General features: G+C 65.9%; 53 protein-coding genes (1 of these 53 running past the window's edge). 24 read left to right on the top strand and 29 right to left on the bottom strand.

Annotated elements, in window-relative coordinates; genetic code table 11:
• The 10 genes from ACSSV8_RS03495 to ACSSV8_RS03540 all read right to left on the bottom strand — a co-directional run.
• Window positions 1-679 (bottom strand): DDE-type integrase/transposase/recombinase (locus ACSSV8_RS03495; protein WP_454281518.1); only part of this gene is annotated, 679 nt, incomplete at its 3' end.
• Window positions 680-882: 203 nt separating this feature from the next.
• Complete coding sequence (locus tag ACSSV8_RS03500; protein ID WP_354540200.1) at window positions 883-1,746, bottom strand: helix-turn-helix transcriptional regulator; 864 nt, start codon at window positions 1,744-1,746, stop codon at window positions 883-885.
• A gap of 73 nt (window positions 1,747-1,819) precedes the next feature.
• Window positions 1,820-2,704 (bottom strand): MBL fold metallo-hydrolase, encoded by an 885-nt coding sequence (locus ACSSV8_RS03505; protein ID WP_454281519.1) that lies wholly within the window; start codon window positions 2,702-2,704, stop codon window positions 1,820-1,822.
• The gene (locus tag ACSSV8_RS03510; RefSeq protein WP_354540198.1) at window positions 2,701-3,132 is read right to left on the bottom strand and encodes a DUF6691 family protein; all 432 of its coding nucleotides are present in this window, start codon (window positions 3,130-3,132) and stop codon (window positions 2,701-2,703) included. Before ACSSV8_RS03510 ends, ACSSV8_RS03505 begins: the two co-directional genes overlap by 4 nt.
• A 3-nt stretch (window positions 3,133-3,135) precedes the next feature.
• Entirely contained in the window at window positions 3,136-3,576 is a 441-nt protein-coding gene (locus tag ACSSV8_RS03515) for a YeeE/YedE family protein (protein WP_454281520.1), read from the bottom strand.
• A gap of 113 nt (window positions 3,577-3,689) precedes the next feature.
• Window positions 3,690-4,274 carry a c-type cytochrome gene (locus ACSSV8_RS03520; RefSeq protein WP_454281521.1) on the bottom strand — a complete coding sequence of 195 codons (585 nt, stop codon included), beginning with the start codon at window positions 4,272-4,274 and terminating at the stop codon, window positions 3,690-3,692.
• Window positions 4,274-5,530, bottom strand: coding sequence for a PQQ-dependent sugar dehydrogenase (locus ACSSV8_RS03525; protein WP_454281522.1), 1,257 nt, complete (start codon window positions 5,528-5,530; stop codon window positions 4,274-4,276). The genes ACSSV8_RS03520 and ACSSV8_RS03525 overlap by 1 nt, the downstream gene beginning before the upstream one ends.
• A 250-nt stretch (window positions 5,531-5,780) precedes the next feature.
• Entirely contained in the window at window positions 5,781-7,172 is a 1,392-nt protein-coding gene (locus tag ACSSV8_RS03530; protein WP_454281523.1) for a polysaccharide biosynthesis/export family protein, read from the bottom strand.
• 29 nt (window positions 7,173-7,201) lie between these two features.
• A complete protein-coding gene (locus tag ACSSV8_RS03535; RefSeq protein WP_354540193.1) occupies window positions 7,202-7,810 on the bottom strand; it encodes a YjbF family lipoprotein in 609 nt (202 codons plus the stop codon).
• On the bottom strand, window positions 7,807-9,930 hold the full coding sequence (locus ACSSV8_RS03540) for a YjbH domain-containing protein (RefSeq protein ID WP_454281524.1): 2,124 nt from the start codon (window positions 9,928-9,930) through the stop codon (window positions 7,807-7,809). Before ACSSV8_RS03540 ends, ACSSV8_RS03535 begins: the two co-directional genes overlap by 4 nt.
• Before the next feature lie 306 nt (window positions 9,931-10,236).
• Between ACSSV8_RS03540 and dnaK the strand changes: the two genes are divergently transcribed.
• Genes dnaK through radC form a run of 3 tightly spaced genes read left to right on the top strand, consistent with a single transcriptional unit; the run spans window position 10,237 to window position 14,171 of the window.
• Window positions 10,237-12,150: a molecular chaperone DnaK gene (gene dnaK, locus ACSSV8_RS03545; RefSeq protein WP_354540191.1), complete on the top strand. Its 1,914-nt coding sequence runs from the start codon at window positions 10,237-10,239 to the stop codon at window positions 12,148-12,150.
• A gap of 59 nt (window positions 12,151-12,209) precedes the next feature.
• Window positions 12,210-13,370 (top strand): molecular chaperone DnaJ, encoded by a 1,161-nt coding sequence (gene dnaJ, locus ACSSV8_RS03550; protein ID WP_454281525.1) that lies wholly within the window; start codon window positions 12,210-12,212, stop codon window positions 13,368-13,370.
• 48 nt (window positions 13,371-13,418) lie between these two features.
• Window positions 13,419-14,171, top strand: a complete 753-nt coding sequence (gene radC, locus ACSSV8_RS03555) for a RadC family protein (RefSeq protein ID WP_454281526.1) — start codon at window positions 13,419-13,421, stop codon at window positions 14,169-14,171.
• A gap of 2 nt (window positions 14,172-14,173) precedes the next feature.
• On the opposite strand, the gene ACSSV8_RS03560 is transcribed toward radC, so the two are convergent.
• The 3 genes from ACSSV8_RS03560 to secA all read right to left on the bottom strand — a co-directional run bounded on the left by ACSSV8_RS03560 (window position 14,174) and on the right by secA (window position 19,500).
• Complete coding sequence (locus ACSSV8_RS03560) at window positions 14,174-15,736, bottom strand: substrate-binding domain-containing protein (RefSeq protein WP_454281527.1); 1,563 nt, start codon at window positions 15,734-15,736, stop codon at window positions 14,174-14,176.
• A gap of 24 nt (window positions 15,737-15,760) precedes the next feature.
• Window positions 15,761-16,714, bottom strand: coding sequence for a hypothetical protein (locus ACSSV8_RS03565; protein WP_454281528.1), 954 nt, complete (start codon window positions 16,712-16,714; stop codon window positions 15,761-15,763).
• Between the two features lie 89 nt (window positions 16,715-16,803).
• Complete coding sequence (gene secA, locus ACSSV8_RS03570; protein WP_454281529.1) at window positions 16,804-19,500, bottom strand: preprotein translocase subunit SecA; 2,697 nt, start codon at window positions 19,498-19,500, stop codon at window positions 16,804-16,806.
• A 189-nt stretch (window positions 19,501-19,689) separates the two neighbouring features.
• On the opposite strand from secA, the gene ACSSV8_RS03575 reads away from it, so the two are divergent.
• The 4 genes from ACSSV8_RS03575 to ACSSV8_RS03590 all read left to right on the top strand — a co-directional run bounded on the left by ACSSV8_RS03575 (window position 19,690) and on the right by ACSSV8_RS03590 (window position 22,446).
• Window positions 19,690-20,538, top strand: coding sequence for a peptidylprolyl isomerase (locus ACSSV8_RS03575; protein WP_454281530.1), 849 nt, complete (start codon window positions 19,690-19,692; stop codon window positions 20,536-20,538).
• Window positions 20,539-20,542: 4 nt separating this feature from the next.
• Entirely contained in the window at window positions 20,543-21,772 is a 1,230-nt protein-coding gene (argJ, locus tag ACSSV8_RS03580; RefSeq protein ID WP_454281531.1) for a bifunctional glutamate N-acetyltransferase/amino-acid acetyltransferase ArgJ, read from the top strand.
• Window positions 21,769-22,167, top strand: a complete 399-nt coding sequence (gene mutT / locus ACSSV8_RS03585; protein WP_454281532.1) for an 8-oxo-dGTP diphosphatase MutT — start codon at window positions 21,769-21,771, stop codon at window positions 22,165-22,167. Before argJ ends, mutT begins: the two co-directional genes overlap by 4 nt.
• A gap of 144 nt (window positions 22,168-22,311) precedes the next feature.
• Complete coding sequence (locus ACSSV8_RS03590) at window positions 22,312-22,446, top strand: hypothetical protein (RefSeq protein WP_354540182.1); 135 nt, start codon at window positions 22,312-22,314, stop codon at window positions 22,444-22,446.
• A 96-nt stretch (window positions 22,447-22,542) separates the two neighbouring features.
• Here ACSSV8_RS03590 and ACSSV8_RS03595 read toward each other — a convergent pair whose 3' ends face one another.
• Window positions 22,543-24,657 (bottom strand): hypothetical protein, encoded by a 2,115-nt coding sequence (locus ACSSV8_RS03595; RefSeq protein WP_454281533.1) that lies wholly within the window; start codon window positions 24,655-24,657, stop codon window positions 22,543-22,545.
• Window positions 24,658-24,806: 149 nt separating this feature from the next.
• Between ACSSV8_RS03595 and ACSSV8_RS03600 the strand changes: the two genes are divergently transcribed.
• Entirely contained in the window at window positions 24,807-25,481 is a 675-nt protein-coding gene (locus ACSSV8_RS03600; protein ID WP_454281534.1) for a thiamine diphosphokinase, read from the top strand.
• Window positions 25,478-27,103 carry a hypothetical protein gene (locus ACSSV8_RS03605; protein WP_454281535.1) on the top strand — a complete coding sequence of 542 codons (1,626 nt, stop codon included), beginning with the start codon at window positions 25,478-25,480 and terminating at the stop codon, window positions 27,101-27,103. Before ACSSV8_RS03600 ends, ACSSV8_RS03605 begins: the two co-directional genes overlap by 4 nt.
• On the opposite strand, the gene ACSSV8_RS03610 is transcribed toward ACSSV8_RS03605, so the two are convergent.
• Genes ACSSV8_RS03610 through ACSSV8_RS03620 form a run of 3 tightly spaced genes read right to left on the bottom strand, consistent with a single transcriptional unit; the run spans window position 27,087 to window position 29,339 of the window.
• Window positions 27,087-28,415 carry an MATE family efflux transporter gene (locus ACSSV8_RS03610; protein WP_454281536.1) on the bottom strand — a complete coding sequence of 443 codons (1,329 nt, stop codon included), beginning with the start codon at window positions 28,413-28,415 and terminating at the stop codon, window positions 27,087-27,089. The genes ACSSV8_RS03605 and ACSSV8_RS03610 overlap by 17 nt on opposite strands.
• Window positions 28,408-28,917, bottom strand: coding sequence for a PaaI family thioesterase (locus ACSSV8_RS03615; RefSeq protein ID WP_354540177.1), 510 nt, complete (start codon window positions 28,915-28,917; stop codon window positions 28,408-28,410). The genes ACSSV8_RS03610 and ACSSV8_RS03615 overlap by 8 nt, the downstream gene beginning before the upstream one ends.
• Window positions 28,917-29,339, bottom strand: coding sequence for a PaaI family thioesterase (locus tag ACSSV8_RS03620; protein WP_354540176.1), 423 nt, complete (start codon window positions 29,337-29,339; stop codon window positions 28,917-28,919). The genes ACSSV8_RS03615 and ACSSV8_RS03620 overlap by 1 nt, the downstream gene beginning before the upstream one ends.
• 112 nt (window positions 29,340-29,451) lie before the next feature.
• On the opposite strand from ACSSV8_RS03620, the gene ACSSV8_RS03625 reads away from it, so the two are divergent.
• The 8 genes from ACSSV8_RS03625 to ACSSV8_RS03660 all read left to right on the top strand — a co-directional run bounded on the left by ACSSV8_RS03625 (window position 29,452) and on the right by ACSSV8_RS03660 (window position 37,930).
• A complete protein-coding gene (locus tag ACSSV8_RS03625; protein ID WP_454281537.1) occupies window positions 29,452-29,820 on the top strand; it encodes a MerR family transcriptional regulator in 369 nt (122 codons plus the stop codon).
• 163 nt (window positions 29,821-29,983) lie between these two features.
• Entirely contained in the window at window positions 29,984-30,385 is a 402-nt protein-coding gene (locus ACSSV8_RS03630; RefSeq protein ID WP_354540174.1) for a MerR family transcriptional regulator, read from the top strand.
• Window positions 30,386-30,415: 30 nt separating this feature from the next.
• Window positions 30,416-32,194: an acyl-CoA dehydrogenase C-terminal domain-containing protein gene (locus ACSSV8_RS03635; RefSeq protein ID WP_454281538.1), complete on the top strand. Its 1,779-nt coding sequence runs from the start codon at window positions 30,416-30,418 to the stop codon at window positions 32,192-32,194.
• Window positions 32,195-32,213: 19 nt separating this feature from the next.
• Window positions 32,214-32,426 carry a hypothetical protein gene (locus ACSSV8_RS03640; protein ID WP_454281539.1) on the top strand — a complete coding sequence of 71 codons (213 nt, stop codon included), beginning with the start codon at window positions 32,214-32,216 and terminating at the stop codon, window positions 32,424-32,426.
• A 25-nt stretch (window positions 32,427-32,451) separates the two neighbouring features.
• On the top strand, window positions 32,452-33,585 hold the full coding sequence (locus ACSSV8_RS03645; RefSeq protein WP_354540171.1) for an acyl-CoA dehydrogenase family protein: 1,134 nt from the start codon (window positions 32,452-32,454) through the stop codon (window positions 33,583-33,585).
• Between the two features lie 268 nt (window positions 33,586-33,853).
• The gene (locus ACSSV8_RS03650; RefSeq protein ID WP_354540170.1) at window positions 33,854-34,489 is read left to right on the top strand and encodes a glutathione S-transferase family protein; all 636 of its coding nucleotides are present in this window, start codon (window positions 33,854-33,856) and stop codon (window positions 34,487-34,489) included.
• 15 nt (window positions 34,490-34,504) lie between these two features.
• Window positions 34,505-35,716 carry an acetyl-CoA C-acetyltransferase gene (locus ACSSV8_RS03655; protein WP_354540213.1) on the top strand — a complete coding sequence of 404 codons (1,212 nt, stop codon included), beginning with the start codon at window positions 34,505-34,507 and terminating at the stop codon, window positions 35,714-35,716.
• 15 nt (window positions 35,717-35,731) lie between these two features.
• On the top strand, window positions 35,732-37,930 hold the full coding sequence (locus ACSSV8_RS03660; protein WP_454281540.1) for a 3-hydroxyacyl-CoA dehydrogenase NAD-binding domain-containing protein: 2,199 nt from the start codon (window positions 35,732-35,734) through the stop codon (window positions 37,928-37,930).
• Between the two features lie 51 nt (window positions 37,931-37,981).
• Here ACSSV8_RS03660 and ACSSV8_RS03665 read toward each other — a convergent pair whose 3' ends face one another.
• Entirely contained in the window at window positions 37,982-38,632 is a 651-nt protein-coding gene (locus tag ACSSV8_RS03665) for a carbonic anhydrase (protein WP_454281541.1), read from the bottom strand.
• Window positions 38,633-38,788: 156 nt separating this feature from the next.
• On the opposite strand from ACSSV8_RS03665, the gene ACSSV8_RS03670 reads away from it, so the two are divergent.
• From ACSSV8_RS03670 to ACSSV8_RS03685, 4 genes are all read left to right on the top strand, one after another.
• The gene (locus ACSSV8_RS03670) at window positions 38,789-39,169 is read left to right on the top strand and encodes a hypothetical protein (RefSeq protein WP_354540167.1); all 381 of its coding nucleotides are present in this window, start codon (window positions 38,789-38,791) and stop codon (window positions 39,167-39,169) included.
• Window positions 39,170-39,226: 57 nt separating this feature from the next.
• Window positions 39,227-40,606: a leucyl aminopeptidase family protein gene (locus ACSSV8_RS03675; RefSeq protein ID WP_454281542.1), complete on the top strand. Its 1,380-nt coding sequence runs from the start codon at window positions 39,227-39,229 to the stop codon at window positions 40,604-40,606.
• Window positions 40,603-41,370: a C40 family peptidase gene (locus ACSSV8_RS03680; protein ID WP_454281543.1), complete on the top strand. Its 768-nt coding sequence runs from the start codon at window positions 40,603-40,605 to the stop codon at window positions 41,368-41,370. The genes ACSSV8_RS03675 and ACSSV8_RS03680 overlap by 4 nt, the downstream gene beginning before the upstream one ends.
• 393 nt (window positions 41,371-41,763) lie before the next feature.
• Window positions 41,764-41,922: a hypothetical protein gene (locus ACSSV8_RS03685; protein ID WP_454281544.1), complete on the top strand. Its 159-nt coding sequence runs from the start codon at window positions 41,764-41,766 to the stop codon at window positions 41,920-41,922.
• Here the strand turns inward: ACSSV8_RS03685 and ACSSV8_RS03690 are convergent.
• The gene (locus ACSSV8_RS03690) at window positions 41,903-42,247 is read right to left on the bottom strand and encodes a DUF2794 domain-containing protein (RefSeq protein ID WP_354540163.1); all 345 of its coding nucleotides are present in this window, start codon (window positions 42,245-42,247) and stop codon (window positions 41,903-41,905) included. The two genes, ACSSV8_RS03685 and ACSSV8_RS03690, sit on opposite strands and share 20 nt — an antisense overlap.
• 59 nt (window positions 42,248-42,306) lie before the next feature.
• Entirely contained in the window at window positions 42,307-43,911 is a 1,605-nt protein-coding gene (locus ACSSV8_RS03695; RefSeq protein WP_454281545.1) for a Y-family DNA polymerase, read from the bottom strand.
• 156 nt (window positions 43,912-44,067) lie between these two features.
• On the opposite strand from ACSSV8_RS03695, the gene yghU reads away from it, so the two are divergent.
• Window positions 44,068-44,937 carry a glutathione-dependent disulfide-bond oxidoreductase gene (yghU, locus tag ACSSV8_RS03700; RefSeq protein WP_354540161.1) on the top strand — a complete coding sequence of 290 codons (870 nt, stop codon included), beginning with the start codon at window positions 44,068-44,070 and terminating at the stop codon, window positions 44,935-44,937.
• A gap of 54 nt (window positions 44,938-44,991) precedes the next feature.
• The gene (locus tag ACSSV8_RS03705) at window positions 44,992-45,711 is read left to right on the top strand and encodes an NYN domain-containing protein (protein ID WP_354540160.1); all 720 of its coding nucleotides are present in this window, start codon (window positions 44,992-44,994) and stop codon (window positions 45,709-45,711) included.
• Window positions 45,712-45,859: 148 nt separating this feature from the next.
• On the opposite strand, the gene ACSSV8_RS03710 is transcribed toward ACSSV8_RS03705, so the two are convergent.
• Window positions 45,860-46,930: a CaiB/BaiF CoA transferase family protein gene (locus ACSSV8_RS03710; RefSeq protein ID WP_354540159.1), complete on the bottom strand. Its 1,071-nt coding sequence runs from the start codon at window positions 46,928-46,930 to the stop codon at window positions 45,860-45,862.
• Window positions 46,931-47,071: 141 nt separating this feature from the next.
• Between ACSSV8_RS03710 and ACSSV8_RS03715 the strand changes: the two genes are divergently transcribed.
• Window positions 47,072-47,614, top strand: a complete 543-nt coding sequence (locus ACSSV8_RS03715) for a CoxG family protein (RefSeq protein WP_454281546.1) — start codon at window positions 47,072-47,074, stop codon at window positions 47,612-47,614.
• Window positions 47,615-47,623: 9 nt separating this feature from the next.
• On the opposite strand, the gene argE is transcribed toward ACSSV8_RS03715, so the two are convergent.
• From argE to ACSSV8_RS03755, 8 genes are all read right to left on the bottom strand, one after another.
• A complete protein-coding gene (gene argE / locus ACSSV8_RS03720; protein ID WP_454281547.1) occupies window positions 47,624-48,742 on the bottom strand; it encodes an acetylornithine deacetylase in 1,119 nt (372 codons plus the stop codon).
• Complete coding sequence (locus ACSSV8_RS03725; protein ID WP_354540156.1) at window positions 48,739-49,707, bottom strand: LysR family transcriptional regulator; 969 nt, start codon at window positions 49,705-49,707, stop codon at window positions 48,739-48,741. The genes argE and ACSSV8_RS03725 overlap by 4 nt, the downstream gene beginning before the upstream one ends.
• A 45-nt stretch (window positions 49,708-49,752) precedes the next feature.
• Complete coding sequence (locus ACSSV8_RS03730; RefSeq protein WP_454281548.1) at window positions 49,753-50,427, bottom strand: DUF1028 domain-containing protein; 675 nt, start codon at window positions 50,425-50,427, stop codon at window positions 49,753-49,755.
• Between the two features lie 70 nt (window positions 50,428-50,497).
• Window positions 50,498-50,914 (bottom strand): RidA family protein, encoded by a 417-nt coding sequence (locus ACSSV8_RS03735; protein WP_354540326.1) that lies wholly within the window; start codon window positions 50,912-50,914, stop codon window positions 50,498-50,500.
• 8 nt (window positions 50,915-50,922) lie between these two features.
• Complete coding sequence (locus ACSSV8_RS03740; RefSeq protein WP_454281549.1) at window positions 50,923-52,071, bottom strand: aromatic ring-hydroxylating oxygenase subunit alpha; 1,149 nt, start codon at window positions 52,069-52,071, stop codon at window positions 50,923-50,925.
• A 90-nt stretch (window positions 52,072-52,161) separates the two neighbouring features.
• Window positions 52,162-53,793 carry a dihydroxyacetone kinase subunit DhaK gene (locus ACSSV8_RS03745; RefSeq protein WP_454281550.1) on the bottom strand — a complete coding sequence of 544 codons (1,632 nt, stop codon included), beginning with the start codon at window positions 53,791-53,793 and terminating at the stop codon, window positions 52,162-52,164.
• A 10-nt stretch (window positions 53,794-53,803) separates the two neighbouring features.
• The gene (locus tag ACSSV8_RS03750; protein ID WP_454281551.1) at window positions 53,804-54,799 is read right to left on the bottom strand and encodes an ABC transporter ATP-binding protein; all 996 of its coding nucleotides are present in this window, start codon (window positions 54,797-54,799) and stop codon (window positions 53,804-53,806) included.
• Window positions 54,792-55,685: the 3' portion of an ABC transporter ATP-binding protein gene (locus ACSSV8_RS03755; RefSeq protein WP_454281552.1), read on the bottom strand. The gene runs 204 nt beyond the window's last position; only the last 894 of its 1,098 coding nucleotides appear in the window; the start codon falls outside the window, past its right edge — the gene reads right to left on this strand; it ends in the stop codon at window positions 54,792-54,794. The genes ACSSV8_RS03750 and ACSSV8_RS03755 overlap by 8 nt, the downstream gene beginning before the upstream one ends.

Here is a 55,685-nt window from a genome sequence, read left to right on the forward strand (position 1 = left end):
GCTTGTCGAATTCATGCTCGCCGGTTGCGGCACGCTTGCGTAGGCCGAACAGGCGATCTGTGAACTCCTTACCGTTATCGGTCAGAATGGTGCGGATGCGGATCGGGCAAGCACGTTCGAGGTCGCGCAGGAAGCGCCGGGCATTGGCAGCCGTCTTGGATTTGAAGACCCGGATAAACACCCATCGGGTGGCGCGGTCGATGGCCACGAACAGGTAACGACGCGAAGTTTCATCAGCCATTTGAGGCAGATACTTCACGTCAATGTGGAGGTAGCCGGGCTCATAGGCCTTGAAGCCGCTGTGCTTGGGTCTCGCCGCCTTGGCCTGCAGGTCGCGCAGGTTGCCCACACCATGCCGCCGCAGGCAGCGGTCCAAACCCGAGCGTGAGACATGCGGGTTCAGGAACTCCCGTACCACGGCCAGCAGGTCGTCGAGCGAGACCAGCAGCGTCTTGCGCAGCGCGACGGCCACGGCCTCCTGAGCAGGCGTCAGAGTGGTCTGAAGCCGGTGCGGCGTATGACTGCGATCCTCGACGCTGTCGCGCTTGCGCCATTTGTAGATCGTCTGCGGCGTCACGCCGAAGCGCTCGGCCAGCACCGTCCCGGCCTCGTCGCTCTCCTGGATTGCCGCGCGCACCTTGGGCGTCGTCGTCGCTTGCTTGTGAAGATGGATCAGCATGTCCGCGCCTCCGTCCAAATGTCTCTCAGGACCGATCTTGCCATGAAGAGGGCGGATCGCCGAGGAGAAACGTGATCATCCGGGATGGAGCAGCTATGTCGAATGTCGGTGATGGGCTCGAAGCGGTCATTGCGCTCCGAACCCACTGCGGGTCCTCACGCGCATCATTTACTGCAAAGGGCTGGCGCAATCCGGGGCCTTTTTCATGGCGAGAGCCAGCGCACCGTGCCCATACCGCTCACGTCATAGCCGCCGAAGGCCGCGGCCTTGGCGGCAACCGTGTCGGAGCGCATGAAGGCCACGAGGCGCTGGACCGGCTCGGTGAAATAGGCGCGGCGGTCGATCAGCAGGTCGAACCGCTCGCGCAGGAGCGGGCGAAAGGTGAGGCGGAACTGGCGCGCCATGGCCTCGATCCCCAGCGTCGCCTCGGCCTCGCCCGCCGCCACGGCCGCCGCCGCATCGCTTTCGGTATGGGCCGGGCTTGGCGGGGTGATGAGATCGGCGGGGGTCATCCCCGCCTCGGCCATCAGCCGGGCAAAGAGCGCGGTGGTGCCCGCCCCCTCCTGCCGCAGGATCACGCGCCGCCCGCGCAGATCGGCAAAGCCCTTCACCATCTCGGCGACCGAGGGCGCGAGGATGAGGCCGCGCGTGCGCCGCGCCCAGCCGATCAGCACCGCGTCGCGCAGGCCCTGTTCCGCCACGGCCTCGGTGTTCCAGCCCTCCGCACCGGGGATGTGCAGCCCCGCAAGCGCCGCGCGCCCCTCGGCGAAGGCTGCAAGCCCCGCACGGCTGCCATTCCAGAGCGTCGCCATGCCCGCCCCGCTCTCGCGCAGCGCCCAGTCAAGCAAGGGATCGTGCGAGCCGGTGACGAGCGCGGGGCGCTCGGCGGGGCGCGCGCCACCCTCGCCCTCGATCCAGCCCATGATCTCGGCCTGGGGAAAGAGCAGCTTGCCGGTGATCTTGCGATGCGGGATCTCGCCGGTGGCCACCATGTCATAGACCTTGCGCTCCTTGACGCGCAGGAGGTCGGCAACCTCGCGGGTGGTAAGATAGGTGGGGCTGTCCATGTGGCGGGGCCTCGGGCGGTGATCCTGTCCCTGCCTAGCCGATTCCGCCGGGGAAATCAGCAGCAAAGCGGCCTCAGAGGCGGTTCAGCGGCAGTTTGAGCATGGGGCGGCCATCGGGATCGGTGGGCACCTCGCCGCCGCGCATGTTGACCTGCAAGGACGGCAGGATCAGGCGCGGCACGGCAAGCGTGGCGTCGCGCTCGGTGCGGAACTTGACGAACTCTTCCCGCGTCCGGCCGCCTCCGACATGGATATTGTGCGCCCGCTCCTCGGCCACGGTCGTCTCCCACCGGATGTCGCGGCCATTCGGGCCATAATCGTGACACATGAAGAGGCGCATATCGTCGGGCAGGGCCAGCAGCCTCTGGATCGAATCGTAAAGCTGCCCCGCATCGCCGCCGGGAAAATCGGCCCGCGCCGAGCCGCCATCGGGCATGAAGAGCGTATCGCCGACAAAAGCCGCATCGCCCATCACATGCGTCATGCAGGCGGGGGTATGGCCGGGCGTGTGCAGCGCGAAACAGGGCATTTCGCCCACGTGATAGGTGTCGCCGTCCTTGAACAGCCGGTCGAACTGGCTGCCGTCGCGCTGAAACTCGGTGCCCTCGTTGAAGATCTTGCCGAACGTGTCCTGCACGATCAGGATATGCTCGCCGATGCCGATCTGGCCGCCGAGACGGTCCTGAATGTAAGGCGCGGCGCTGAGATGGTCGGCATGGACATGGGTTTCGATGATCCACTCGAGCCGCAGGCCCTGCGCCTCGATATGAGAAATGATCTTGTCGGCCTCGGCATGGGTGATCCGGCCCGCGGCCATGTCGATCTCCATCACCGGGTCGATCACGGCGCAGGCGTCGGAGGCGGGATCCTTCACCACATAGCTGATGGTGTTGGTGTCTGCGTCGAAAAATCCCGTGACCTCGGGATGCACACCCATGTCGAGGGGAAGGCTCGTCATGCCGTGGCCCGCGGCGCGCCGCGCGCCTGTGCCATGCGGGCAACCCAGATGCCCGCGACCAGCGCCGCGATGAAGGCCGCCACCTCCCATTTGCCGGAGCCGAGCGCCGGGAGCGCCGCGCCGGGGCAGAACCCGGCGATGCCCCAGCCAAGGCCGAACACCGCCGAGCCGCCAACAAGCCGCGCGTCGATGTCGCGCGCGGTCGGCAGCAGGAATTTCGCCTCGATCACCGGCGCGGGGCGGCGCAGCACGAAACGGTAGCCGATGAAGGTGGTGATCAGCGCGCCGCCCATCACAAAGGCAAGGCTCGGGTCCCATGTCCCGGCGATATCGAAGAAGTTGAGCACCTTGGCGGGGTTGATCATGCCCGATATGGCGATGCCGACACCGAAGATGAGACCGACAATGAAAGCAGACAAAAGACGCATGGCTCAGACCCCCAGCACGTGACGGATGACATAGACCGTGGCAAAGCAGACCACCATGAAGGTGAGCGTGGCCACGATCGAGCGTGGCGAAAGCCGCGCCATGCCGCAAACCCCGTGCCCCGAGGTGCAGCCCGAACCATAGGTCACGCCGATGCCGACGATGAAGCCGCCGACAAGGATCATCGGCAGGCTGACCGGCACATCGACGGCGGGCATTTGCCCGGTAACGGCCAGCACCAGAAGCGGCCCCGCGATCATACCCGCGACCATGGCCGCGCGCCAGCTTCGCTCACCGGGGGCGGTGCCGGTGACAAGCCCGGCAAGGATGCCGGTCGCGCCCATGATGCGCCCTTGCAGGAACATCAGCAGCACCGCCGACAGGCCGATCAGCACACCGCCCGCCAAGGATTGCAGCGGGGTGAAGGCGGTTTCCAATCCGGTCATTGGTCTCTCTCCATTCATCGGGCGCGGATGCGCGCATCATATCACATGACGCGAATATAATGAAGCGGCTGACGCCATGACAGGGGGAAACCGCCGAACACGGCAACGTGAGCCTATTGGGCAGCGATCACCTCGAACCCGACCGAAGAATACCATTCCGCGACGGCGCGGATCTCGTCATTGGTCATCTCCGCCGCGATGCCGCTCATGATGTCATGGACGCGCTTGCCGGTGCGGAACGCCTTGAGCTGCGTGTCGAGATACATGACGGTCTCGCCCGCCAGATTGGGCGCGTCCTCGATGAGCGCGATGCCGTCGATCCCGTGACAGGCGGTGCAGCCCTCGGGCGCGCCCGCCGCTGCCTGACCGGGGTCAAGCGTCGCCACCGGCGTCTGGGCCCCATACCACGCCGCAAGATCGGCGATGGCCTGATCGCTCAGCCCTGCCGCCACCACGCTCATCATCTCGTGCGTGCGGGTGCCGTCCCGAAAGGCGGTCAACTGGTGCCGGATATAGGCCGGGTTCTCGCCGCCGATATGCGGCACGATGGGCATTTTCGCATACCCCTCGATGCCGTGACAGGTGCGGCATTGCCGCGCCAGATCGCGCCCGGCGGCAGGATCGCCCGCCCCCTCCTGCGCCAAGGCCGTCTGGGCGAGGAACCCCCCGCCCAGAACAAGAACAAGCGCCAGCCGCATCAGTTCCCCTCGTAGGAGATGCGGTAGATCGCCCCGGCGAGATCGTCGGAGACGAGGAGCGAGCCGTCGCGCAACTGCGCCACATCGACCGGCCGCCCGAGATATTCGCCGTTCTCGTCAAGCCAGCCCTCTGCGAAAGGCTCCATCGTGGCGTTGCCGTCGGCGTCGATATGGGTGACCATGACGCGCGCGCCCACGGGCTCGGTCCGGTTCCACGATCCATGCTGCGCCGAGAAGATGGCGTTCTTGTAATGCGCCGGGAACATCTTACCGGTGTAGAAGACCATCCCGAGATCGGCGGCATGGGCCACGGTTTCCACGGCGGGCATGACCACCTCGACGGGCACTTCCTCGCCCTTGTATTCATTGGTCCTGACCGAGCCGCCGCCATACCACGGATGACCGAAATGCTGGCCCGCCTCGGTCTGCTGGTTCAACTCGCCGGGCGGGATGTCATCGCCCATCCCGTCCACCTGATTGTCGGTGAACCACAATTCTCCGGTTTCGGGGTGGAAATCCTGACCGACCGAGTTGCGCACGCCGTAGGTATAGACCTCGCGGCCGGTGCCGTCGGTGTTCATGCGGATGATGCCGCCGATGCCCCATTTCGTGTTGATCTCGAGGTTTTCCTTCGGGGCGACGTTGAAGGGCTGGTCAAGCGAAATGTAGATCTTGCCGTCCGGCCCGATATCGCAGACCCGCGCGGTGTGGTTGAAGCTCTCTTGCTCCTCGGGGATCAGATCGCCCTTGGCGACAAGGTTGAAGGCCGCCACATCGGGGCTTTCATAAAAGAACTCGGCGGCAGGGAAGAGCAGCACGCGGTTCTGCTCGGCGATATAAAGAAACCCGTCCGGCGAGAAGCAGGGGCCATTGGGGATGGAAAACCGCAGCGAGGGCGCGAAATCCTTGACCTCGTCGGCGACGCGGTCCTTGTTGCGGTCGGTGACGGACCAGACCTTGTCCTTGCGCGTTCCCACGAAGGTCACGATGCCCTGCGGCCCCACGGCCATGTGGCGCGCATCGGGCACCACGGCATAAAGCTCGATCTTGAAGCCATCGGGCAGTTTGATCCGCTTGAGCGTCTCGCGGATACCGTCGGCATAGGGGCCGGATTGCTCGATAAAGGTGAATTCGGTGACGCCGGTGCTCTGGAAATTCGACAGCTTTTCAAGGTTGTCGGGCACGTTGGCGGCCTGCGCCTGTGCCAGCCCCGCGCTGAGGGCAAGCGTTGCGATGGATGACAGAAGATATTTCATGTGGTCCTCCCGGTTGAACGTCTGGTCGTTGCCGCCCAAGAGTTGGCGGGCGGTGCTTCAGCCTCGTTACATCAACTGAAGTGGCGCGCGCTCTCCCCTTCGCACACCGGAGCAGGGGCCGACGCACGCGACGACTCCCGGTTGAGAGGGTATCCCGGTTTTCGAGAAGGGCAAGCCCCGTCCGCGACATTCCGACACAGACAAAAGGCGGTGGTGGCAGGGCGTGGACCGTCCTGCCACCGTCATGCAATCAGTTCGCGGCGATCGCTGCGGGTGTCGTCAAAAGCGAAGGAATGAACTGCTGAACGACCCGGTTCCACTTGGTGATGGGCTGCTCCTCGACGAAGATGATGTCGTTGGGGCGCATTTCCAGCCGCGTGGCCAGCGTCATGTTGGCGGCATTGCGCATGTCCAGATGCCAGGCTGTCACGGCCCCGAATTCCGCCGGATCCTGCGACGGGCGCAGGACGTAGACATTGGCCGGATTGCCGGACATGTTCGGATAGCCGCCTTCACCATAAAGCACATCGGCGAGCATCGCCTTTTGCGCATAGGGCAGGGCTACGCGGTTTTGCCGCGTGACCTCGCCCGCGAGATAGACGTAATCGCGTTTTTCCGCGCCCAGATCCGAACGCGCCTGGAAATTGGACCGCTGTTCCTCGAGCAGGCCGCGACGCATCGACATTTCGGTCTCCATCATGTCGAGCACGTCCTTGCGCGCCTGACTGCGAAGGCGGATCACATCCACCTCCTGCCGATAGAATTCAAACGCGCGGTCGAGGTCGTAATTGATGTCCACAAACACCGCATCGCCGTCGCGCAGCGTCAGTTCCCGCATTTCGGGGCGCGCCAGATAGTCCTCATAGGGGATCTGGTAGAGCGTGCCGTCGCGATAGATGCGGATCGAGGCGAATTCCGCGTCCTGCACCTCGACCCCGCCGGTCGCGGTCAGCGCATCGCCCAGCGTAAGCGGCACCAGCGTGATCGGAACGCGCGCAGCGTTGCGCACCGCGCCGCCGACTGTCACGCGCTGCGAGTTGAAATCGCTCACTTCCAGCGCGAAGGCAGGATCGACCTGATTGTCCAGCAAGAAGCGGAAAATCCGGTCCTGTGCCTCGGTCAGCGTCAGCCCGCCGATCTCGACACGCCCGATATCGGGAATGGAAATGGAGCCGTCATCCGACACCACATAACCCTGACGCTGTTGCTGGGCCGCGAGCAGGCCGGACAGTTGCTCGAGCGAACTGTTGCTGCCGCTTTTGGTGGCCAGCAACACCACATCCCCCACCCCGATGCGGTAGGGCTGGCGCGGCAAATCCTGCGGCGGGCGCAATTCCAGGCGTCCGGGGCGTCTGTCCGGCGCTTCCGGCGCGGCGGGCAGCGCCCCCAGGCCCGTGCCTTGCGACGCGGAGGCCACCGAATAGAACTCCTGCGGAAGGTTGCGCGGGCTGTAGGCGCTGCGATTGGCCAAAAGCACGGTTTCGGGCGTGACCTTGATTTCGCGCACGTCAAGCCCGGTGCCGACGTTGCGGCTCACCTTGGGGCTTTGATAGACGACCCCACATGCCGACAGGACCAGCGACATGGCAAGTGCCACAACGATTGCGCCCCGTTTAGTGGCCTGCGCCTCAACCTGTCCCATATGCATTCTCCGACAATCCATGACTTTGTTTATCCCGATATCCGCGTCGATTCCAGATGACCCAACGCGGGGCTGATCCATTGGCGCGATCGGATCACGGCACCGGCGGAATTCAGCCAGTAGGTATTGGTAAAGCGGTCCTGTGGCGAAATACACAGCACCTCGACGCGGCGCAGCCCGGCATCGGGCACCCCGGCATCGCGCTTGCACTGGTAGCTGCGGAACTCGGTGCGGTCCTCGCCATCGAGGCGCGAGCGGATATGCGGCACCGGGCCTTCGCCCGCCGCACCGCGCAACAGCGCCAGAACGCCATCCACCTCCGCCGACATCAGATCATCGCCAAGCCCGCGCGTGGCGACCAGCACACCTTGCCGCATGGCGAGGGTGATCCCGTCAAGCGTCTGCCAGACCGTGACATCGCCGGTGCGCGCAACCGGACCGAGGCGCGCCCGTGCCTCTCTTGCGGGAATGACCACGTCAAGCCGCTCGTCTCCGATAAGCTGCGGCTGCACAGCGGCGACATTGCCGGCCAGATCGAGCGAACCCAGCGCCCCGCGCATTGCCTGGTCGCAGCCGCCCAGCGCCAGCGCGGCCACCAGAGCCGCAACGCCCGCGCGCAAGGGAGAACGCGCCATCATCGCCAGAACCTCCCCCAGCCATCCTGAAGGGCCGGCTTTTGCAGCGGGCGCACCCGCTCGTAAAGCCGCCCGCCGACATCGAGCCGCGCCCCGCCATCGCGCAACAGCGGGCGTATCGTCGTGCTGTAATCGGTCTTGTTCGGCTCGCCGGTGATCCATGAAATGGGAATCGTGATGCGAACGCCCTTGTCGAAAGAGCCTTCGCCGAAATCGTCGAAAGACACCTCCGTGAAGGTCGCAAAAGCCCCAACCTTCCATCCGTTGCCGAATTCGCGGTCAAGCGAGAATGTTGCGCCCCAGTCCTTGGCCAGATAGCGTCCGGCATCGACCTGCGCGTGAAACCCGCCCCCCAATTGGAGATATGCGGACACGTGGCCAGTGGCGACGTCATAATCCTGAAACCCGAAAAGCTGATCGAAATCGCGCTGTTTCACGTAGTTTATCTCGGCCCCGAGGGCGAAGGGGCTGTCCGTGCGCTTCCACAGCAGCTCGCCGGAAATTCCGCCGAACATCCGTTCGAGATACCCGCCGGTCACGCGACCATAGAGATTTTCACCCGGCTTGAAGTAGTAGGCCGCCGTCAGATCGGGGATCGTCGGGTCGCCCTCCTGATCGAAGCGGTTGAACTCACTGCGCACACGCGGCAGGACCGAGTCGGACGGCCGGGTGGATTCGTCGAGATTGCCGACGACCCGCTTGCGCAGCGCACCGCCGAATTCCAGCCCCGGGGCCGCCTCGAAAAGCACGCGCAACTCTGCCCCGACATCGGCGCGCAATGGGTCATCGGGATCGAATAGGCTGGTCATCAGGTAAGGCTTGAGGTTCCATTCAAAGCGGGGATAGCGCTCATCGAGCGGCGCGACCGGATCGGTCGGCGAGGAGAGCCGCGCGCGGGCAAAGCTCTTCCATGCGCCGTCGAGATCGTGTTCGAGCGTTTCCATGTCGGCGCGCGCGATGGCCAGCGACGTGACCGGCATTCCATTGGTGACAAGCACGATGTCGAACTGATCGATCTGTGGCGGCAATTGCCGCGAGAGCACACGCGCGGTGCGTCCGACGGCCTGTGCGTCCTGCGGATAGGCAAGGTTCTCGATCTCGACGCGCGCGGTCTTGCCCGCCATGGAAAAGCCGTGCAGCCGCACCCCCTGCCCTTCAAGCGCCGCTGCGACCCGGGTGCTGTAGCCCGCGCTTTGCTCGATGTTGCCCGCCCAGGAAAGGGCCGCAACCGGGGCGGCGTCCCGCAGCAGCACCGGCGGCGGTGCGGGATCCCGTCCACCGTCATTGGGCCGGTTTTTCGGATTTACGGCGGTCGAGAGCTGCGCACCGAATTCGCTGCCGTAAAGCCAGCGCACCGAGACATCCGTCATCGGCCCGATCTTGTAGGTCGCTCCGAAATTGAACTGATTTTCCCGTTCGAAGGCGAACGGGTCTTCGTCCGGGTGCGCATCCGAGGAATATTCCGCCGTCAGCTTGAGCTTGTCGGTCGCCTGCCACTCGACGCCGCCAAAAAATGCGGCATCGCCCCGGAAGAATTGCTGCGAATCAACATCACCGCCTTGCCCGGTATCACGCGCGGGACGCGTCTCGAAACGGTCATTGAAGATGGAAAGAGGGTTCTTGAAACCACCGTCGGTGCCCAAACGTCCCCAACCAAGACCGCCGGTGACGCGCAGGCGCTCTCCGATTGTCTTGGTCGCCACGATATATTCCGAAGAGTAGATACCGGTGCCCAGAAAATCGTTCAGCCCGACCGCGAAAGCCGGGCGCCAATCGGTTTCATCCGCAAAGCGGAAATGCACCGAGAAACTGCGGTCGAAATTGGTCGTCGTGCCGCCGGTGACCGGGAAGTCCTCCAGGCGACTGTAGCGAAAGCTTCCCGAAAGCCGGGGCGTCATCTGAAAGGTGAGCGTGTTGCGGGTCTGACCGGCAAAGGAACTGATGCTGAAGGCCAGTTCGCCATCGGGGCGGCTGTGGGCCACAGGCATGTCGATCATGCCCGGATAGCCGTAGCTGTTGTAGCCGGTGTCTACGCGTGGCGATTTCTCCTCGGGAATAGCAGCGGTCGCGCAAAGCGCTCCGATCATCGCCCCGGCGACACTGGTTTTTTGCGTCCAACCCATGGCGACGGCTTAGCAGAAACTTCACGGATTGGAACACGTGAAGTTGATCGAAACGAGGGGGTGTGCTCGGCTATGGCACATCGGTCACAGAACGGGGCCGCGCGGGACGCACCCCTTTGCAGGACTGTTTCGCCAAAATTGAGCGAAAGGCGCGGCTTGCGGTGCTTGCAGGGGCCAGACCCCCCGCCTATATACGCCGGGATACGCGACGGCGAGGCCATATCGCCGCCGCTTGCCAACCGGGGGCCGGATGCCGTAACGGGTCCGCTCCTCGCCACATCGCCTGAAGAAGAAGGGATCGAAAACATGGCCAAAGTCATCGGTATTGACCTCGGAACCACCAATAGCTGCATCGCCATCATGGATGGCAGCCAGGCCCGCGTGATCGAAAATTCCGAAGGGGCGCGCACCACCCCCTCCATCGTCGCATTCACCGAGAGCGAGCGGCTCGTCGGCCAGCCCGCCAAGCGGCAGGCCGTCACCAACCCGGAAAACACCATTTTCGGCGTCAAGCGCCTGATCGGTCGGCGTGCGGACGATGTCGACCTCGCCAAGGACAAGAAGAACATGCCCTTCGCCGTGGTCGATGGCGGCAATGGCGATGCCTGGGTTCAGGCGCGCGGCGAGAAATATTCGCCAAGCCAGATTTCCGCCTTCATCCTCGGGAAGATGAAGGAAACCGCCGAGAGCTATCTTGGCGAAGAGGTGACGCAGGCCGTCATCACCGTGCCTGCCTATTTCAACGACGCCCAGCGTCAGGCCACCAAGGACGCAGGCAAGATCGCCGGGCTTGAAGTGCTGCGCATCATCAACGAGCCGACGGCGGCCGCGCTGGCCTATGGTCTCGACAAGAAGGATACGCACACGATCGCGGTCTACGACCTTGGCGGCGGCACCTTCGACGTGACCATTCTTGAAATCGACGACGGCCTCTTCGAAGTGAAATCCACCAACGGGGACACCTTCCTCGGGGGTGAGGATTTCGACATGCGGATCGTCAACTACCTTGCCGACGAGTTCAAGAAAGAGCATGGCGTCGATCTGACCAAGGACAAGATGGCGCTGCAACGGCTCAAGGAAGCCGCCGAGAAGGCCAAGATCGAACTCTCGAGCGCCAGCCAGACCGAGATCAACCAGCCGTTCATCTCGATGGGAGCCAACGGTCAGCCGCTGCACATGGTCGTCAAGCTGACCCGTGCCAAGCTTGAAAGCCTGGTGGGCGATCTCATCGCCGCCTCGCTCAAGCCCTGCAAGGCTGCGCTCAAGGATGCCGGGATCACGGCGTCGGAGATTGACGAGGTCGTGCTCGTGGGCGGCATGACACGGATGCCGCGCGTGATCGAGGAAGTCACCAAGTTCTTCGGACGTGAGCCGCACAAGGGCGTCAACCCTGACGAGGTGGTCGCCATGGGCGCCGCCATTCAGGCCGGCGTTCTGCAAGGCGATGTCAAGGACGTGGTGCTGCTCGACGTGACCCCGCTTTCGCTCGGGATCGAGACGCTGGGCGGGGTATTCACGCGGCTCATCGACCGCAACACGACGATCCCCACCAACAAGTCGCAGATCTTCTCCACCGCCGAGGACAACCAGAGCGCCGTGACGATCCGCGTCTTCCAGGGCGAGCGCGAGATGGCCGCAGACAACAAGATGCTCGGCCAGTTCAACCTTGAAAACATCCCGCCCGCCCCGCGCGGCATGCCGCAGATCGAGGTGAGCTTCGACATCGACGCCAACGGCATTGTCTCGGTCTCGGCCAAGGACAAGGGCACCAACAAGGAACAGAAGATCACCATCCAGGCCTCGGGCGGCCTTTCGGATGAGGATATCGAACGCATGGTGCGCGAGGCCGAGGAAAACGCCGAGTCCGACAAGGCCCGGCGCGAGCTTGTCGAGGCCCGCAACCAGGCAGAGAGCCTCATCAACTCGACCGAGAAATCCATCGCGGAGCATGGCGACAAGGTTGACCCGACCACGGTCGAGGCGATCGAACTTGCCATCGCCGCGCTCAAGGATGACCTCGAGAAAGAGGATGCCAGCGCCGACAAGATCAAGTCCGGCATTCAGAACGTCGCCGAGGCGTCGATGAAGCTGGGCGAGGCGATCTACAAGGCCGGTCAGCAGATGGACGAGGACGAGATCAAGGCCACCGATGCAGGCCCCGGCGAGGACGACATCGTAGACGCCGATTTCGAGGATCTCGACAACGACAAGCGCCGCTGAGGCCACAGCCTGCGAGCCGGGGCCCACGCGGCCCCGGCATCGTTTGAAGGAGTTCCCCGATGGCCAAACGCGATTATTACGAGGTGCTCGGGCTCAAGCGGGGTGCCTCGGCGGACGAGATCAAGAAGGCCTACCGCCAGAAGGCCAAGGACCTGCATCCCGACCGCAACAAGGACAACCCCGACACCGAACGTCTCTTCAAGGAGGCGGGCGAAGCCTATGACGTGCTCAAGGACCCCGACAGGAAGGCCGCCTATGACCGATTCGGCCATGCCGCCTTCGAGGGGGGCATGGGAACTGGCGGTCCGCGGCCCGGTGGCGGATTCGGCGGCGGGCCCGGCCAGGGTGATTTCGCCTCGGCCTTTTCCGACGTGTTCGACGATCTTTTCGGCGATTTCATGGGCGGCGGGCGCGGTGGCGGGCGACAACGCGCGGCACGCGGCGCAGACCTGCGCTACAACCTTCGCGTGACGCTGGAAGAAGCATTCTCGGGCCTGCAAAAAACCATCAAGGTCACCAGTGCCGCAACCTGCGACGCTTGCGACGGGACAGGGGCCGAGGGCGGCGCACAGCCCGTGACCTGTCCGACATGTTCAGGCATGGGCAAGGTGCGCGCGCAGCAGGGTTTTTTCACCGTCGAGCGCACCTGTCCCACCTGTGGCGGGCTTGGTCAGATCGTCAAGAACCCGTGCACGTCCTGCCAGGGTCAGGGTCGTGTGCCGAAAGAGCGCGCGCTCAGCGTCAATATCCCTGCGGGCGTCGAGACCGGCACCCGCATCCGTCTCTCGGGCGAGGGCGAGGCCGGGATGCGCGGCGGTCCGGCAGGCGATCTCTACATCTTCATCGAGGTGGCCCCGCACGAGATATTCGAGCGCGAGGAAACCAGCCTTTATTGCCGTGTGCCGGTCTCGGTGACCAAGGCCGCGCTCGGCGGTGACATCGAGGTGCCGACGATCGACGGCGGGCGCTCGCGCGTGACGATCCCGGCGGGCTCGCAATCGGGGCGCCAGATGCGCCTGCGCGGCAAGGGAATGCCTGCGCTGCGCGGTGGCCCGCAAGGCGACATGATGATCGAGCTTGCCGTGGAGACGCCGGTGAACCTCACCGCGCGGCAAAAGGAATTGTTGCGCGAATTCGAAGCGTTGAGTGAGGATAACAACCCGAAAAGCAACACGTTCTTTTCCTCTGTCCGCAGTTTCTGGGACTCGATGAAGAGCTGACGGGCGCGCGTTAACGTTTTGCTAAGGTCCCGGTGCGATAACCGGGTCATGAGCACGCCGCGCGCCTTTCATGACCTGTCCTTGCCGCTCTTCGAAGCGGCCCCCGCCGGACCGGGGCCGGAGCGGCTGCCCTCCTATATCCGCGACCACCGTAGCCGATTGCGCGCGCGGTTTCTCGACGGGGGGGCGGCGGCGATGCCGGATTACGAGTTGCTCGAACTGGTGCTTTTCCGTGCCATTCCGCGCCGAGACGTGAAACCGCTGGCGCGCGCGCTCCTTGACCGGTTCGACGATTTCAGCGGCGTGATCTCCGCCCCGCCCGAGCGCCTGTCGGAGGTGGCCGGGGTCGGTCCTGCCGTCGTGACCGAGTTGAAGGTGGTCGAGGCGGCCGCGCATCGTCTGGCCCAGGCGCGGGTGATCGGACGACCGGTCATTTCCTCCTGGGACGCGCTCATCGCCTATTGCCGTGCCAGCATGGCGCATCGCGGCACCGAACAGTTCCGGGTGTTCTATCTCGACCGCAAGAACGTGCTCATCGCCGACGAGGAACAGGCGCGCGGCACGGTCGATCACGTTCCGGTCTATCCGCGCGAGGTGGTCAAGCGCGCGCTGTTGCTGGACGCAAGCGCCCTCATCCTCGTGCATAATCATCCCTCGGGCGACCCCACGCCCTCGCAGGCGGATATCTCGATGACCACCGAGGTGCAGCGCGCGGCAGAGGCCCTCGGGCTGGTGCTGCATGACCATGTGGTGATCGGTAAATCCGCCGAGGTCAGCTTTCGCGCAGCGGGCTATCTGTGACCTCAGCGGACCCAGACCTCGACGCGCCGGTTGACCTGCCGCCCCCAGTCCGTATCGTCACAGGCCATCGGCATCGCTTCGCCGAAGGCATCGACCGCAAGGTCGATCCGGTCGAGACGCGCCGTCTCTGCGGCGCGCGTGACCGCGTCGCGCACCGCCTCTGCCCGGCGCAGGGCGATCTGGCGATTGGCAGCCGCCGGACCCTGCCCGTCGGAAAATCCCACGAAAACAAGCCGACGGTTGTCATAAAGCCCCAGTTCCAGCGCGGCGGCGAGTTGCTCCACGTTGGAGCGCGATTGCGCATCAAGGCGGGTCGAGCCGGTCTCGAAGCGGAATGTGGTGGTCAGCCGCCTGAGCGGCGCGAGCAGGCCCACCATGCGTTGCAATTCGTCCAGCCCGACCTCCGGTCCCGCCTGCGCGATGGCATTGGCAAAGCGGTCGCCTTGCGCGTTGATCTCGATCTCCTCGGGCGACTGATCGACAAAACCCGCGCGGCGGATCACCAGTTGCGCGGACGGATCGCGCAGATAGGCGAGAAAATCGCGGACGAGCTTGGGCATCCGGCGCGCGGGCAGGTAGAGGAACAAGGGCGCGGTAAGCGGGTAATCCTCGGTCTTGACGGTGCGGCGATGCGCGCGCAGCGCAAAGCCACACGCGCCTGTAAGCGACACCTCCCAGGTCGGGCCCTGTTCCGAGCGGGCGGTGAGGCCAAGTGCGAAGGGATTGGCCGAGACCGCCTCGGCCAGCGCAGGCCCGTCGCGGTGCCAGGTGGTGCGTTCCGGCACGCTGCGCGCGTCCATGGCCAGCATCTGATCGAGGCTGGCCTGACCGAGGCCGGTATCGGCGGCCCAGAGATGCAGGTCGATGGGCGCATCGACCCCACCCAGATCGGCCCAACTGACGATCTCGCCCGATAGCACGTCACGCAGTTGGCGCAGGCTCAGCCCTTGCACCGGGTTGGCGGGGGCAACCACGGGGATGAGGGCGTCGAGCGCCAGCACACGCAGGCGTCCGGGCTGCGTCAGATCGCCGAGACCCGCCGCGCGCGCATGCGCACGCTCGTCGGGCTGCGCCTCGCGCAGGGTCATGGCAATATCGGCCTCGTTGGCCAGAAGATCGGCAAAACCCTCGGCGGAATTGGTCAGCCGGAACCGGAAATCGCCCAGAACGGTCTCGGGATCCTGTGCCGGATGCAGGGTGAAATGCAGCAGATCCGGCCCGGCATCATGACGCTTGAGGTGATAGGAATCGCGGATGGCGAAAGCCTCGAGCAGGGCCGGCATGAGCACACGCCCGATGCTGGGCGCGCCCGAGGCCACGAGACGCGCAACGAAAGCCTGAAGATCCGGGCAGCCCGGCCCCTCGCAGGTGACGCCCGAGCCATCGACCGTCAACTCGCCATAGGCGGTGTCCACGCGGTAGAATTCGCCGTCATAGCCGAGAAGATCGCCGTCGATCTCTACCGTGCCGTCATGCGACCGCAGCGTGACATCCTGCGCGGCAAGCGTCCCCCCCATTACCCAGACCAATACCGCAGCGAGGCTGGCCGCCCGCAGTCCCGCCATGCTCTGCCCCCTGAAGCCGCACTGTCAATTCTGCGCGATCTTCAGGTCATCAAAGAGGTTTTGCAACACGAGAAACTCGCCCAAGGCGGCGCAATCGGGCATCGCCAGAACGACATCGAGCACGCTGAGCCGCCCGGTCGCCCCGAGGCTCAGGCTTTGTGCCTCAAGCTCCCGGCCGCAATTGGCGTCGGTCACTTCGGCCTCCAGCCGCAGAGTGACAGCGCCGTCGCGCAGGGCGTTCGCCGTCGGGAAGGAATAGATTTCGGCGCGAAAGGCAGGGGAAAGCATATCCGCCCCGAGGCGCACGAGCACGCCATCGGCGTCATTCGAGGCGGCCCCGCTCCAGACATGGCCGGGATCGCCGAAATCGGCCCCGAATTCAAGCGCGTGGAGCCGCAGGCTCTCGGCATCGCCGCTCCATTGAACGACGAATCGGTCATAGTCCGACAGGCCAGACACCTGCGCCGTGGCCACGGCCCCCTCTCCCCCCTCGAATGAGGCGATGAACACCGCCGCCTCGGCAAGCGCGGGCACCGTGATCCAGCCGTAGCCCTGCGCATTGGTGAGGCCCGAGACCATCATGCCGGTGTGGTGCAGGGTGAACCGCGCACTCGGCTGACACGGGGCTTCGATATCGAGACGCACCATCGCCGCGTCGAGCACCGTCGCGCTCATCGCCACCTCGCAGGTGAAACCGGGGGCAGCCTCCTCCATCGGCAGAGTGTCCGGCAGGGGCATGTCACGCGCCACGACGCGCGTGGCCGACGCGCCGGGCAACACCTCTGGCGCGGGCATCGACGGCAGGGCCGGCGCGGCGGTCAGCTCGATCTGCGTGATTTCCACCGGAGGCTCCACCACGACGGACGCCTGTTGCGGGGCAACCGGGGCCGAACCCTGCCCGGACTGCATGAAAAAAGCTATTCCAAGCGCGCAGGCGAGCGTGCCGCCAGCCACGATATACCGTCTGATCTGGGCCATCATGCCCTCCATGCCTGTAAAAGGACAGCATGAGGGATAGGCGTTAAAAAAGGCCTGACCGTGGCACGATCACGGACACAATCAGGCCGTCAGGCAAGCCGCCCGTGGCAATGTTTGAACTTCTTGCCCGAGCCGCAGGGGCAGGCATCGTTGCGCCCCGGATTGCCCCATGTGGCGGTATCCGCCTCGTCGAAACCGGGGATCGCATCGGGAAACGCGGCGTCGTCCGCAGGCACCGTTGCCGCCGCCTCCATCGCCGCGCGTTGCTGCGCCAGATCGCGCATGAGCGCGGTCTGTTCGTCCTCGGTCATGGGCCGTATCTGTGACAATTTCTGCGTCACATCGGCGCGCAGACCGTCGAGCATCGCCTCGAAGAGCTGGAACGCCTCGGTCTTGTATTCGTTGAGCGGATCGCGCTGCGCATAGCTGCGGAAGCCGACCACAGAGCGCAGATGTTCCAGCGTCAGCAGGTGATCGCGCCACTTGGCGTCGATCGTCTGCAAGAGCATCTGCTTTTCGATCATGCGCATGGTCTCGGGGCCGAATTGCGCGGCCTTGGCGGCCATCATCTCGTTGCCGGCGCGGTCGAGCCGTTCGATGATCACATCGTCGTCCACGCCCTCTTCGGCGGCCCAGTCCACCACCGGCAGATCCATGTTGAGCCGCTCGCGCACAGCGTCGCGCAGACCTTCGGTATCCCATTGATCCGCATAGCTTTTGGGTGGCATGAATTCATCGACCAGATCGGCAATGACCTCGCCGCGCATATCGCCGATGATGCCGCTCAGATCCTCGGCCTTCATGATGTCGAGGCGCTGCTTGAAGATCACCTTGCGCTGTTCGTTCATCACGTCATCGAATTTCAGCAACTGCTTGCGGATGTCGAAATTGCGCCCCTCGACCTTGGCCTGCGCGCGTTCCAGCGATTTGTTCACCCAAGGGTGGATGATCGCCTCGCCCTCTTTCATGCCGAGGGTCGAGAGCACCTTTTCCAGCCGTTCGGAGCCGAAAATGCGCATCAGGTCGTCTTCGAGGCTGAGGAAGAAGGCGGATTTGCCCGGATCGCCCTGACGGCCCGAGCGCCCGCGCAACTGGTTGTCGATGCGGCGGCTTTCGTGGCGTTCGGTGGCGAGCACGAAGAGCCCGCCCGCCTGTTTCACGGCCTCCTCGTCAGCGGCGTGTTCCTCTTCGATCCGGGTCCGGATCGCCTCGGGATCACCGTCCGGATCGGCGGCGATGGCCTCCATGATCTTGAACTCGACATTGCCGCCAAGCTTGATGTCGGTGCCGCGTCCGGCCATGTTGGTGGCAATCGTCACCGCCCCGAGCTTGCCCGCATCGGCAATGATCTGCGCCTCTTTTTCGTGCTGGCGCGCGTTGAGCACGTTATGCGGGATCTTGGCCTGCGTGAGCAGCCCGCTCAGCATCTCGGATTTCTCGATCGAGGTCGTGCCGACGAGAATCGGCTGTCCCTTGACATGGGCCTCGCGGATCTCCTCGACGATGGCCTCGAATTTCTCACGCGCGGTGCGATAGACGGCATCATCCTGGTCGATTCGCGCGATGGGGCGGTTGGTCGGCACCTCGACCACACCAAGCCCGTAGATTTCGGCAAATTCCTCGGCCTCGGTCAGGGCGGTGCCGGTCATGCCGGCAAGCTTGTCGTAGAGGCGGAAATAGTTCTGGAAAGTGACGCTGGCGAGGGTCACGTTCTCGGGCTGGATCGGGCAGCCCTCCTTGGCCTCGATCGCCTGATGCAGCCCGTCCGACAGCCGACGCCCCGCCATCATCCGGCCGGTGAACTCGTCAATGAGGACCACATCGCCGCCACGGACGATGTATTCCTTGTCCTTGTGAAAGAGCTTGTGCGCGCGCAGGCCCTGATTGACGTGGTGAACGATCGTGGTGCTCTCGGGGTCATAAAGCGACTGCCCCTCGGGCAAGAGGCCGCGCGCGTGCAGAAGCTGTTCGAGAAACTCGTTGCCCTCGTCGGTATAGGTGACCGAGCGGGTCTTTTCGTCGAGTTTGAAATGGTCGTCCTGCAACTCGGGGATCACCGTGTCGATGGTCTGGTAAAGCTCGCTGCGGTCCTGACTGGGGCCGGAAATGATCAGTGGCGTGCGCGCCTCGTCGATCAGGATGCTGTCCACCTCGTCGACGATGGCGAAATTGTGCCCGCGCTGGCTCATTTCCTCGAGCGAGGCGCGCATGTTGTCGCGCAGATAGTCAAAGCCAAGCTCGTTGTTGGTGGCATAGGTCACATCGGCGGCATAGGCGGCCTTCTTCTCATGCTCCGGCTGCTGCGGATAGACCACGCCCGTGGTCATGCCGAGCGCGGCAAAGACCTTGCCCATCCATTCGGCGTCGCGCTTGGCAAGATAATCGTTGACCGTGACGACATGCACGCCCTTGCCCGAGAGCGCGTTGAGATAGGCAGGCAAGGTGGCGACAAGCGTCTTGCCCTCGCCGGTCTTCATCTCCGAGATATTGCCCTGATGCAGGAAGATCCCGCCCTTGAGCTGCACGTCAAAGGCGCGCAGGCCGAGCGCGCGGCGCGCGCCCTCGCGGCAATTGGCGAACGCCTCGGGGAGGAGCGCGTCAAGACCTTCGCCGCCGGCAATGCGCTTGCGGAACTCTTCGGTTTTCTCGATCAGCCCGGCATCGCTCAGCGCCCCGAATTCCGGCTCGAGCGCGTTGATCTGCGCGATCAGCGGGCGCGTGGCCTTGATCTTGCGGTCGTTCGGCGTGCCAAACACCTTTCTGGCAATCGATCCAATACCAAGCATGTTCTGTCCGTTCCCGCCGTTTTATCCGTTCGTGACCGGCAATCGCTTGCCCCGCCTGCGCCTGCGCCCTAGAACGGGCACGGATCGGCCCCGCGCGCCACAACTCAAGGCGATGTAAGCGGCAGCCCGAGAAGTGTCAACGTCGCGTGCCTGGACGGCGCTGCGGCTCTTTGGATAAAGGATGGCCTGATGTTCCGACAGTTTCTTTCCACGGTCGCGGTTGCCGCGCTCACGTTTGGCGCGCCCGCGATGGCACAGGATACAACCTCGCGCGAGACCGTGCTGGCCACGGTGGGCGGGACCGAGATCACCCTTGGCCATGTCCTTGCGCTGCGGGCAAGCCTGCCCGAGCAATACAATCAGATCCCGCCCGAGGTTCTGTTCAAGGGCGTGCTCGATCAGCTCGTGCAACAGACCCTGCTGATGCAGGCGCTCGACGGTGAGCCGTCGGAACTTGCGCAGTTGCGGCTTGAGAACGAGCGCCGCGCAATCCTTGCCGCCGAGGTGATCACCCGCGTGACCGGCGATGCCGTGACCGAAGAGGCGCTGCAAGCCGCCTATGAGGCCGAATTCGCCAATGCCGAGGACGAGACCGAGTATCGCGCCGCCCATATCCTCGTGGAAACCGAGGAAGAGGCCGCCAAGCTTGTGACCGAGCTTGCGGGGGGCGCGAATTTCGCCGCGCTGGCGCAGGCGCATTCGGTCGGGCCCTCCGGCCCTTCGGGCGGCGAGCTGGGCTGGTTCGCCGACGGCGTGATGGTGCCGGAATTCTTCGACGCGGTGTCCGCGCTTGAGGTGGGTCAGGTCTCGGCCCCGGTGCAGACCCAGTTCGGCTGGCATGTCATTCAACTCAACGAGACCCGGATCAAGGAGCGCCCGACCCTCGACGAGGTGCGTCTTGATCTGACGGACGAGATTCAGCGGCAGGCCTTCGAGGCCTATCTGGCCACGCTCGAAGCCGGAACAACGATCGAGCGCGCCGCAGGCGATGCCGCCAATCCCGAGCTGATCAACCGGCTCGACCTTCTGGAGAACTGACACCATGGGCAAGCCCGCGCCGCTTTCGCCTCTGGCGCCTGCCGCCTTTCCCGACCTGCCGGAAATCGGCGGTGTGCGCTTTGCGACGGCACAGGCGGGGGTGCGCTATCAGGGGCGCACCGACGTTCTGTTGGTCAGCCTTGCGCCGGGCACGGCCATGGCCGGGGTATTCACCCGCTCGGCCACGCGCTCGGCGGCGGTGCTCGATTGTCAGGCCAAGATCGGCGGCGATCCGGCACCGGGTGCCGCGATCCTCGTCAATTCGGGCAATGCCAACGCCTTTACCGGGCGGCGGGGCGTGGCCTCGGTCGAGGCGGTGACAGGGGCCGTGGCCGAGCGGCTCGGAGTTCCGGCGGCGCGGGTCTTTACCTCTTCCACCGGTGTGATCGGCGAACCGCTGCCACATGAGCGCATCACCGCCTGCATTGACGACCTGGCGGGCCGTCTTGCGCCCGGCGGGATCGACGCCGCCGCGCGCGCGATCATGACCACCGACACCTTTCCCAAGGGCGCGAGCGAGACCATCGCCATCGACGGGCAGAGCGTGCGCATCGCGGGTATCGCCAAGGGTTCGGGCATGATCGCGCCCGACATGGCGACGATGCTGGTCTACATCTTCACCGATGCGGCGATGGAGCAGGCTGTCTTGCAGGACATGGTGAGCGCGCTCAACCGCACCACGTTCAACTGCATCACGGTGGATAGCGATACCTCCACCTCCGACACGCTCCTGATGGCCGCGACCGGCACCTCGGGCGTGCGCGTGACCGAAAGCAACATGGGCTTCATGGAGGCGCTGCGCCGGGTCATGCTTGATCTCGCGCATCAGGTGGTGCGCGACGGCGAGGGGGCGACGAAATTCGTCGAGGTCTCGGTGACCGGTGCCGCCTCGGATGCCGAGGCACATATCCACGCCAAATCCATCGCCAATTCACCGCTGATCAAGACCGCCATCGCGGGCGAGGATCCCAACTGGGGCCGCGTCGTCATGGCGGTCGGCAAATCCGGCGCGCGGGCCGACCGGGATAGGCTCTCGATCTGGTTCGGCACCCACGAAGTGGCGCGCGACGGCGAGGTCAGCCCCGCGCATGACGAGGGAAAGGCCGCCGCCTACATGAAGAGCGAGAGCATCGTGATCCATGTCGATCTGGGCCTTGGCGGGGGCACGGCGCGGGTCTGGACCTGCGATCTGACCCACGGCTATATCGAGATCAACGCGGATTATCGCTCGTGAAAACCATTCTGGTGTCGGCGGTGGCGCTGATCGACGTGGACGGGCGCGTGCTGCTGGCGCAGCGGCCGATGGGCAAATCCATGGCGGGGCTGTGGGAATTTCCCGGCGGCAAGGTCGAGCCGGGCGAGACGCCCGAGGCCGCCCTGATCCGCGAGTTGCATGAGGAGTTGGGGATCGACACCTGGGCGTCCTGCCTTGCGCCACTGACCTTTGCCAGCCACAGCTATGCCGATTTTCATTTGCTCATGCCGCTTTTCGCTTGCCGCAAATGGGAGGGCACCCCGCAGGGGCGCGAGGGCCAAGCGCTCAAATGGGTGCGCGCGCAGGAGTTGCGCACCTATCCCATGCCCCCCGCCGATCTGCCGCTGATTCCGATTCTGCGCGACTGGCTTTGAGTGCACGCCTGTTTGATCGTGGTCAATTCGTCCCATCGCGCGAAATTGTATTGATCATTGCAACAGACTTGTCACACTCGGGACAGGTGAACGGGGTTTCGTGCTGTCACACGGGGATATGTTCACCATGATCGGGGGGAGATCATGTTTCGCACCATCCAACTCGGCACGGCCGTGTCCATTCAGGGCATTTTCGTGCGCTTGCTCGCCAACGGCCTGATGCAGGTGCGCGTCGGCGCGCGGGTCTACACCGGACGCCCGGTGTCGCGCGCCACCTGAACGGCATCTGATCACGGGAACACCACAGTAAAGCAGGCCGGGAAACGCGCCCGGCCTGCCTTGTTCTAGACCGTCATCGGCTTTACGCTCATGCGCTCATCCGGCCCGGCGACGCGCCTCGGCCCGAAACTCGGTTTCCTCGGTGACGGCAAAGCGCCCGCCCGACAGTTTTTGCAACTTGCCTTCGCGCAGAAGCTTGCCGAATGAGCGCAGCCCTTCCTCGCGGGAGAACCCTTCCTCGTCGACTTCCCTAAGCTTGCCCATGAGCATCGGGCGCGAAAACTGCGTGCGGCCCTCGACATCGGCGAGATAGGCAGCGGCCGCTTCCAGCAGATCGGGCAGCGCGGTGGCGCCAAGTTCCTCCGCAAACTCCGAGAACCCGCCCTCGACCGCCTCCAGAACCTCGGGTTTCTGTGTGGTGATGCGGCGCGGTTGCACCGGCGCGCGTTGGGTGTCCACCCTCTGTTCGGCAACCAGCTTGAGCGGGGCAGCGCGCGGCTCTTCGGGGCGCGCGCTGCGCGCGGGCGCGGCAAGCGCCTCGGGGCGGCGCGGGCGCACGGCGGCGGCCAGATCGCCGCGATAGGGATTGGCATCCGGCTTGCGGGTCAGGTCCGCGCCGGCGTCCTTTTCCGCGCGGGTCGCAGCCAGGGCTGCACGCAGGTGCTGGATGGTGTTGCGGCGGCGGCTGGTCTCGGGAGCGGCCATCTGGGTATCGGCCTCGTCGAAAATCCGCGCGAGGTCGTTTTCCTTGGCGACATCCTCGAACTTGACGCGCTCGGATCTGTCCGCGACGGTCTCCGGCTCTTGCATGGCGTCGGGCTGATCGGCCTCACCGGTTTCATCGCCGAGTTCGGCGTCAAGCGCGGCCAGTTCGCGTTGCAGATCCGCCTCTTCCTCGGCGCTGAGCGGGCTGTCATCCTCATCGAATATGTTGCCCGTCGGGCCGTCGTCCTGGTCGATCTCGTCCTCGCCCGTCTCCTCGAAGAGACCCTCGGCGCGCGCCGCCTCGAAATCGGATCGCTTGACCTTGAGCACACGCGCAGGGCGCACGGTATCGGGAGACGAAGTCTCTGCGTCGTCCTCTGCACGTTCGGCCTCTGGCGCTTCGATCGCTGGCACCCCGGCATCCGCCATGAGCGCGGCAAGGGTGTCCTCGAACGCCGTATCGTCTGCGGCTTCGGGGTCTTTCATGGTTTCGGGCGCGTCGACCGCGCTCAAATCGTCAGCAGTGAGCGCGCCATCGTCAAAGGCCGTCAGCACCGCCGTGTCATTCTCATCCTCGTCCTCGAAGCTCTCCCAACGAACGGCCTCCCCTGACACCTCCGGCGCGGCCTCCGTCAGGGTCGCCTCGTCCTGAGGATCACGGGCCTCCGGCTCCGGCGCATCCGTCATGGCCGCGTCAGGCGTTTCTGTCCAGATCGGACCGTCCATTGTCTCCGGCTCGTCATCCACGCGGTCCTCCGAGGCGTCCATCACCTCGGAGACCGGCGCGGCCGCATCGGGCCAAAGCGACGTATCCACCGGGTCCGGCTCGACAAAATCCTGCGCGTGCTCATCTTCGCTATACTGCTCGTCCGCACCGACAACCGAGCGGATCAGGTCCAGCTTCGCGGCAAGATCCTGCGGCGCGGCGCGGCTTTCGCGCTCGGCAAGCCACTCTGCCTCGGGCGCATCTTCGTCTGCGTCGCCAGCCGCACCAGCGATATCCGCAACGCCCTCGGGTTCGGGGGCGGCTTCGGGGGCGTCCGTCATGTCCTGCGCAGGGTCCTCGGCCAGCTTGGCGGGCAGGTCAGCGACATCGGGCGCAGCGTCCGGCGCGGCCTTCTCTGCCTCTGATGTCCCCGCTGCGGGCGCGCCAGCCTCGGGCCGACTGTCGGTCTCGGGCGCAGTCCCGGGACGCGACCCGGACGGGGCAAGCGCCGCAGCGCCCGCAAGGGCAGACATGGGCGTGGCCCCGTCCTGCGCCCGGAGCACGATACGGCCCTGATGCTCGTGCGCCTCGACCCGGCGCGCGATTTCACGCTCGGCGATGCGCGCCAGCATCTCGGCATCCGGTGTCGGCGGTTCGGCCCCGAAATAGCGGTCGTCGGCGGCGAGATCGCGGAAATACTCTGCAATCGCCTTCATCGTGTCGAATGAATCGTCGAAACCTTCCAACGTGCACGAAAACGTGCCGTAGGAGACTGTAAGTATCTTGCTTGAACCTACCATGTGAATAGCTCGCTTTGCTTGCCTGCAAAGACAGTGTTTACCATGAACTCCGCGTCTAAAGCGGCCCGATTCTTCGATCTTTACAGTATCATTTCGTGGTCGGAATGTGACATCAGAAGAGTTAAGGCAACGATAACGGCCATCAGATAATGATTGTTCGCGAAAATCAGCCAATTGCGCTTATCGGCGGGGCCACGGTGGCACCTGAACGGCTGAGTGCTGCGTTGCGCCATGCGTCGCAGGTGGTGGCCGCCGATGGCGGGGCCGATACCGCGCTGGCGGCGGGGTTGAGTCTGCGCGCGGTGATCGGTGATTTCGACAGTATCAGTGCGGTGGCGCGCGCCCGCCTGCCCGATAGGGTCCTGCACCCGATGTCGGATCAGGACACGACCGATTTCGAGAAATGTCTTGCCCATGTCGGCGCGCCGCTGTTGATCGGTCTGGGCTTTACCGGCGACCGGCTTGATCATCAGATGGCCGCCTGCACGGCACTGGTGCGCCACGCCGCGCAGCGCTGCATCCTGCTGGGGGAGGTGGATCTCATGTTTCTGTGCCCGCCTGCCCTGTCACTCCCGCTTGAGGCCGGGTGCCGCGTGTCGCTTTTTCCGATGGGCGCGGTCGAGGGGGCCTCGGACGGGCTACGCTGGCCCATCAACGGGCTGCGTCTTGCGCCGGACGGGCGCATCGGCACGTCGAATATTGCCGAAGGCCCGGTGCGGCTCGAGGTGACCGCGCCCAAGCTTCTGGTGATCCTGCCCGCCGAGACACTCGACCTGGTCGCGCCCGCGCTTCAGGCCGCCCCGGCGACATGGGGGGCCGCATGAGCGCCGCCGCCCGCTGGATCGATGCCGTCCTCTTTGATCTTGCGCGGCAAATGCGCTGGACCTTCCTGCCGCCGCTGATGGTCTATTTCGCCGCCGGGTTCTCGGGGCTGACGATGATCGTGGGCACCTTTTTCGTGAAGGAATATCTTGACCTCTCGGCGGCTTTCCTTGCCGGCCTGGCCTTCTGGGCGGGACTGCCCTGGGCCCTCAAGATGCCGCTCGGCCATCTGGTCGATATCATGTGGCGGTGGAAATGGCTGCTGGTCTATCTGGGCGCGGGGCTGATCGGGCTGTCGGTTTTCATCATGTATCTGTTGCTCACGCAGACCGGCATGATGACCGCGATCATGCCGATGGGCGCGTGGTATGTGACCTCCTACCTGCTGGCGCCGACGGGCCTTGTGATTCAGGATGCGGTGGCCGATGCCATGTCGGTCGAGGCGGTGCCGCGATTTGACGAGGCCGGCGCACCGCTCACCCCCGAGACCTCGCGCGCGCTGCACACCACGATGCAGACGCTGGGCCGCTTCGCGCTGATCAGCGGCACGGTGGCTGTGGCGCTGCTCAACATCACGATGTTCTCCGGGATCGAGGCGCTGGATGCAGAGGGCAAGCGCGCGGTCTATGCCAGTATTTACCTTGCGGCGCTGGCGATTCCGCTGGTCTCGGTCTCGGGCGTGATCCTGGCGGGCGTGCAGAAATGGCGCGCGCGCCGGGGGCTTCTGGGGCGGGGCCTGACCGAGGCCGAGGCCGACGCGCTTTTTGAGCAGCCGGGCGAGGAGACCACGCCGAACCCGTGGTATTTCGTCGGCGGTGCGGGGTTTGTCGCGCTCTCTCTCACCATCGGGCTGAGCGATATTCCCTTCGGGCAAGAGATCATCTTTGCCGGGTCGATGGCGATCGTGCTCTTGCTCATGCGTCAGCTTGTGGCGGTGCTGCCGGTGGCGCAGGCGCGCACGCTCATCGGCACGGCGCTCCTCATCTTCATCTATCGCGCGGTGCCACGGGTCGGCGACGGCTATACCTGGTTTGCCATAGATGCACTGGGGTTCGATCAGCAGTTCCTTTCGGTTCTGTCGCTCATTGCCTCGATGCTCACCCTTGTCGGCATGGTCATCCTGCGCCCGCTCATCGCCAATCACACGATCGTCTATATCATCGTGATCCTGACCGTGGCGGGCGGGGTGCTGTCGCTGCCCAATATCGGGCTGTATTACGGCATTCAGGACATCACCGCACCACTCACCGGGGGCGTGGTCGACGCGCGCTTCATCGCGGTCATGGATACCGCGCTCGAATCGCCCCTGGGCCAGATCGCGATGATCCCGATGCTGGCCTGGATCGCGCGCAACGCGCCGCCCGATCTCAAGGCCACATTCTTTGCCGTGATGGCGTCGTTCACCAATCTGGCGCTGTCGGCCAGTTCGCTTTTCACCAAGTATCTCAACCAGGTTTTGGTGGTGACGCGCGAGGTGCGGGACCCGGTGAGCGGCGCGGTCACAACCCCCGCCGATTACAGCCAGTTGGGCGTTCTGATCCTGATCGTGAGCGGCCTGACCGTCGCCCTGCCGCTGCTCGCAGTGGCGCTGGTGCAACGCACCCGGCTCAGGAGCGTGGACTGACCATCCCCCGCTCCAATGCCGGGTAACGCAGGCCCAGCGTGATGCCGCGCGCAACAAAGCTGATGAGCAGCGCCAGCCAGAGGCCGTGATTGCCCAAGGTCGGCACCATCGCGGCAACCGCCGCGACATAGACCGCAAGGCTCAACGCCATCATGTTGCGCATGTCGCGCGAGCGGGTCGCCCCGATGAAGATGCCGTCGAGCATGAAAGGTGCCAAGCCCAGCAGGGGTGCGGCCACGGTATAGGGCAAGAAGCGGCGTGCCTGCTCACGGACCTCGGGCGCGGTTGTCATCAGGTCGATGATCGCGCCGCCAAAGAGTGCGAAGCCCGCCGCGATGCCCAGGCAGATCACAAAGCCCCAGAAGCTCGACAAAAGCGCGCCGCGCCGGAGGATGGCGAGCGCGCGCGCGCCATAGGCCTGACCGACAATCGCCTCGGCGGCGAAGGCAAAGCCGTCGAGCGCATAGGCGGTGATATTGAGAAACTGCAACAGCACCTGATTGGCCGCGAGCGTCACATCGCCGAAACCCGCGCCGAGAAAGAGGAAAGAGACGAAAATCGCCTGCAACATGAGCGAGCGCAGCAGGATATCACCATTGACCGAGGCCATGTTGCGCAGGCGCGCGCGGTCGAACACGCGCGGCCAGTCGCGCCATGCGGGCACGCCGAAGGCCGCGCGGCAAAACCAGAGGCCAAGCGCCAGCCCGCCCCATTCGGCGATCACGGTGGCGCGCGCCACGCCTTCGACACCCCAGCCGAGGCCAAGGACGAACCACAGATCAAGGCCCACGTTGACCCCGTTCATCAGCACCTGAATACCGAGCACGGCGCGTGTGCGTTCCTGCGCGATGAGCCAGCCGGTGACGCCGTAAAGTGCGATCATCGCGGGCGCGGACCAGACGCGGATGGCCATGTAGCCGCGCGCCATGCCCTCGACCTCGGCGCTGGCGGGGGCGACAAGAAACGCCGCCGCGAAAAGCGGCCATTGCAGCGCGATGACCGCGACACCGCCCGCAAACCCGATCATGAGCGCGCGCGTGAGCAGCGCCGCCACCTCACCCCCCTGCCCCGCGCCGAGCGCCTGACCGGTCAGCCCCGTCGTGCCCATGCGCAAAAAGCCGAACACCCAGTAGACGCCCGTCAGGATGATCGCGCCCAGCCCCACCGCCCCGATGGGTGCCGCCAGCCCCAATTGCCCCACCACGCCGGTATCCACCGCGCCAAGGATCGGCACGGTGGCGTTGGAGATGACGATGGGAATGGCGATTTTCAGGACCCGGCCATGGGTGACGGGCCGGGCCGCCTCAGCCATCGCGGCGCGGCATGACGAAATGCCCGGTGGCCTGCGCGAAGGGGCGCGCATGATTGTCCTGCCACGCCTCGACATGGACGCTGGCATAGCGACGGCCGGAGCGGTTGACCTGCGCGCGCGCATAGGCATCGCGCGGCAGGCCGGAGCGCAGGTAATCAACGGTGAAATCTATGGTTTTGGGCAGGCGCGGCAGGCGGCCTTCGGTCAGCGTCCGGGGATCGACCGCGCCGCTCTCGATCTCTTCCCAGAGCGTGGCCCAGCTCAGCCCGATGATTGCCGTGATCTCCAGAAACGCCGCCGTCGCGCCGCCATGAAGCGCGGGCAGCAGCGGATTGCCGATGAGTTTTTCCTCGAACGGCATGATCGCGGTCAGCTCGTCGCCGCGCCGCTCGAACCCGACACCGAGAAAGCCGATATAGGGGACGCCATCCACAAGCGCCTTGAGGGCGGCATCGCGGCGCTGCTTGACCACCTGCACCGGTTCGGGACGGGGCCGCGCCATCACTTGCCCTCCACGGTGAAGGCGCCGGTGGCGGTGGCAACGGGCAGGGCCGCGTCATCGTCCATCGCACGGGCGCGCACGAAGGCCACCGAGCGGGTGATGTGATAGCATTCGGCCTCGGCCCGGATCGTCTGGCCCGGCGTAGCGGGGCGCATGTAGTCGATGCGCAGATCAATCGTCGCGGTGCCGCCGGGGGCGTCGGGATGGCTCATCGCTGCGGCACCACAGCACGTATCCATCAGCGCCGAGACCGCGCCGCCGTGAATCACGCCCGTCTCGGGGTCGCCAACGAATCGCGGATCGTAATCCATCTCGATCCGCGCCTGCCCCTCCTCCAGAAGCGTCAACCGCATCCCGAGCGCGCGCGCGTGCGGCAGCGCCTCCATGAACTGCCGTGCGATCCTGTCCTTCTGGCTTTCCATCTCGCCTCCGCCTCGCTCTCGCCCTTTATGGCGGGCAAATCGGCGCGGGGGCAAGGGTGGCTGTTGCGCAAACCGGGACTTGGCCCTAACCTTCCTTCAAAGGGAGGGGGGAATGTCCGACAAGCGACTGTCCTTCAAGGAGATGTGCACGCGCTTCGATGTGACGCCGCGCACGTTGCGCTATTACGAGTATATCGAGCTTTTGCGGCCCGAACGCGACGGGCGCGCCCGCTGGTATGGCCCGCGCGAATGCGCGCGCATGACGCTCATCCTGCGGGGCCGCAAATTCGGTTTTGCGCTCGAGGAGATCCGGCAATGGCTGCTCATCTATGAAAAAGAAGGCACCGAGGCGCAGATGCGCTACTGGATCGCACTGGCCAACCGGCAGCTTGCCGAGCTGGCCGAACAGCGCGCCCAGATCGACGACGCCATGGACGAATTGCGCAAGCTGCGCGACGACACCGAGGCGAGTCTGGGGTGACGTAGCGGCAAGATAATTGCGCCGCGCATCGGTTTACCTTGCTTGATCTTACGTCAATTTAAAAGTGACGTGACGTAGCGGTTACGTAAAGCCGCGCGGCTGTTGTAACCATGGTCAAGCCCCCTCAGATTGTCGGCATATCCTGTGCGACAAGGGCAAAGCCATGAGCGAGACAACCATGACCATCCGCGAGATGTGTGAGGCATTCGAAGTGACCCCCCGCACCCTGCGTTTCTACGAATCAAAAGAGCTTCTGTCGCCGATCCGGCAGGGGCAAAGGCGGCTCTTTACCCGGCGCGACCGCGCCCGGCTCAAGCTGATTCTGCGCGGCAAGCGCTTCGGCTTCAGCCTCGAGGACCTGCGCCAATTGCTCGACCTCTACGACAAGGGCGACCAGCAATACACGCAGATCACCGCCGCCTACGAGGTGGCGCAGACCCGCCTCGCCGCGATGGAGGCCGAGCGCGCGGCGCTCGACGCCGCCATCACCGATCTGCGCGAACAGATGACATGGGGCGCGCGCATGCTCGCCTCGCTCAGGGATCCGAAAAAAGCCGCCGAATAAGCGGCCTGACCGTTTCAAGGGAGAAAAGACATGCCCAGCTACACCGCCCCCACCCGCGACATGCAATTCGTGCTGCACGAGGTGCTGAACGTCTCCGAACAGGACGTGCCCGGCTATGCCGAGCTTGAGGCCGATTTCACCGGTGCCGTTCTGGAGGAGGCGGGCAAGATCGCCTCCGAGGTGTTGATGCCGCTCAACGCTGTGGGCGATACCGAAGGCTGCGTTCTGGAAAACGGCGTGGTCCGCACGCCCACGGGCTTCAAGGCGGCCTTCGATCAGGTCCGCGAGGGCGGCTGGACCGCGCTCGACCTGCCCGAGGAATACGGCGGGCAATACATGCCATACATCCTTGGCACCGCGGTGGGCGAGATGTTCTCGGCCTCCAACCAGGCCTTTACCATGTATCACGGCCTGACCCATGGCGCGGCTTCGGCGATCCTCGTGCATGGCAGCGACGCTCAAAAAGCGACATATCTGCCGAAAATGGCCAGTTGCGACTGGACCGGCACGATGAACCTGACCGAGCCGCATTGCGGCACCGATCTGGGCCTGATGCGCACCAAGGCCGAGCCGCAGGGCGATGGCAGCTACAAGGTGACCGGCCAAAAGATCTTCATCTCGGCGGGCGAGCATGACATGGCCGAGAACATCATCCACCTCGTGCTGGCGAAGATCCCCGGCGGGCCGGAGGGCATCAAGGGCGTGTCGCTCTTCATCGTGCCGAAATTCATCGTGAATGAGGATGGCAGCCTTGGTGCGCGCAACGGCGTGAGCTGCGGCAAGATCGAGGAAAAGATGGGGATTCACGGCAATTCGACCTGCGTGATGAACTATGACGGCGCCACCGGCTGGCTCTTGGGCGAGGAACACAAGGGCATGCGCGCCATGTTCACCATGATGAACGAGGCCCGTATTGGCGTCGGCATGCAGGGTCTGGCACAGGCCGAGGTCGCCTATCAGAACGCGCTCGCCTATGCCAAGGACCGCCTGCAAGGGCGCGCTGTCACGGGGACGGAAAACCCCAACGGCCCTGCCGATCCGCTGATCGTGCACCCCGACATCCGCCGCTCGCTGATGGATCAGAAATCGTTCATCGAGGGCGCGCGCGCCTTCATGCTCTGGGGCGCGGAACTCATCGACCGCTCGCATCGCGGCGGCGATCAGGCCGCCGAAGGGCTGATTTCGCTGATGACGCCCGTCATCAAGGGCTTCCTCACCGACGAGGGCTATGACATGACCGTGCGCGCGCAGCAGGTCTATGGCGGTCACGGCTATATCGAGGAATGGGGCATGTCGCAATTCACCCGCGACGCCCGCATCGCGATGATCTACGAGGGTGCGAACGGCGTTCAGGCGCTCGATCTGGTGGGCCGCAAGCTGGCGCAGGATAGCGGCAAGCATGTCATGGCCTTCTTCGAGATGGTGAAAACCTTCCTGAAAGAGAACGAGGGCAACGCGGCGCTCAAGGCCGATTTCCTCGACCCGCTCAAGGCGGCGTCGAAAGACCTGCAAGCCTCGGCCATGTTCTTCATGCAAAATGGCATGAAAAACCCCAACGCGGCGCTTGCCGGGTCCTATGACTTCATGCACCTTTTCGGCCATGTCTGTCTGGGGCTGATGTGGGCGCGGATGGCCAAGGCGGCCCATGCGGCGCTGGAGGGCGGCACCTCGGACGAGGCGTTCTACAAGACCAAGCTGGCAACGGGCCGCTACTACATGAAACGCCGCCTGCCCGCGACCGCGCTCCACCTCGCGCGCATCGAAAGCGGGGCCGATACCGTCATGGCGCTGAAGGCCGAGGCGTTCTGATCGAGGAGAGGGAGGACAGATGCCGAAACGCTTTCGTCTCACCCGCCGCTTCACGGCGGCGATGACCGAGGATGGCTACCGCCGCCTGCGTAAGTTCGCGCAAGAGGCGGGGCTGGACGAGGGCGAGGCGCTGTCCTTTCTCTTCGAGAATTTCGACAGCGTGATCAATGAGGACACGTTCGCGCACCGCCTGCGACTGTTCAATTCGGAGCTTGAGGCGCGCAAGCGCTGACGCCGCAGGGAAGGGAGGCCCGGGCATGACATGGATGACAGACGAGCATCATATGCTCTCGGAAATGACCGCTAAATTCATCAATGATGAATGGCGGCCGCATTTCGCGCGCTGGCGCAAGGCGGGAATCATGGACCGCGAGATATGGCTTGAGGCGGGCGAACTGGGCCTGCTCTGCCCGTCGATCCCCGAGGCATATGGCGGCGCGGGCGGCGATTTCGGGCATGAGGCGGTGATCTGCATCGAACAGGGCCGCGCCAATCTGGCAAGCTGGGGCAACCCGATCCATTCCGGCATCGTGGCGCATTACATCCTCGCCTACGGGTCCGAGGAGCAGAAGAAGGCGTGGCTGCCCAGGATGGTCTCGGGCGAGATGGTCGGCGCGCTCGCGATGACCGAGCCTGCCGCCGGATCGGACGTGCAGGGCATCAGGACCCGCGCGCTGCGCGACGGCAACGCTTACCGGCTCTCGGGGCAGAAGACCTTCATCACCAATGGCCAGCATGCCGACCTCATCATCGTCGCGGCAAAGACCGACCCCAAGGAAGGGGCCAAGGGCATCTCGCTGGTGGTCGTGGAAACCGAGGGCGCGCAAGGATTCGCGCGTGGGCGCAATCTGGAAAAGGTGGGCATGCACGCGGGCGACACGTCGGAATTGTTCTTCGACAATGTCGAAATCCCGCCCGAGAATATTCTCGGCGGTGAAGAGGGGCGCGGCTTTTACCAGATGATGGAGCAATTGCCGCAGGAACGGCTCATCATCGCCTGTGGTGCTCAAGGCGCGATGGAAGGTGCCGTGACGCGCACGATCACCTATGCCAAGGAGCGCCAGGCCTTTGGCGGCCCGATCCTGCACTTCCAGAACACCCGGTTCAAACTGGCCGAATGCCGGACCAAGACCGCAGTCGCCCGCGCCTTTCTCGACGCGTGCATCACCGAGCATATGCGCGGCGAATTGAGCGTAGAAAAGGCCGCGATGGCGAAATACTGGCTGACCGATGCGCAGGGCGAGGTGCTGGACGAGTGCCTGCAACTGCATGGCGGCTACGGCTACATGCAGGAATACGACATCGCCGAGATGTGGGCCGATGCCCGCGTGCAGCGCATCTACGGCGGCACCAACGAGATCATGAAAGAGCTGATTGCGAGGGCGCTGTGAGGGGCGGGGCGTTGGCGCTTGTGGCACATGGCGGATGCCTCCGGCGGGGATATTTGGGGCAAGATGAACGGGCGACGGCGCACCCTGCCGCGCGCGCAGGCCGATTGGCATCAGGCGCGACGACAGGGCTTCACCTTGCACGTCCATCGGCTTCCCAGCCTGTAACGCAAGATCATCAAAGCGCATCAAGCTTAATCAATGATGAACAGCCCCCGGCTTCATCTTGCCAAAAATATCCAAATCCAACCCAGCAACCGGGAGCCACACCATGACGATCAAACTCCACTGCTTTGGCGAATCGGGCAATGCCTACAAGGCGGCGCTGGCGCTGGAGCTTTCGGGCCTCGACTGGGCGCCGGTCTTTGTCGATTTCTTCGGGGGTGAGACGCGGCAGCCGGAGTTTCGCGCGCTCAACGTGATGGGCGAGGTGCCGGTGCTGGTGGATGGCGACGTGACCTTGACGCAATCGGGTGTCATGCAGATGTATATCACCGAGAAGACCGGCAAGTTCGGCGGCGCGACGCCGCAGGAGGCGCGCGAGGTGCTGCGCTGGATGTTCTGGGACAATCACAAGCTTTCGAGCCCCGCCGGAATGGTGCGGTTCCTGATGAATTTCCTGCCCGAGGAGAAGCGGCCCGCCGAGGTGATCGCCTTTACCCAGGCCCGCCTCAAGGCCGCCTATACCGCGCTTGATGCGCATCTCGCGGGGCGTGACTGGATCGTGGGCGGGGGCCTCAGCAATGCGGATCTCTCGTGCTGCGGCTATCTCTTTTACCCCGAGCCTTTCGGGTTTGAGCGCAAGGACTGGCCCAATATCGACCGCTGGCTGGACAATCTCAGCGCCACCCCCGGCTGGAAACACCCCTATGACCTGATGCCCGGCAGCCCCGCTGACCGCGCCTGAATGAAGGAGACCGATATGACCGACGCCTATATCTACGACACCGTGCGCACGCCGCGCGGCAAGGGCCGCAAGGATGGCGCGCTGCATGAGGTGACCGCCGCGCGCCTTTCGGCGCAGGTGCTCAACGCGCTCAAGGAGCGCAACGGGCTTGAGGGTCATGCCGTCGAGGATGTGATCTGGGGCAACGTCACCCAAGTGGGCGAGCAGGGCGGATGCCTTGCGCGGACCGCCGTTCTGGCCTCGGATCTGGACGAGCGGATCCCCGGCCTTGCCATCAACCGGTTCTGCGCCTCCGGCATGGAGGCGGTGAACCTTGCCGCCAATCAGGTGCGCGCGGGTGCCGGTGACGGTTATATCGCCGGGGGCGTCGAAATGATGGGCCGCGTGCCCATGGGCAGCGACGGGGCGGCGATTGCCGTCGATCCCTCGATCGCCATGGAGACCTATTTCGTCCCCCAAGGCATCAGCGCGGATATCATCGCCACCGAATACGGGTTCACCCGTGACGAGGCCGACGCGCTGGCCATGGAATCGCAGCGCCGCGCCAAGGCGGCCTGGGATGACAAGCGCTTTGCGCGCTCGATCATCGAGGTGCGCGACCAGAACGGGCTTACCATTCTGGATCATGACGAATACATGCGCCCCGGCACCGACATGCAGACGCTGGGCGCGCTCACCCCGGCCTTTCAGGCGATGGGCGAGGTGATGCCCGGCTTCGATGCCGTGGCCAGGCTGAAATATCCGCATCTGGAGCGGATCGAGCATATCCACCATGCGGGCAATTCGAGCGGTATCGTCGATGGTGCGGCCGGTGTGCTGGTGGGCAGCAAGGCGTTCGGCGAGAAATGGGGCCTCACGCCCCGCGCGCGGATCGTGCAGACCACCAAGATCGGCACCGATCCGACGATCATGCTGACCGGCCCCGTGCCTGCCACCGAAAAGGCGCTGCGCGACAGCGGCATGGCGATCGGCGATATCGACCTTTTCGAGGTGAACGAGGCCTTTGCCAGCGTCGTGCTGCGCTTCATGCAGGCGTTCGATGTGGACGCCTCGAAGGTCAACGTCAATGGCGGGTCCATCGCCATGGGGCATCCGCTGGGCGCGACGGGGGCCATGATCATCGGCACGCTTCTGGATGAGCTGGAGCGCACCGGCAAGGGCACCGGCCTTGCCACGCTGTGCATCGCGTCCGGCATGGGCGCCGCCACCATCATCGAGCGCGTGTAAGGGGAGTTCTGCAAAATGACCGATTTCACAATGGAAAAAGGCGCCGACGGCGTCGCCATCATCACCTGGGACGTGCCCGGAAAATCCATGAACGTCATGTCGATGGAGGCCTGGCCGCTGCTGGACAGCCTGATTGACGACGCACTGGCCGATGACACCGTCAAGGGCATCGTCATCACCTCCGGCAAGGAGGGGTCTTTTGCCGGTGGCATGGATCTCAACGTCATCGCCCGGATGAAGGAGATGGCGGGGGACAACCCCGCACAGGGCCTGATGGACGGGCTGATGAACATGCACCGCATCCTGCGCAAGATCGAGCGGGCGGGCATGGACCCCAAGACCAACAAGGGCGGCAAGCCGATTGCGGCGGCCCTGCCCGGCACGGCCCTTGGCATCGGGCTCGAGATTCCGCTCGCCTGTCACCGCATCTTTGCCGCCGACAACCCGAAGGCCAAGATCGGCCTGCCCGAGATCATGGTCGGCATTTTCCCCGGTGCGGGCGGCACGACACGGCTCTCGCGCAAGCTGGGCGCGATGGCGGCGGCGCCTCTCTTGCTGGAGGGCAAGCTGAACGATCCCAAGCGCGCCAAATCCGCCGGGGTGGTGGATGAGGTGGTGCCCGCCGAGGCGCTTCTTGACAGGGCGCGCGAATGGGTGCTCTCGGGCCCCGCCATCGTCAAGCCCTGGGACGAGAAGGGCTACAAGATGCCCGGTGGCACGCCCTATCACCCGGCGGGGTTCATGACCTTTGTCGGGGCCTCGGCCATGGTCAACGGCAAGACGCAAGGCGCGTTCCCGGCGGCAAAGGCGCTTTTGTCGGCGGTCTATGAGGGCGCGCTCGTGCCGTTCGACACAGCCCTGAAAATCGAGGCGCGCTGGTTCACCAATGTGCTGATGAATCCGTCGTCGGGCGCGATGATCCGCTCGCTTTTCATCAACAAGGAGGCGCTGGAGAAGGGCGCGAACCGCCCCGACGCGCCGGATCAGCGGGTAAAGAAGCTGGGCGTTCTGGGGGCCGGCATGATGGGCGCGGGCATTGCCCTTGTCTCGGCGCAGGCAGGGATCGAGGTTGTCCTCATCGACCAGAAACAGGAGGCCGCCGACAAGGGCCGCGCCTATAGCGCCGATTTCATGGATCAGGGGATCAAGCGCGGCAAGGCCACCGAGGCGAAGAAGGCCGAGGTGCTGGGCCGGATCACCGCCACCACCGATTACGCAGCCCTCAAGGGCTGTGACCTGATCATCGAGGCGGTGTTCGAGGACCCCGGCGTCAAGGCGGGCGTGACCAAACAGGCGCTGGCCGAGGTGGGCCGCGACTGCATCTTTGCCACCAACACCTCCACCCTGCCGATCACCGATCTGGCACAGGCCAGCGACCGGCCCGAGGATTTCATCGGCATCCATTTCTTCTCGCCGGTCGAGAAAATGCTGCTGGTGGAGATCATCAAGGGGCAGGCGACCGGCCCGCGCGCCGTGGCCAAGGCGCTTGATTACGTGCGCCAGATTCGCAAGACACCGATCGTCGTCAATGACGCGCGGTTCTTCTACTGCAACCGCTGCATCATTCCCTATATCAACGAGGGTATCCGCATGGTGGCCGAGGGCGTGGCACCTGCGCTCATCGACAATGCCGCGCGGCAGTTGGGCTTCCCGGTGGGACCGCTGCAACTGGTCGACGAGACCTCGATTGATCTGGGGGCCAAGATCGCGCGGGCGACCAAGGCCGCCATGGGCGACGATTACCCGGATGGCGCGGTGGACGAGGTCATCTTCTGGATGGAGGGTGAGGGGCGTCTGGGCCGCAAGGCCAATGCCGGGTTCTTTGACTATGACGAAAAGGGCAAGCGGCAGGGCTATTGGCCGGGTCTGGCCGAGAAATACCCCCGCGCGGCAGAGCAGCCCGACCTGCAAGAGGTGCAGCAAAGGCTGATGTTCGCGCAGGTGCTGGAGGCCGTGCGCGCACTTGAAGAAGGCGTCCTCGAAGACATCCGCGAGGGCGACGTGGGCGCGATCCTGGCCTGGGGCTTTGCGCCCTGGTCGGGCGGGCCGTTCGCATGGCTCGACATCATCGGCACGCCCTACGCCGCCGAGCGATGCGATCAGCTTGCCGAGACGTTCGGGCCGCGTTTTGCCACGCCCGCGCTCTTGCGCGAGATGGCAGACAAGGGGCAGGGTTTCTACGCCCGCTTTGCCGGTCAGTCAGCCGCCGCCTGAGCCATCCCCCCGCGCGTCATGGGCGCGCGGGGGCAGTCCGCGCCTCTCACGTCAGATCGGCACGAAGCCGTCCTGAACCGAGTCGTATTGTTCAAGCGCACCCGAGCCGATATCGTGCCACAGCCCGTGCAACGAGAGCGCCCCCGCGCGGACCCGTTCGGCCACGAAGGGAAAGCTCATGAGGTTGTCGAGCGAGACCACCACGGTCTGTTTCTCGAGCGCCCGAAGCTGGGCTTTCTCATCGGCAACGCCTTGCACCCGCTCGTAACCGGGACGCAGGATTTCCAGCCAGCGGCCGACGAAACTTGTGCGCTCCTCAAGCTCGGGGGCCTCGCCCGCGCACATTTTCTGGCAGCCCTTCGCGCCACCGCAGGCGGAATGGCCGATCACGATGACATGCGCGACCCGGAGAGCGGTCACAGCGAATTCCACCGCCGCCGAGGTGCCATGCTGGCCGCCGCCCGCCTCGAAGGGCGGCACGAGGTTTGCGATATTGCGATGGATGAAGAATTCGCCCTGATCGGCCCCGAAGATCGAGGTGACATGCACGCGGCTGTCGCAGCAGGAAATCACCATGGCGCGCGGGTGCTGGCCTTGATCGGCAAGGTGGCGATACCAGGCCTGGTTCTCGGCATAGCCCGTTGCCTTCCACCCGTGATAGCGCTGCACCAGGTAGGTGGGCAGGGGGCGCGCTTGGTCCATCTTTCGTCTCCTTGTGCAAGACCCTTGGTGCCTTAGTCCCTATTCGAGACGAATTCGAGCGATTTTTCCCGACCGTCTCAACGTTTTGGGAACCTCGAACGGGCCATTATGGGGCGCGCTGTGGGGGTGCGAGGGACATGGGACGGGTGAGAGACCGTGGAACAGGTGACAGCTCTGCAACAGCAGGAGCGGGTCCGGCTCGATGCCGACCGGCTGGAAACACTCTACCGGCAATTGGGCGACCGGGGGGCCGAGGATGTGGTCTGCCGCGCGCTGGAAGAAATCGCCGCGCGGCTCGCGCAGGCCGAGCGCGATTATCAAGCCGCGCGGTTCCCCGAGATGCGCAAGGGCTGCCGCAGCCTGATTGCCATGGCCGATCAGGTCGGCATGGCGATGCTGGCGCGGGTGGCGGGCGATGTGACGGGCTGCATCGACGCGGGCAACGGCACGGCGCTCGCCGCCACCTTCGCGCGGCTTCTGCGGATCGCCGACCGCTCGCTCTGCGAGATCTGGGACATGGCCGAAGGCCCGTTCTGAGCCTTGCAGGCCGCGCATTCTCCGTTAGGCTTGGGCCGAAATCAGAGGAGACCCGCCATGCGCCCAAGTTTCGCCGCCCCCGGCCTGCCCGCCATCCCCCTGCATGTGGTGGAGGAGGGCGCACTCGAGGGCTGGTATGAGACACAACCGCCCCGCGTCGCGGGCTGGCTGCGCGCCACGGGCTTTGCCGCAGCACTCGGCAAGGTCGCGCTGGTGCCGGATGACGCGGGCGGGATCGCGCTCGCCGTGGCGGGCTATGGCACCGAGGCGGGGCGTGCGCGCGGTCGCTTTCACCTTGCCGGGGTGGCGGGTGCCTTGCCCGAGGGCACCTACCGGCTCGAGGGGCTGACGCCCGAGGCGCGAGAGACCGAGGCGCTTGGCTGGCTGCTCGCGCACTACGCCTTTGACCGCTACCGCGCGCAAAGCCCCGCCAAGGCGCGCCTCATTGCCCCCGAGGGGATCGACTCCGCGCGGCTGGAGATCATCGCGGCGGGCGAATGTCTGACCCGCGATCTGGTCAATACGCCTGCCAATGACATGGGGCCGGAAGCGCTCGAGGCCGCCTGCCGCGCGTTGGCCGAAGAGCATGGAGCGACGATCAACGTGATCACAGGCGAGGCGCTTCTGGCGCGGAACCTGCCGCTCATCCACACCGTCGGGCGCGCCGCTGCCGAGGCCCCCCGTCTGATCGACATGACGTGGGGCGACGCGGGGCCGACCCTCACCCTCGTCGGCAAGGGCGTGTGTTTCGACACCGGCGGCCTCAACCTCAAGCCCGGCAGCAGCATGGGGTTGATGAAAAAGGATATGGGCGGCGCCGCGACCGTCTTGGGGCTGGCGCATATGATCATGGCGCTTGGGCTCAGGCTGCGCCTGCGCGTGCTCATTCCGGCGGTGGAAAACTCGGTCAGCGCAGGCGCGTTCCGCCCTGGCGACATCCTGACCGCGCGCAACGGGCTGACGGTCGAGGTCAACAATACCGATGCCGAGGGGCGGCTGGTGCTCGCGGATGCGCTGAGCCTCGGGGCCGAGGGCGCGCCCGATCTGATGATCTCGATGGCCACGCTCACGGGCGCGGCGCGGGTGGCGCTTGGGCCTGATCTGGCACCCTATTACACCGATGAGGCCGGGCTGGCGCAGGCGCTCGACACCGCTGCCGCGCGCGTGGCCGATCCGGTCTGGCGGATGCCGTTTCACACGCCCTACGAGGCGATGATCGAGCCGGGCATCGCCGATCTCGACAACGCGCCCTCGGACGGGTTTGCAGGCTCGATCACCGCCGCGCTGTTCCTGCGCCGCTTCGCGGGTGGCCTGCCCTATGCGCATTTCGACATCTACGCCTGGCAGCCCGTGGCGGCGCCCGCACGCCCCAAGGGCGGGGTGGGCATGGGCGCGCGCGCGCTGCTCGCGGCCCTGCCCGAGGTGCTGGGGCTGTGAGCGACGCGCGCCTCATCGCCTGGCCGCTGGTGGATCTCTGCCGCACACCGGACGGGGCGCGCGACCGGCAATTGCTGATGGGCGAAGCCGTGGAGATCGCGTCATCCTCGGGCCTGACCCGAGGATCCTCGTCCGGCTGGACCGCGGTCCGCGCCGCACGCGACGGCTATGAGGGCTTCGTCCCCGAGGCCGCCCTGACCACCGGCCGCGTGACCCACCGCGTCGCCGCCCGCGCCACCCATCTCTACCCCGCGCCCGACATCAAGGCGCGCGAGCGTGCGATGCTCAGCCTCGGCGCGCGGCTGGAGGTCATCGGGCAAAACGGCATTTTCGCCGAAACGCCACAGGGCTTTGTCCCCCTTGCCCATCTCGCACCGCTCGACGCCCCCGAGAGCGATCCCGTCGCGGTGGCCGAACGCCTGCTCGGCACGCCCTATCTCTGGGGCGGCAATTCCAGCTTGGGGATCGACTGTTCGGGGCTGGTGCAGGCGGGGTGTCTGGCCTGCGCCATCCCCTGCCCCGGCGACAGCGGCCCGCAGGAGGCGGCCCTTGGCCATCCCCTGCCCGAAGATGCACCCCTCCGGCGCGGCGATCTGCTGTTCTGGCGCGGCCATGTGGCCTGGGTGTCCGAGCCCGGCACGCTCCTCCATGCCAACGCGCATCACATGGCGGTGGCCTACGAGCCCGTATCGCAGGCCATCACCCGCATCACGGCGCAAGGCGGCGGGCCAGTGACGGCGCGCAGGCGATTCAAGGGAAATTGATCACGCTATTGTTCAACATCTGCCCTTTGTCGCCCGATGATGATTATGCCCGCCATGCTGCGAAGCGCGGTGCGGGAGACGTCGTGAATGGCCTGAAGGGGACGTTGGTGGAGCCGCGCGAGGGCCCGACCGCGGGTGGGCGCTGCACCGGTCTTGGCGGGCGATTTATGGTGCCAAATACTGGAACGATTGTAGGGGGTTTCAACGTTGAAAAAGCGCCCGCCCGGGGGGCGGTCGGGCGCTCGCGCGGCGGCGTGCAAGCACGCCTTGAATCCGCGCGGGGGCTAGGCGACGGACGTCCCCTTCAGGCCAAGAACGTTCGCCGCGAAGCATAGGGCAACAGGGTGCGGTCAGTCTTTCATTGGTTCTGTAAAGGCCACAGGGCCGATATTGGTGTCCCCCATCTCGGTGCATCACGTCACCATCGTCGGGGCCGATCCGGCCAATATCTCGCCGCACTTCAATCTTTCCGGCGGCGCGGCGTTTCGCGGGGCCTCGATCCTGTTCAAGCCGCTCTGCGTGATGGCGGGCGTCACTCCACCGCGCGGATAAGCTTGCGTTCGAGCACGCGCAGCACCATGCGCAGGTCGTGCCCGCGCTTCAATATCCGCCCGTCAAGCCCGATGACCGCGTATTGCCCCTGCTTGCCCTGCAATTTGGGCCGCTTCTCGACCCGGTAGAGCGGCTGCTCGGCGGTGCGGCGGAAGATCGAGAACACGGCGACCTCGCGCAGGCAGGAAATGCCGTAATCGCGCCACTCGCCCGCCGCCACCATGCGCCCGTAAAGCGACAGGATCGCACCCAGCTCGTCACGCTGAAAGGCGACCTGCTCGGCCCCTCGGGTCTGTGTGAACGGGATCGGCGGTTGCGCGTTCATGGGCCAAGAGTTGCGCCAAATGCCCCGCAAATCAAGCGAATTCACAGGAGGAGGAAGGCTCAGGCAAAGCGCCCGTGGCAGAACCAGCCCCCCGAGAGCGCCGCGCCATGCGCCTGATAGAGCCAGAGCCGCTCGCCCCGCGTGGTCAGCACCTGCCAGTAATCGCGCAGCCCCGTGCGCCAGTCGGGGTCATCGAGCCACCATTCCGGCGCGATCCGCTCGGGGCCTTGCGCCTCGGCCACCGCGTGTTCGCGCCCGCGCCAGCGGAACGCGGCGCAGGGCCGCCCGCCCGCGCGCGGCGTGACCGGCTCGGGCGGCCAGAGCATCAGCGGGCGCGGGGCCTCGGGCCAGGGCCAGGGCGCGGGCGCGGGTGCCGACCAGGCTGCGGCGAGGGTGAGCGCGGTCTTGCCCGGAATCCGGCTCTCGGCGGGGTGGGGACGGGTGATCGCCTCGAGCCCGATGCGCGCGCCCAGCCGGGTGATGAGGTCCGCCAGCCCGTCGCGCGCCGTGCCCTCGGGGCCGGTGAGTTGCTCAGGCTGCACCGGCTCGGTCTCGGGCGCGTCGAGGCGCAGCATGTCGATGCCGAACCCCGCCTCGATCCGCTCCAGCCGCATCGCCAGAAGCGCCAGCATCGCGCCCGCATCGCGCATCGGGCGCGCCAGCCGCAGATCGAGCGTTGAGACCTCGCCATCGGCGCGAAACGCCTCGAGCCGCAGCGCGCGCGCCCCGAGACCGCGCATGCGCAACGTCTCGCAAAGCCGCGCCAGCAGCCGCGCCGTGCCCGCGCGCAGATCGTCGAGATGGCCGATCGGTTCGGGCAAGCTCAGCCGGACAGCAAGCGGGGCCGTGGCACCGGCGGGCGAGAGCGGCTCGGGCACCTGCCCGAGCGCCTGATCGAGCCGCCGCATCAGCACCGGGCCAAAGCGCCGCCCGAGCGCCGCGCGCGGCTGTCCGGCCAGATCGCCGATCCGTCGCAGCCCGAGCCGCGCCAGATCCCCGGCCATGCCCTCGGGCAGGCGCAGCGCCGCCACCGGTAGGGGGGCAAGCGCGCCATGAACCTGCCCCGGCGGGGCGATCATCACCGGCTGTGCAGGCGGCGGGGCCTGAGGCCGTGCCGGACGCCTTGCCGCGCGGGCACGGGTGGCGCGGGCCTCCTGCTCGATGGCATCGCCGCTGCCCCGCACAGCCCCCGCCCCCGCCGCGAAGCGCGCCAGCGCCCAGGCCGCACCGGGCGTGTCGGCGATGGCAGAGCGCGCCGAAAGGCCAAGGGCTGCCGCCTCGGCGATCACGTTCCCGGCCAGCGCCGCCTCGCCGCCGAAAAGATGTGCGCAACCGGTGATATCGAGCATCAGCCCCGCCGCTCCCTCGGAGGCTACCAGCGGCGAGAACCGGTCCGCCCAACGGGCCAGCGCGCGCAGAAAGGCCACCTCGGCGGCGGGATGCTGCGGCGCGGTGACCAGATCGGGGCAAAGCGCCTGCGCTTCGCGCAGCGGCTGACCGCAGCAGAGCCCCGCCGCCTCGGCCCCGGGCGAGAGCGAGACGAGCACCTGCCGCTGCCCCCTCTCGGCAACCACCGCGAACGGACCGCAAATGCCCCGCCGCCGCATGAGGCGCTCGGCCCCCAGCCGGGGAAACCAGATGGACAGGATACGACGGGCGGGCATGGTGGCAGCAGATATGTTCCTTGTTTGTTCCATAATAGGATGCAGGATTGCCGGAGTCGAGTCGCGCGGCGCTGCACACCGCCTTGTGCGGCCCGCCCCCTTGCGGCGCTCGCGCACACATATACCTTGCGTCCAACCGATGAGAGGACCGACAGCATGAGCGACGACAGCTATACCCCCCCCGACGTCTGGACCTGGCAACAGCCCTCGGGCGGCAAGTTCGCCTCGATCAACCGCCCCGTTGCAGGCGCGACCCATGACAAGGATCTCCCCGTGGGCGATCATCCGTTCCAGCTCTATTCGCTGGCCACGCCCAATGGCGTCAAGGTCACCGTGATGTTCGAGGAATTGTTGGCGGCGGGCCATGACGCCGAATACGACGCCTGGAAGATCGACATCGGCGAGGGCGATCAATTCGGCTCGGGTTTCGTGGCGGTCAACCCCAATTCCAAGATCCCCGCGCTGCTGGATCGGAGCGGCGAGGCGCCTCTGCGCGTGTTCGAGAGCGGCTCGATCCTGATGCATCTGGCCGAGAAATTCGGTGCCTTCCTGCCTGCCTCGGGCCTCGCGCGCACCGAAACCCTCAACTGGCTCATGTGGCAGATGGGCAGCGCGCCCTATCTCGGCGGCGGATTTGGCCATTTTTACGCCTATGCGCCCGAGAAATGGCAATACCCGATCGACCGTTTCGCCATGGAGGCCAAGCGCCAGCTTGACGTGCTCGACCGGCAATTGGCGGAGCGGCCCTTCATCGCCGGTGAGGACTATTCCATCGCCGACATGGCGATCTGGCCCTGGTACGGACAGCTTTGCCTCGGGCGGCTTTACAGTGCCGCGACCTTCCTCGACGTCGCCAGCTACACGCATGTGATGAAATGGGCCGAGAAAATCGACGCGCGGGCCGCCGTGCAGCGCGGCCGCATGGTCAACCGCAGCTTTGGCGAACCGCATATGCAGCTTCACGAGCGCCATTCGGCCGAGGATTTCGACACGAAAACCCAGGACAAGATCGGCGAGAGCGCCTAACCGCTTTCGCCCGCGCGCGGGATCGGGCATGAATGGGGCAAAAGGAGCCCCTTCATGCCCAGCCGCGACACCCCTCTTCTGGCCGTTCTGATCGACGCCGACAACGTGCCCGCGAAATTCGCCGACGCGATCCTGCGCGAGGTCACGAGCTATGGCGAGCCGGGGCTGCGCCGCGTCTACGGCGACTGGTCGAGCCAGCAGCTTGCCGGCTGGACCAGGACGGCGCAGAAGCTGGGCCTCGTCCAGCACCAGCAGACGGCGAACACCAAGGGCAAGAACGCCTCCGATATTGGCCTCGTGATCGACGCCATGGACATCCTCCATGCGGGCCATTTCGACGGCTTCGTTCTGGTCTCGTCGGACAGCGATTTCACCCGGCTGGCCAGCCGCATCCGCGAACAGGGGCTGACCGTCATCGGCATCGGCGAGGCCAAGGCACCCGACGCGCTCAAGAACGCGTGCAACCGCTTTGTCGCCATCGAGAACATCTATGAGGAGGCGGGCGATACGCCTGCAAGCGCGCCCAAGGCGCGGCTCGACAGCGCACGGGTGGCCGATGCGCGCCGCCTGATCTTTGACGCGATGGAAAAGATCGACAGCGAGGACGAGTGGTATCCGCTGGGACGGATCGGCCAGCAAATCCAGGCCGACAAGCCCGATTTCGACACGCGCAGCTATGGCAAGAAAAAGCTGAGCGACCTCATTGCCGAGTTGAAAGTGTTCGAGACCAAGCCGGGCTCAGGCAATCAACTTCTGGTGCGACGGGTGGATTGAGGCGGAGCGTCGGCCTGAAGCTGTCTTGCGCCGCCGCGCTCTTGCGGTCCCTGCCGACGGGCAGGACCAAGAAAGTTCAAAACTTTCTTGACAGGAATTTTTTCAAAATTCCGTCGCTCGGAGCCAGCTTCGGGCCGCTCGCCCCCCGTCACAGCCCGAGTTCCGCCCGGATCGCCGCCCCGTCCGCGCCGCGTTCCGGCGATGCGCTCACCTCCCGCACGCCCCCGTCAAACCGCGGCGCTGGCGCAGGCACGAGGCCCGCGCCCCAAACGCCCCGCGCCACCATATGCGGATCGGCTGCGGCCTCGTCGGGGCGCAACACCGGGGCCACACAGGCATCGGACCCGGCAAAGAGCCCTTCCCAATGCGCGCGCGGTTTCGCGGCGATGATCTCGGCCAGTGCCTCGGTCTGCGCTGGCCATTGCGCGGGGTCATACTGGGCGGCAAAGCGGGGATCGTCCGGCAGACCGAGCCGGTCCAGAAACACGGCATAGAATTGCGGCTCGAGGCATTGCACCGAGAGCCAGCCACCACAGGCGCAGCCATAGACGCGGGACCAGTGCGGCCCGTCGAGCAGACTCTGGCCGCGCGCCATCGACAGGTTGCCCGAAGGCCGCATCGACATGAGCAGCGCCATCATATGCGCCGATCCATCGACAATCGCCGCATCCACCACCGTGCCCTGCCCGGTGCGCGCGGCACGGATCAGCCCCGCGAGGACACCCGCCACCAGATAAAGCGCGCCACCGCCCACATCGCCCAGCAGCGTCGGCGGGGTGACCGGCGGGGTGCCGGGCGCGCCCGCATACCAGAGCGCGCCCGAGGTGGCGATGTAATTAAGGTCATGGCCAGCCTCAAGGCTGCGCGGCCCGTCCTGCCCCCAGCCGGTCATCCGGCCATAGACAAGGCGCGGATTGGCGGCGCGCATCTCCTCCGGCCCGAGGCCCAATCGCTCCATCACGCCGGGGCGCAGCCCCTCGATGAGCGCATCGGCGCGGGCAACAAGCGCGCGTGCCACGGCGATATCCGCGGGGGTTTTCAGGTCGAGCACGATCGAGCGTTTGCCCCGGTCGAGCAGGTTGCGCGCCCCCGCCACCGGATTGGCCGCGCCGGGACGGTGGATCACCACAACCTCGGCCCCCATCTCTGCCAGCATCATCGCGGCAAAGGGCGCAGGCCCCAGCCCCTCGAATTCCACCACGCGCGTGCCTTGCAACATTCCCTGCCCCCGTCCGTTTTCCGGCCCCGAGCCTAGCCCCGCCCCACGCCCGACAACAGCCCCTCTCCGACTTAAGGACCGCTTTGCACGGGGCTTTCTCTGGTCTAGCCTGTTCCCCACAGCAGAAGGAGGGCCACGCCGATGAAAATGTCTGACAGCCGCGAGATCAAGGCAGACCGCGCAACGGTCTGGGCCGCCCTGCTCAGCCCCGAAGTGCTCAAGGACTGCGTGCCCGGCGCGCAGGAGGTGACGGGCACGCCCGAAGACGGCTTCGAGGCCACCGTGGTGCAAAAGGTCGGCCCGGTGAAGGCAACGTTCAAGGGGGCCGTGACAATCTCCAACATGAACGAGCCCGAGAGCCTGACGCTCAGCGGCGAGGGCAAGGGCGGTGCTGCCGGCTTTGCCAAGGGTGCCGCCGATGTCCGGCTCGAAGAGATCGAGGGCGGCACACGGCTGCATTACGACGTGGAGGCCAATGTCGGCGGCAAGCTCGCGCAGCTTGGCAGCCGCATCGTCGACGGCTTTGCCAAGAAGATGGCCGATCAGTTCTTCGTCCGGCTCGAGGAGGTGATCGAAGGCCCGCAAGCGCAAGGGGCTGCGGCGGAGGGCCCGGACGAGGGCGCGCCCGAGGACCAGAAGTCCGAGGACCAGAAGAAGGGTTGGTTCAAGAAACTCATCAGCTGAGCGTCCCCCTCAGCACAGCGTGTCCAGCAGCGCAGCCAGCATCCGGTCGCAGACGTCAAGCTGGTCGCGGTCGATATATTCGTCCGCCTTGTGCCCCTGCCCCTCCATGGAGCCCGGACCGCAGACGACGGTCGGAATACCGAGGCCCGCAAAAAATCCCGCCTCGGTGCCGAAGGCCACCTTGGTCACCGGCGCATCGCCCGAAAGCGCGCGCACCATCTCCACGACCCCGGCCTGCGGGTCGGTGTCAAGGCCGGGATAGCGGTTGAGGGTCTCGATCCCGACACCCGCGATACCGGCGGCCACGGCACGGGTCCGCGCGACAAGCGCCTCTGGGGCCTCTGCGGCAAGATGCCTGATCTCGAACAGGATTTCGGCCCGGTCCGGCACGATATTGAGCGCGGTGCCGCCGCTCATCTGCCCCACATGCACGGTGGAATAGGGGATGTCATAGGCCGGATCGCGCGCGCCGGTGGCCGCCAGCTCCGCCTGAATCCGCCGCAGCCCCATGACGAATTCGGCCGCGCCATGCAGCGCGTTGACAAAGCGCGGCGCCAGGGCGGAATGTCCCGCCTCCCCCTGACAGACCGCACGCAGCGTCTGCTTGCCCTTGTGCCCGATGGCCACCCGCATCTGCGTGGGCTCGCCCACGATGGCCGCGCGCGGCCTGCCCAGAACGCGCGGCAGCGCGCCGATCATCCGCGCCAGTCCAAGGCACCCCACCTCCTCGTCATAGGAAATCGACAGCTTCAGCGGCTCGCACAGAGGCCGTGCCGCCGCCGCCTCGGCCATGGCCAGCATCGCCGCCAGAAACCCCTTCATGTCGGTCGACCCGCGCCCGTAGAGCCGCCCACCCTCGTCGCTCAGGCGGAACGGATCGCGCGTCCAGCGCTGCCCCTCGACCGGCACCACATCGCTATGCGCCGACAACAGCACCCCCGCCCCCTCCGCCGGCCCGATCCGGGCGAAAAGCCCCGCCTTGGCCGCCTCCGGGTCGCGCAGGTGCGTCACGGCAAAGCCGGCCCCGCGCAACAGGTGCTCGACATAGTCGATCAGGTCGAGATTGGACCGCGCGCTCACCGTATCGAATCCGATCAGCCGCTCGAGGATTGCCAGCGTCCGGCTCATTCCCCCCCTCCGTCGACCAGCGGCATCGCACCGATCCGCGCCAGCGCGCCGCGCGCCGCCAGCCCCCGGCCGAACTCGATCAGCGCGCGCACGGCATTCGAGCGCCCCACATCCTGCGCCGTGAGAAACCCCATGCGCAGCGCCCGCACATGGCCCTCGATGGGCACAGTGCGCACCGGGTTGCCATCGGGCGAGACATCCGAGAGCGGGCGCACATTGGCGATGGAGTAGCCAAAGCCGTTGGCAACCAGCGAGCGCATCACCGCCATGTCGCGCGTGCGCTCGGCAATCAGGGGGCGGGCACCGATCACCTCGAAGAAGGACAGGAAATATTCCGCACTCAGCGGCAGATCGAGCAGCACCATCGGGTGATCCTTCAGATCGTCGAGCGTGACCGAGGCGCGCTCCGCCAGCGGATGCGCCGCCCCCATCAGGGCAATCGGCATGAGTTTGGCAATAGCGGTGAATTGCAGATCGGCAGGCAGGGCAAGATCATAGGTCAGCGCCAGGTCGATCTCGGACCGGCGCAGCGCGCTGAAAAGCTCGAGCTGGTTCATCTCGACCTGCCGCAGCCGCACCTCGGGATACGCCGCCTCGAAGGCGCGGCGCATCATCGGCACCACCAGTTGCGCGAAGGTCAAAAGACACCCAAGCGCCAGCGGCCCGCGCGCCACCCCGGAAATATCGCCGGCAATATCGCAAAGCGCCCCCGCCTCCCGCAGCACGATTTGCGCCTGTTCCAGCATCTGCCGCCCCGCTTGGGTCAGCGACAGCCCCTGCGCGTGCTGCCGGACAAAGAGCGCCAGACCGAATTCTGCCTCAAGCTGTGCAATCGCCGCCGAAATCGAGGGCGAGGAGACGTTGATGCGCTCTGCGGCGCGCGCGATGCTGCCCGCCTCGCCCACGGCCACGAAATATTCAAGTTGCCGAAGCGTGTAGCGCAGCATCCCGCTCTCCCGGATCATCCACGCTCCAGACTGGGCGCAAGGGCCGCGGTTGTCAAAGCGGCCTCACATGTCGCCGGGCACACCATAGGACGGGGCCGTGCGCGGATCGAGGGCGCGCTGCACATAGGCGTCAAGCTGTGGCTTGTAGACATCCCAGGCCGTGGCCAGCGCGGCAATGGGACAGTCCTCGGTCCAGTCGCAGCGCAGATCGGCCACCGGCCAGCTTACCTTGTCCACCAGAATCATGCCCGCCGAATGCACCGGCCCGGCCTCGCCCCCCGCCGCCAGCCCTGCCTTGAGGGCAGCAAGAAGCCGGTCGCCCAGATGCCCCCTTGCAACCTCGAACGCCGCCACCATCGCCCCCGGCACGTCGTCATTGGCCAGAAGATTTCCCCCTGCCGCCACGTCGCGCCCCTCGGCCTGTGTCCAGATCCCCAACGCATTCGCCCCCGAATGGATCGCCGTGACCCCGGCCGCATCCACCGCCAACACCTGCCGGTAGTCCATGAACGCCCCCGTTCGCACCACGTCTGCCACCGCCTCCGCCGCCGTCAGACCCTTTTCCATCGAATCGAGCGTGCGCGGCCCGAGCCTCGGATCGGTCACGTTCTGCGAGGCCACCGCGCCCACCCCCGCCCGCGCATGGGCGCACCGCGCCGCCACCGCAGGCGACGACGACGAGATCGCCACCCCGAACATTCCCGTGGCGCTACACCGCGCCACCAGCGAAAAAGTCATGCCCCGCCCTCCTTCATCGTTCCGGAAATACTCCGGGGGTGCGGGGGGCCGGCCCCCCGCCTGCAACGGCTCAATCGGGGATGACGGCGGTGGCGTCGATCTCCACCAGCCAGTCGGGCCGCGCCAGCGCACTGACGACAAGCCCGGTCGAGACCGGATGCACGCCCCGGATATAGTCGCCCATGGTGCGATAGACCGCCTCGCGGTGGCGCACATCGGTGATATAGACCACCACCTTGACAAGGTGTTCCATCCCGCCGCCCGCCTCCTCGATCAACTGGCGGATATTCTGCATCACCTTGTGGGTCTGCTCCACCGGGTCGTGGCTCTCGATGTTTTTCGCGTCGTCAAGGTTCTGCGGGCATTGTCCGCGCAGCCAGACCGTCCGCCCGCCCCGCGTCACCACCGCCTGACAGAGATCATTGTCGAGGTTCTGCTCGGGATAGGTGTCGCGTGTGTTGAATTTGCGGATGCGGGTATGCGCCATGTCGTGCCTCATGCCTTGCCTTGTCCTGCCTCGATCCGGCCCAGCAGATAACGGGCGAAATCGTAATTGGGCCGCTCCAGATGCGACAGGTGCCCGGGCCGCGCCAGGGGCGCGCAAAGCCCGCGATAAACCCGCTCGGTGCAGCCGCGATCCTCCACGTTGACCGCGTCGAGCAGGGTCTTGAGCCGGGCGAAATTCTCCGTCGCGTCAGCGTCCTCCGCGAAATCATCCGACATCCCGCCGCCAAAGCGGATATGGACCTGCCCCGGCCCCCGTGGCAGCAGCGACAGATACCAGAAATAGCCCGGTGTCAGCGTGATCATCAAAGACGGGTAAATCGCCAGAAGCCATGTGGTGCGCCGCGCATCGCCCTCAAGCCGCGTGTTCGACGGGTGCGCGCAGGCGATGCGCAGGCTCTCATCCTTGAGGATGGTGTGGTGGTTGAACGCCGCGTGCCCCGGCGGGCAGACCATTTCCTCCAGCCTGCTCAGCCCGCCGATCGTGCCCGCGTGACAGACCGGCAGGTGATAGCTCTCCATGAAGTTCTCGGCCAGCACCTTCCAGTTGGTGTCCCAGACATGCTCTTCGGCAAAGCTCTGGCTGTAGCGCGTCATGTCATAGTCTGCGATCATCGCCGCAAGATCGGCCAGACGCTCGGCCACGGGCGGCGTGTCGGGATCGAGCGTGACAAAGACCCAGCCCAGCCATGTCTCGCAGCGCACGCGCGGCAAGCGGTACTCCTCCTTGCAGAAGCCCGCATTCTGCCCCATCGCGGGCGCACCGCGCAAGGATCCGTCAAGATTGTAGGTCCAGCCGTGATAGGGGCAGGTGATCGCGCGCGTGTTGCCCGAACCGTGCAGCAGCGTCGACATGCGGTGCAGGCACACGTTCGACATCGCCCGCAAGCTCCCGTCGCGGTCGCGCAGCACCAGAACCGGTTGACCGGCCAGATCGCAGGTCAGGTAATCGCCGGGCTGCGCCAGCCCGTCGACGCGCCCCACGCAATACCAGTCGCGGGCAAAGACATGCGCCAGTTCCAGCGCCGTGAAATCGGGGCTGACATAGACCTCGGGCGGCATCGCGCGCGCCTCCTCGAACGGCACGCCCGCCGCCGCGCGCAGCCCCTGCAAGATGTCGTCCCCCAAATCCCTGGCCATGCCGCGTCCGCCCCTCTTCGTCGCGCCGATGATCAACCGCGCGCGCCCGCCTGTAAAGCATGGAACGCCTCAGGGCGGCATAGGCCGCGACTAAGCCGCGTCTTTCGCGCTCAACCGCTCGAAGAGAAGCGCCACCGCCTCGGCACCGGGGTCGTTGTGTCCGGCCAGGCTCTCGGCGGAGAGATAGCTTGCACGTCCCGCGCGCGCGCGCGTGATACCTGCCGTCGCATCGGCGCCCTGCCGCGCCGCCGCCGCCGCCGCGGCCAACCCGCCCTCCAGCGCGTCGAGCGCGGGGGCAAGCGCGTCGATCATGGTGCGGTCGCCCTCTTGCGCGCCGCCCACCTGACGGATGCGGTCAAGCCCCGCCTTGAGCGCGCCGATCATGTCCTGCCCGCTGGCCGAGGCATCGCCTGCGGCGGCAAAGAAGATCGCCAGAAGCACCCCCGAGGAGCCGCCCATGGTCTGGCTCAGCTCCAGCCCGATGGCGCGGTAAAGCTGCGTCTGGTCCGCCAGCGGCAGCCGGTCGAGCGCGCCGCCGAGGGCACGCGCCGCCGTGGCCAACGTGCTGCCCGTATCGCCGTCGCCCGACTTGGCATCAAGCGCGTTGAGCGGTCCCTCCGCCTCGATCAGGATGGCGCAGCACCGCTCGATGAGGGCGCGCATCACGGCATCCGGCGAGGGGATCGGCCGGATCGGCGTGAGGCCGTCGGGCAGGGCCACCACCTCGACACCCGCCACGGGCAGGCATCCGGGCCAGGCCCAGGGGGCGACCGGCGCGGTCAGCGCCGCCTCCTCCGCCCGCCCCGCAGGCAGAAGCGAGACGGAAAACCCCTGCATGTCGAGCGAGGTCATCATCGGCGCGGGCCCCACCAGCCAGCGGATTTGCGCCCCGATCTTCGAGCCAAGCAATTCCTCGGCCAGCACACCCATTTCCAGGGGCGTCGCCCCGCCCAGATTGTTCAGCAGCGCCACATGCGGCCCCGGAGCGATGCGCGGGGCGAGCCGGTCCACAACCATCTCCATTGCCGCGCGCGCGGTCGAGAAATCGACCTGTTCGATCCCCGCCTCTCCATGAATGCCAAGGCCCAGCTCTGCCTTGCCGGGCCTGATCCGCGCCTCCTTGGCACTGCCGGGAATGGTGCAGGTGTCAAGCGACATGCCGATGGAGACAACGCCCTCGATGACGCGCCGGGCGGCTTCGGTCACGGCATCGAGATCGGCCCCCTGCTCGGCCAGCGCGCCCGCGATCTTGTGCACGAAAAGCGTGCCCGCCACGCCGCGCGGCTGCGGCAGGTCCGGGAGCGCGATATCGTCATCGACGATCACCATGCTGACCCGCAGCCCCTGCGCGCGCGCCCGTTCCGCCGCCAGCCCGAAATTGAGCCGGTCGCCGGTGTAGTTCTTGACGATCAACAGGCACCCCGCCTTGCCGGTCACCGCAAGGATCGCCGCCAGCACCGCATCGACCGACGGGCTGGCAAAGACCTCGCCGCAGACCGCCGCCGTCAGCATCCCCTGCCCCACGAAGCCGGCATGGCTCGGCTCGTGCCCCGAGCCGCCGCCCGAGATGAGCGCCACGCGCGAGCGGTCCCAGTCGGTGCGCATCACCACCTTGATATGCGGATAGCCGTCGAGCCGCGCCAGCCGCCCGCCCGCAGTGCGCAGCATCCCGTCGATGGCCTCGGTGACAAGGGTTTCGCGTGTGTTGATGAATTGCGGCATGGGGACCTCCTCAGGACATGCGGTTGCCGGCGGCGTCGAAATAGAGCGCGTTGCGCGGGGTAAGGGCAAGGCGGTCGCCCGCCTGATAGGCGGCGTGCGGATCGGTCAGCGTGACGATGTCGTGCCCGTCCAGGCGCAGATGAAGCCGGGTCTGGTCGCCGAGGCGCTCCACGCGCACCACCTCCGCCGCGCGCCCCTCGCCCAGCCGGATATGTTCGGGGCGCAGACCGACGGTTTTCGCGCCGCTCGGTGCGCCACCGAATATGCCAGCCGGAAGCGCATTGATGCGCGGCTGTCCCAGACGCGCGGCCACATACAGGCTGACCGGGCTTTCGTAAATCTCGCGCGGGGTGCCGAATTGCACAAGGCGGCCCTGATCGAGCACGCCAATTTCGGTGGCCATGGTCATCGCCTCGATCTGGTCATGGGTCACGTAAAGCAGCGTGCGCCCAAGGCTCGCGTGGATGCGCTTCAATTCAATCCGCAGATCGGCGCGCAGCTTGGCGTCGAGCGAACTCAGCGGCTCATCCATCAGGTAAAGCCGGGGCGTGCGCACCAGCGCACGGCCGATCGAGACGCGCTGCATCTCGCCCCCCGAAAGCGCGGTCGCCTTGTTGTCGAGCTTGTGGGAGATGTGCAGCACCTCGGCCACCTCGGCCACCTTGCGCGCGATCTCGGCCTCGGGCGTGCGCAGCGCCGGAGAGCGCAGCGGAAAGGCCAGATTGTCGCGCACGCTCAGATGCGGGTAGAGCGAATATTGCTGGAACACCATCGCCACGTCCCGCTCGGCGGGCGTATCGCGCAGGACCGAACGCCCGTCGATGGCGATATCGCCCGCATCGGGTGCTTCCAGCCCGGCGATGAGGCGCAGCGTGGTCGTCTTGCCAGCGCCGGTCGGCCCCAGCAGCACCACGAAGGCACCATCGGCCACCGTCATCGTGACCTCGTCGAGCGCCACCGTCGCGCCATAGCGTTTGCTCACGCCGCGCAGCACCACCTCAGCCATGCGAGAGCACCCCCTCGTTGAGGTCCGAGCGGAGTGCGCGCCCGCTCTGGCGATCAAAGAGCGTGACGGTCGCGCCGTCAAAGGTCAGCCCCACGCTCTCGCCGGGACGGGCGCGCTGATCCGAGGGAATGCGCGCCTTGATCTCGCCATTGGCGGTGGCCAGCGTCACGATCTGCGTGGTGCCAAGATATTCGGCGGCCAGCACCTCGGCGCGGTAGTCGGCCCCGTCCGACAGGCGGACATGCTCCGGGCGCACCCCGTAAACCATATCCCCGTCGAAGGGCACGCGCAGGGCGGGCACCGGCAGGGCATGGTGATGCAGATGAACCTCGGTCGCCCCCGCCTCCACCGCGCCATGAAAGCGCAGGAAATTCATCGGCGGCGCGCCGATGAAATCGGCGACGAACATGGTGGCGGGCTTGTCATAGATGTCCTGCGGCGTGCCGAACTGTTCGACAACGCCGTGATTCATCACCACGATCTTGTCGCCCATCTGCATCGCCTCAAGCTGATCGTGGGTGACATAGACCGTGGTCGCGCCCATCCGGTCATGCAGCGCGCGCAACTCCTCGGCCATATGCTCGCGGAATTCGGCGTCGAGCGCGCCAAGCGGCTCATCCATGAGGAAACACTTTGGGTTGCGCACGATCGCGCGGCCCAAGGCGACCCTCTGCCGGTCCCCGCCCGACAGCCCGCCCACGGGCCGGTCCAGCATCTCCTCGATCCCGAGGATGCGCGCCACCTCGGCCACGCGCCGCTTCACCTCCGCGCGCGGCCGCCCCTCGCTGACCAGCGGATAGGCGATATTGCGGCGCACGTTCATATGCGGATAGAGGGCAAACATCTGGAACACGAAGGCAATATCGCGCTGGCTTGCCGGTTTGCG

Source organism: Roseovarius sp. MBR-79 (genome assembly GCF_053628555.1).

Excerpts from the sequence above, each read along its gene's own strand:
- argE (WP_454281547.1), bottom strand. The coding sequence starts at position 48,742 with ATGAGCCGGACGCTGGCAATCCTCGAGCGGCTGATCGGATTCGATACG.
- argJ (WP_454281531.1), top strand. The coding sequence starts at position 20,543 with ATGGGCAAGCCCGCGCCGCTTTCGCCTCTGGCGCCTGCCGCCTTTCCC.
- ACSSV8_RS03590 (WP_354540182.1), top strand. The coding sequence starts at position 22,312 with ATGTTTCGCACCATCCAACTCGGCACGGCCGTGTCCATTCAGGGCATT.
- ACSSV8_RS03735 (WP_354540326.1), bottom strand. The coding sequence starts at position 50,914 with ATGGCGCATACCCGCATCCGCAAATTCAACACACGCGACACCTATCCC.
- ACSSV8_RS03500 (WP_354540200.1), bottom strand. The coding sequence starts at position 1,746 with ATGGACAGCCCCACCTATCTTACCACCCGCGAGGTTGCCGACCTCCTG.
- ACSSV8_RS03595 (WP_454281533.1), bottom strand. The coding sequence starts at position 24,657 with ATGGTAGGTTCAAGCAAGATACTTACAGTCTCCTACGGCACGTTTTCG.
- ACSSV8_RS03665 (WP_454281541.1), bottom strand. The coding sequence starts at position 38,632 with ATGGACCAAGCGCGCCCCCTGCCCACCTACCTGGTGCAGCGCTATCAC.
- ACSSV8_RS03535 (WP_354540193.1), bottom strand. The coding sequence starts at position 7,810 with ATGATGGCGCGTTCTCCCTTGCGCGCGGGCGTTGCGGCTCTGGTGGCC.
- ACSSV8_RS03690 (WP_354540163.1), bottom strand. The coding sequence starts at position 42,247 with ATGAACGCGCAACCGCCGATCCCGTTCACACAGACCCGAGGGGCCGAG.
- ACSSV8_RS03510 (WP_354540198.1), bottom strand. The coding sequence starts at position 3,132 with ATGCGTCTTTTGTCTGCTTTCATTGTCGGTCTCATCTTCGGTGTCGGC.
- ACSSV8_RS03710 (WP_354540159.1), bottom strand. The coding sequence starts at position 46,930 with ATGTTGCAAGGCACGCGCGTGGTGGAATTCGAGGGGCTGGGGCCTGCG.
- radC (WP_454281526.1), top strand. The coding sequence starts at position 13,419 with ATGAGCACGCCGCGCGCCTTTCATGACCTGTCCTTGCCGCTCTTCGAA.
- ACSSV8_RS03730 (WP_454281548.1), bottom strand. The coding sequence starts at position 50,427 with ATGACTTTTTCGCTGGTGGCGCGGTGTAGCGCCACGGGAATGTTCGGG.
- ACSSV8_RS03635 (WP_454281538.1), top strand. The coding sequence starts at position 30,416 with ATGCCCAGCTACACCGCCCCCACCCGCGACATGCAATTCGTGCTGCAC.
- ACSSV8_RS03610 (WP_454281536.1), bottom strand. The coding sequence starts at position 28,415 with ATGGCTGAGGCGGCCCGGCCCGTCACCCATGGCCGGGTCCTGAAAATC.
- ACSSV8_RS03565 (WP_454281528.1), bottom strand. The coding sequence starts at position 16,714 with ATGGCCCAGATCAGACGGTATATCGTGGCTGGCGGCACGCTCGCCTGC.
- ACSSV8_RS03605 (WP_454281535.1), top strand. The coding sequence starts at position 25,478 with ATGAGCGCCGCCGCCCGCTGGATCGATGCCGTCCTCTTTGATCTTGCG.
- ACSSV8_RS03715 (WP_454281546.1), top strand. The coding sequence starts at position 47,072 with ATGAAAATGTCTGACAGCCGCGAGATCAAGGCAGACCGCGCAACGGTC.
- ACSSV8_RS03660 (WP_454281540.1), top strand. The coding sequence starts at position 35,732 with ATGACCGATTTCACAATGGAAAAAGGCGCCGACGGCGTCGCCATCATC.
- ACSSV8_RS03625 (WP_454281537.1), top strand. The coding sequence starts at position 29,452 with ATGTCCGACAAGCGACTGTCCTTCAAGGAGATGTGCACGCGCTTCGAT.
- ACSSV8_RS03540 (WP_454281524.1), bottom strand. The coding sequence starts at position 9,930 with ATGGGTTGGACGCAAAAAACCAGTGTCGCCGGGGCGATGATCGGAGCG.
- ACSSV8_RS03630 (WP_354540174.1), top strand. The coding sequence starts at position 29,984 with ATGAGCGAGACAACCATGACCATCCGCGAGATGTGTGAGGCATTCGAA.
- dnaK (WP_354540191.1), top strand. The coding sequence starts at position 10,237 with ATGGCCAAAGTCATCGGTATTGACCTCGGAACCACCAATAGCTGCATC.
- ACSSV8_RS03515 (WP_454281520.1), bottom strand. The coding sequence starts at position 3,576 with ATGACCGGATTGGAAACCGCCTTCACCCCGCTGCAATCCTTGGCGGGC.
- ACSSV8_RS03750 (WP_454281551.1), bottom strand. The coding sequence starts at position 54,799 with ATGGCTGAGGTGGTGCTGCGCGGCGTGAGCAAACGCTATGGCGCGACG.
- secA (WP_454281529.1), bottom strand. The coding sequence starts at position 19,500 with ATGCTTGGTATTGGATCGATTGCCAGAAAGGTGTTTGGCACGCCGAAC.
- ACSSV8_RS03645 (WP_354540171.1), top strand. The coding sequence starts at position 32,452 with ATGACATGGATGACAGACGAGCATCATATGCTCTCGGAAATGACCGCT.
- ACSSV8_RS03530 (WP_454281523.1), bottom strand. The coding sequence starts at position 7,172 with ATGGGACAGGTTGAGGCGCAGGCCACTAAACGGGGCGCAATCGTTGTG.
- ACSSV8_RS03675 (WP_454281542.1), top strand. The coding sequence starts at position 39,227 with ATGCGCCCAAGTTTCGCCGCCCCCGGCCTGCCCGCCATCCCCCTGCAT.
- ACSSV8_RS03640 (WP_454281539.1), top strand. The coding sequence starts at position 32,214 with ATGCCGAAACGCTTTCGTCTCACCCGCCGCTTCACGGCGGCGATGACC.
- ACSSV8_RS03525 (WP_454281522.1), bottom strand. The coding sequence starts at position 5,530 with ATGAAATATCTTCTGTCATCCATCGCAACGCTTGCCCTCAGCGCGGGG.
- ACSSV8_RS03615 (WP_354540177.1), bottom strand. The coding sequence starts at position 28,917 with ATGGCGCGGCCCCGTCCCGAACCGGTGCAGGTGGTCAAGCAGCGCCGC.
- ACSSV8_RS03695 (WP_454281545.1), bottom strand. The coding sequence starts at position 43,911 with ATGCCCGCCCGTCGTATCCTGTCCATCTGGTTTCCCCGGCTGGGGGCC.
- ACSSV8_RS03575 (WP_454281530.1), top strand. The coding sequence starts at position 19,690 with ATGTTCCGACAGTTTCTTTCCACGGTCGCGGTTGCCGCGCTCACGTTT.
- ACSSV8_RS03520 (WP_454281521.1), bottom strand. The coding sequence starts at position 4,274 with ATGCGGCTGGCGCTTGTTCTTGTTCTGGGCGGGGGGTTCCTCGCCCAG.
- ACSSV8_RS03745 (WP_454281550.1), bottom strand. The coding sequence starts at position 53,793 with ATGCCGCAATTCATCAACACACGCGAAACCCTTGTCACCGAGGCCATC.
- ACSSV8_RS03725 (WP_354540156.1), bottom strand. The coding sequence starts at position 49,707 with ATGATCCGGGAGAGCGGGATGCTGCGCTACACGCTTCGGCAACTTGAA.
- ACSSV8_RS03620 (WP_354540176.1), bottom strand. The coding sequence starts at position 29,339 with ATGGAAAGCCAGAAGGACAGGATCGCACGGCAGTTCATGGAGGCGCTG.
- ACSSV8_RS03650 (WP_354540170.1), top strand. The coding sequence starts at position 33,854 with ATGACGATCAAACTCCACTGCTTTGGCGAATCGGGCAATGCCTACAAG.
- dnaJ (WP_454281525.1), top strand. The coding sequence starts at position 12,210 with ATGGCCAAACGCGATTATTACGAGGTGCTCGGGCTCAAGCGGGGTGCC.
- yghU (WP_354540161.1), top strand. The coding sequence starts at position 44,068 with ATGAGCGACGACAGCTATACCCCCCCCGACGTCTGGACCTGGCAACAG.
- ACSSV8_RS03655 (WP_354540213.1), top strand. The coding sequence starts at position 34,505 with ATGACCGACGCCTATATCTACGACACCGTGCGCACGCCGCGCGGCAAG.
- ACSSV8_RS03740 (WP_454281549.1), bottom strand. The coding sequence starts at position 52,071 with ATGGCCAGGGATTTGGGGGACGACATCTTGCAGGGGCTGCGCGCGGCG.
- ACSSV8_RS03600 (WP_454281534.1), top strand. The coding sequence starts at position 24,807 with ATGATTGTTCGCGAAAATCAGCCAATTGCGCTTATCGGCGGGGCCACG.
- ACSSV8_RS03505 (WP_454281519.1), bottom strand. The coding sequence starts at position 2,704 with ATGACGAGCCTTCCCCTCGACATGGGTGTGCATCCCGAGGTCACGGGA.
- ACSSV8_RS03560 (WP_454281527.1), bottom strand. The coding sequence starts at position 15,736 with ATGGCGGGACTGCGGGCGGCCAGCCTCGCTGCGGTATTGGTCTGGGTA.
- ACSSV8_RS03705 (WP_354540160.1), top strand. The coding sequence starts at position 44,992 with ATGCCCAGCCGCGACACCCCTCTTCTGGCCGTTCTGATCGACGCCGAC.